The sequence below is a fragment of the Mesorhizobium sp. WSM2561 genome, assembly GCF_000513915.1.
Classification (GTDB): domain Bacteria; phylum Pseudomonadota; class Alphaproteobacteria; order Rhizobiales; family Rhizobiaceae; genus Mesorhizobium; species Mesorhizobium muleiense.
In genome coordinates this window covers 1-57,671 of sequence record NZ_AZUX01000040.1, presented here as the reverse complement: position 1 = coordinate 57,671, position 57,671 = coordinate 1, and the positions used below count along the sequence as shown (strand labels likewise).

Annotated in this window: 45 protein-coding genes and 1 pseudogene; 24 read left to right on the top strand and 22 right to left on the bottom strand. The window is 63.4% G+C overall.

The annotated features are described in order from the left end of the window. Positions 1–38 precede the first annotated feature (38 nt). From M727_RS0126385 to topA, 6 genes are all read right to left on the bottom strand, one after another. Positions 39–494: a hypothetical protein gene (locus M727_RS0126385; RefSeq protein ID WP_027155149.1), complete on the bottom strand. Its 456-nt coding sequence runs from the start codon at positions 492–494 to the stop codon at positions 39–41. A gap of 105 nt (positions 495–599) precedes the next feature. Beyond that, on the bottom strand, positions 600–1,775 hold the full coding sequence (locus tag M727_RS0126380) for an MFS transporter (protein ID WP_023801086.1): 1,176 nt from the start codon (positions 1,773–1,775) through the stop codon (positions 600–602). 21 nt (positions 1,776–1,796) lie between these two features. Further along, positions 1,797–2,531 carry an NUDIX domain-containing protein gene (locus M727_RS0126375; protein WP_023801087.1) on the bottom strand — a complete coding sequence of 245 codons (735 nt, stop codon included), beginning with the start codon at positions 2,529–2,531 and terminating at the stop codon, positions 1,797–1,799. Between the two features lie 73 nt (positions 2,532–2,604). Continuing rightward, positions 2,605–3,057, bottom strand: a complete 453-nt coding sequence (locus M727_RS0126370; protein ID WP_027155148.1) for a DUF983 domain-containing protein — start codon at positions 3,055–3,057, stop codon at positions 2,605–2,607. Then, on the bottom strand, positions 3,057–5,363 hold the full coding sequence (gene rnr, locus M727_RS0126365; protein WP_027155147.1) for a ribonuclease R: 2,307 nt from the start codon (positions 5,361–5,363) through the stop codon (positions 3,057–3,059). Before rnr ends, M727_RS0126370 begins: the two co-directional genes overlap by 1 nt. A gap of 6 nt (positions 5,364–5,369) precedes the next feature. Then, positions 5,370–8,024, bottom strand: coding sequence for a type I DNA topoisomerase (topA, locus tag M727_RS0126360; protein WP_027155146.1), 2,655 nt, complete (start codon positions 8,022–8,024; stop codon positions 5,370–5,372). 427 nt (positions 8,025–8,451) lie between these two features. On the opposite strand from topA, the gene M727_RS0126355 reads away from it, so the two are divergent. From M727_RS0126355 to M727_RS0126340, 4 genes are all read left to right on the top strand, one after another. Beyond that, positions 8,452–9,198, top strand: a complete 747-nt coding sequence (locus M727_RS0126355; protein WP_027155145.1) for a cytochrome c biogenesis CcdA family protein — start codon at positions 8,452–8,454, stop codon at positions 9,196–9,198. A gap of 229 nt (positions 9,199–9,427) precedes the next feature. Continuing rightward, positions 9,428–10,789, top strand: a complete 1,362-nt coding sequence (glmU, locus tag M727_RS0126350; RefSeq protein WP_027155144.1) for a bifunctional UDP-N-acetylglucosamine diphosphorylase/glucosamine-1-phosphate N-acetyltransferase GlmU — start codon at positions 9,428–9,430, stop codon at positions 10,787–10,789. 158 nt (positions 10,790–10,947) lie between these two features. Continuing rightward, the gene (glmS, locus tag M727_RS0126345; protein WP_027155143.1) at positions 10,948–12,771 is read left to right on the top strand and encodes a glutamine--fructose-6-phosphate transaminase (isomerizing); all 1,824 of its coding nucleotides are present in this window, start codon (positions 10,948–10,950) and stop codon (positions 12,769–12,771) included. Positions 12,772–12,850: 79 nt separating this feature from the next. Next, a complete protein-coding gene (locus M727_RS0126340; RefSeq protein ID WP_027155142.1) occupies positions 12,851–13,609 on the top strand; it encodes a DUF502 domain-containing protein in 759 nt (252 codons plus the stop codon). Here M727_RS0126340 and recG read toward each other — a convergent pair. After that, positions 13,561–15,672 carry an ATP-dependent DNA helicase RecG gene (gene recG / locus M727_RS0126335; RefSeq protein ID WP_027155141.1) on the bottom strand — a complete coding sequence of 704 codons (2,112 nt, stop codon included), beginning with the start codon at positions 15,670–15,672 and terminating at the stop codon, positions 13,561–13,563. The two genes, M727_RS0126340 and recG, sit on opposite strands and share 49 nt — an antisense overlap. 310 nt (positions 15,673–15,982) lie before the next feature. Here recG and M727_RS0126330 point away from each other — a divergent pair, with 310 nt between their 5' ends. The 3 genes from M727_RS0126330 to M727_RS0126320 all read left to right on the top strand — a co-directional run bounded on the left by M727_RS0126330 (position 15,983) and on the right by M727_RS0126320 (position 21,462). Then, positions 15,983–16,270: a succinate dehydrogenase assembly factor 2 gene (locus tag M727_RS0126330; protein WP_027155140.1), complete on the top strand. Its 288-nt coding sequence runs from the start codon at positions 15,983–15,985 to the stop codon at positions 16,268–16,270. 13 nt (positions 16,271–16,283) lie between these two features. Further along, positions 16,284–19,781, top strand: a complete 3,498-nt coding sequence (mfd, locus tag M727_RS0126325; RefSeq protein WP_027155139.1) for a transcription-repair coupling factor — start codon at positions 16,284–16,286, stop codon at positions 19,779–19,781. A 307-nt stretch (positions 19,782–20,088) separates the two neighbouring features. Next, a complete protein-coding gene (locus tag M727_RS0126320) occupies positions 20,089–21,462 on the top strand; it encodes a 3-deoxy-7-phosphoheptulonate synthase class II (RefSeq protein WP_027155138.1) in 1,374 nt (457 codons plus the stop codon). Positions 21,463–21,709: 247 nt separating this feature from the next. On the opposite strand, the gene M727_RS0126315 is transcribed toward M727_RS0126320, so the two are convergent. Beyond that, entirely contained in the window at positions 21,710–22,516 is an 807-nt protein-coding gene (locus M727_RS0126315; protein WP_027155137.1) for an RES family NAD+ phosphorylase, read from the bottom strand. Then, entirely contained in the window at positions 22,476–22,850 is a 375-nt protein-coding gene (locus M727_RS0126310) for an MbcA/ParS/Xre antitoxin family protein (protein WP_027155136.1), read from the bottom strand. The genes M727_RS0126315 and M727_RS0126310 overlap by 41 nt, the downstream gene beginning before the upstream one ends. Before the next feature lie 235 nt (positions 22,851–23,085). Between M727_RS0126310 and M727_RS0126305 the strand changes: the two genes are divergently transcribed. The 3 genes from M727_RS0126305 (at position 23,086) to M727_RS0126295 (ending at position 24,639) form a co-directional block, all read left to right on the top strand. Continuing rightward, entirely contained in the window at positions 23,086–23,505 is a 420-nt protein-coding gene (locus M727_RS0126305; RefSeq protein WP_027155135.1) for a GFA family protein, read from the top strand. A gap of 94 nt (positions 23,506–23,599) precedes the next feature. After that, entirely contained in the window at positions 23,600–23,959 is a 360-nt protein-coding gene (locus M727_RS0126300) for a diacylglycerol kinase (RefSeq protein ID WP_027155134.1), read from the top strand. 98 nt (positions 23,960–24,057) lie between these two features. Beyond that, positions 24,058–24,639 (top strand): hemerythrin domain-containing protein, encoded by a 582-nt coding sequence (locus M727_RS0126295; protein WP_027155133.1) that lies wholly within the window; start codon positions 24,058–24,060, stop codon positions 24,637–24,639. A gap of 3 nt (positions 24,640–24,642) precedes the next feature. On the opposite strand, the gene M727_RS0126290 is transcribed toward M727_RS0126295, so the two are convergent. Together M727_RS0126290 and M727_RS0126285 are read right to left on the bottom strand one after the other, a co-directional pair. Then, on the bottom strand, positions 24,643–25,230 hold the full coding sequence (locus M727_RS0126290; protein WP_027155132.1) for a DedA family protein: 588 nt from the start codon (positions 25,228–25,230) through the stop codon (positions 24,643–24,645). Next, on the bottom strand, positions 25,227–25,790 hold the full coding sequence (locus tag M727_RS0126285) for a DUF1003 domain-containing protein (RefSeq protein ID WP_027155131.1): 564 nt from the start codon (positions 25,788–25,790) through the stop codon (positions 25,227–25,229). Before M727_RS0126285 ends, M727_RS0126290 begins: the two co-directional genes overlap by 4 nt. An 89-nt stretch (positions 25,791–25,879) precedes the next feature. Between M727_RS0126285 and M727_RS0126280 the strand changes: the two genes are divergently transcribed. The 4 genes from M727_RS0126280 to gltX all read left to right on the top strand — a co-directional run bounded on the left by M727_RS0126280 (position 25,880) and on the right by gltX (position 32,399). Further along, positions 25,880–26,593, top strand: a complete 714-nt coding sequence (locus M727_RS0126280; RefSeq protein WP_027155130.1) for a DNA-3-methyladenine glycosylase I — start codon at positions 25,880–25,882, stop codon at positions 26,591–26,593. Positions 26,594–26,738: 145 nt separating this feature from the next. Further along, on the top strand, positions 26,739–28,451 hold the full coding sequence (locus M727_RS0126275) for an NAD+ synthase (protein ID WP_027155129.1): 1,713 nt from the start codon (positions 26,739–26,741) through the stop codon (positions 28,449–28,451). A 571-nt stretch (positions 28,452–29,022) separates the two neighbouring features. After that, positions 29,023–30,828 (top strand): ABC transporter ATP-binding protein, encoded by a 1,806-nt coding sequence (locus M727_RS0126265; RefSeq protein ID WP_027155128.1) that lies wholly within the window; start codon positions 29,023–29,025, stop codon positions 30,826–30,828. Positions 30,829–31,025: 197 nt separating this feature from the next. Beyond that, positions 31,026–32,399 (top strand): glutamate--tRNA ligase, encoded by a 1,374-nt coding sequence (gltX, locus tag M727_RS0126260; protein WP_027155127.1) that lies wholly within the window; start codon positions 31,026–31,028, stop codon positions 32,397–32,399. Here gltX and M727_RS0126255 read toward each other — a convergent pair. Continuing rightward, on the bottom strand, positions 32,317–33,630 hold the full coding sequence (locus tag M727_RS0126255; protein WP_245269011.1) for a DUF2865 domain-containing protein: 1,314 nt from the start codon (positions 33,628–33,630) through the stop codon (positions 32,317–32,319). The two genes, gltX and M727_RS0126255, sit on opposite strands and share 83 nt — an antisense overlap. Before the next feature lie 189 nt (positions 33,631–33,819). Here M727_RS0126255 and M727_RS37555 point away from each other — a divergent pair, with 189 nt between their 5' ends. Then, positions 33,820–34,440: a DUF1287 domain-containing protein gene (locus M727_RS37555; RefSeq protein WP_051505754.1), complete on the top strand. Its 621-nt coding sequence runs from the start codon at positions 33,820–33,822 to the stop codon at positions 34,438–34,440. 11 nt (positions 34,441–34,451) lie between these two features. Here M727_RS37555 and M727_RS0126245 read toward each other — a convergent pair whose 3' ends face one another. The 4 genes from M727_RS0126245 to M727_RS37550 form a co-directional block, all read right to left on the bottom strand. Then, positions 34,452–36,776, bottom strand: a complete 2,325-nt coding sequence (locus tag M727_RS0126245) for an NADP-dependent malic enzyme (RefSeq protein ID WP_027155125.1) — start codon at positions 36,774–36,776, stop codon at positions 34,452–34,454. A gap of 365 nt (positions 36,777–37,141) precedes the next feature. Further along, positions 37,142–37,516: a type II toxin-antitoxin system VapC family toxin gene (locus M727_RS0126240; protein WP_023801114.1), complete on the bottom strand. Its 375-nt coding sequence runs from the start codon at positions 37,514–37,516 to the stop codon at positions 37,142–37,144. Continuing rightward, on the bottom strand, positions 37,516–37,734 hold the full coding sequence (locus M727_RS0126235; protein WP_268929459.1) for an AbrB/MazE/SpoVT family DNA-binding domain-containing protein: 219 nt from the start codon (positions 37,732–37,734) through the stop codon (positions 37,516–37,518). The genes M727_RS0126240 and M727_RS0126235 overlap by 1 nt, the downstream gene beginning before the upstream one ends. A gap of 448 nt (positions 37,735–38,182) precedes the next feature. Beyond that, positions 38,183–39,085 (bottom strand): LysR family transcriptional regulator, encoded by a 903-nt coding sequence (locus M727_RS37550; protein WP_084646894.1) that lies wholly within the window; start codon positions 39,083–39,085, stop codon positions 38,183–38,185. A gap of 61 nt (positions 39,086–39,146) precedes the next feature. Between M727_RS37550 and M727_RS0126220 the strand changes: the two genes are divergently transcribed. After that, on the top strand, positions 39,147–40,220 hold the full coding sequence (locus M727_RS0126220; RefSeq protein WP_027155124.1) for an alpha/beta fold hydrolase: 1,074 nt from the start codon (positions 39,147–39,149) through the stop codon (positions 40,218–40,220). Between the two features lie 193 nt (positions 40,221–40,413). Here M727_RS0126220 and M727_RS0126215 read toward each other — a convergent pair whose 3' ends face one another. Then, the gene (locus M727_RS0126215) at positions 40,414–41,361 is read right to left on the bottom strand and encodes a LysR family transcriptional regulator (protein ID WP_027155123.1); all 948 of its coding nucleotides are present in this window, start codon (positions 41,359–41,361) and stop codon (positions 40,414–40,416) included. 140 nt (positions 41,362–41,501) lie between these two features. Here M727_RS0126215 and M727_RS0126210 point away from each other — a divergent pair, with 140 nt between their 5' ends. Beyond that, positions 41,502–42,470, top strand: coding sequence for an MBL fold metallo-hydrolase (locus M727_RS0126210; RefSeq protein WP_027155122.1), 969 nt, complete (start codon positions 41,502–41,504; stop codon positions 42,468–42,470). Positions 42,471–42,823: 353 nt separating this feature from the next. Here the strand turns inward: M727_RS0126210 and M727_RS0126205 are convergent, their stop codons facing one another. Both M727_RS0126205 and M727_RS0126195 read right to left on the bottom strand, forming a co-directional pair. Next, positions 42,824–43,729 (bottom strand): alpha/beta hydrolase, encoded by a 906-nt coding sequence (locus M727_RS0126205; protein WP_027155121.1) that lies wholly within the window; start codon positions 43,727–43,729, stop codon positions 42,824–42,826. Positions 43,730–44,055: 326 nt separating this feature from the next. Next, on the bottom strand, positions 44,056–44,466 hold the full coding sequence (locus tag M727_RS0126195; RefSeq protein WP_027155120.1) for a DUF1761 domain-containing protein: 411 nt from the start codon (positions 44,464–44,466) through the stop codon (positions 44,056–44,058). Between the two features lie 71 nt (positions 44,467–44,537). Between M727_RS0126195 and M727_RS0126190 the strand changes: the two genes are divergently transcribed. Next, entirely contained in the window at positions 44,538–45,173 is a 636-nt protein-coding gene (locus M727_RS0126190) for a TetR/AcrR family transcriptional regulator (protein ID WP_036263548.1), read from the top strand. A gap of 126 nt (positions 45,174–45,299) precedes the next feature. On the opposite strand, the gene M727_RS0126185 is transcribed toward M727_RS0126190, so the two are convergent. Beyond that, a complete protein-coding gene (locus M727_RS0126185; RefSeq protein WP_027155118.1) occupies positions 45,300–46,079 on the bottom strand; it encodes an SDR family oxidoreductase in 780 nt (259 codons plus the stop codon). Between the two features lie 152 nt (positions 46,080–46,231). Between M727_RS0126185 and M727_RS0126180 the strand changes: the two genes are divergently transcribed. After that, complete coding sequence (locus tag M727_RS0126180) at positions 46,232–47,029, top strand: UDP-2,3-diacylglucosamine diphosphatase (RefSeq protein WP_036263544.1); 798 nt, start codon at positions 46,232–46,234, stop codon at positions 47,027–47,029. A 238-nt stretch (positions 47,030–47,267) separates the two neighbouring features. Next, positions 47,268–48,485 (top strand): MFS transporter, encoded by a 1,218-nt coding sequence (locus M727_RS0126175; RefSeq protein WP_027155116.1) that lies wholly within the window; start codon positions 47,268–47,270, stop codon positions 48,483–48,485. Here the strand turns inward: M727_RS0126175 and dgcA are convergent. Then, a complete protein-coding gene (dgcA, locus tag M727_RS0126170) occupies positions 48,456–49,439 on the bottom strand; it encodes an N-acetyl-D-Glu racemase DgcA (protein WP_027155115.1) in 984 nt (327 codons plus the stop codon). The genes M727_RS0126175 and dgcA overlap by 30 nt on opposite strands. Before the next feature lie 100 nt (positions 49,440–49,539). Between dgcA and M727_RS0126165 the strand changes: the two genes are divergently transcribed. From M727_RS0126165 to M727_RS0126150, 4 genes are all read left to right on the top strand, one after another. Further along, positions 49,540–50,727 (top strand): ABC transporter permease, encoded by a 1,188-nt coding sequence (locus M727_RS0126165; protein WP_027155114.1) that lies wholly within the window; start codon positions 49,540–49,542, stop codon positions 50,725–50,727. Between the two features lies 1 nt (position 50,728). Further along, on the top strand, positions 50,729–51,547 hold the full coding sequence (locus M727_RS0126160) for an ABC transporter ATP-binding protein (protein WP_023801128.1): 819 nt from the start codon (positions 50,729–50,731) through the stop codon (positions 51,545–51,547). 14 nt (positions 51,548–51,561) lie between these two features. Then, positions 51,562–52,935, top strand: a complete 1,374-nt coding sequence (locus M727_RS0126155) for an MlaD family protein (protein WP_027155113.1) — start codon at positions 51,562–51,564, stop codon at positions 52,933–52,935. Between the two features lie 166 nt (positions 52,936–53,101). Beyond that, positions 53,102–53,665 carry an ABC-type transport auxiliary lipoprotein family protein gene (locus M727_RS0126150; protein WP_236392379.1) on the top strand — a complete coding sequence of 188 codons (564 nt, stop codon included), beginning with the start codon at positions 53,102–53,104 and terminating at the stop codon, positions 53,663–53,665. 127 nt (positions 53,666–53,792) lie between these two features. Here the strand turns inward: M727_RS0126150 and M727_RS0126145 are convergent. Then, positions 53,793–57,671: pseudogene (locus tag M727_RS0126145) on the bottom strand (kinesin); the annotation flags it as partial.

Below are 57,671 nucleotides of genomic sequence, written 5' to 3'. Positions count from 1 at the left end.
GCCAAGCTGGAGCACCCCTCATCCGGCCGCTTGCGATTCTATGCATCTTCTTTAACTGGGGCGGCCTTCTTCCAGTCTCCCGTGGTGTTCCACCAGCGGTTCGGGTTGGAGCGGTCGTCCAATCCCTTTGAGCGGCTGGCGAGGATCGGCTGGATGCGGATCACCGGCTCCTGATAGCTGTGGACCTGGAAGATCGCCTCGACGATGCGGGCGGCCAACGCCTGGTCGTCGGGCAGCTCGAACGACACTTCCACCGTGCCATGCCGTCTGAGCAATTCGGTCTCGGCGCCGGCGGCAGCACCTTCGAGCGCCCGGTAGCGCTCGATGCCGTGCGCCGACTGGTAGGCATTGCTGTCGTATTTGCCCGTGGTGAGCGGGGCGATCGCGACCACCGCTTCCATGATACGGTCGACATCGGAAGCCGGCGCCTGGAAGGTCACAAGCAGCAGCAATTCCATCCGCAGCGATTTCGTTTCAAACCCGGAGTCGATCATGGCGGCATCCTCAAATTCGTGGCGTGTTGCTGACAATCTACCCAGGTGCTGCTGACACGGTTATGTCAGCAGCCTTGCGCCACCTGAGGCATCGATCGGGTCTTTTTACAGGATTTTTCGGATGAGCCTGGCGCCGACCAGCGCGATATAGAAGGCGAAGAACAAGCCGAGCGCCCAGCCGAAACCGGAGGGGCCGAAAAGGTCCATGCCGATGCCGATCGCCTGCGGGCCGAGCACCATGCCGACACCGTAGCAGAGCACGAAGGCAGCGTTGGCCGAGGCCAGGTCGTGGCCGGAAAGCTGCGAGCCGAGATGGGCCAGGCCGATCGTGTACATGGCCGCGACGACGCCGCCCCAGACGAACAGAAGCGCCGCCATCAGATGCCAGTTCTGCGCGAAGTGCGGCATGAAGATGGTGCCGGCAAGCCCGATGGTTGCACAGGCCAGAAGCAGATAACGGCGGTCGCTGACCCGGTCGCTGATCATGCCGAGCGGGATCTGCAACAGCACGTTGCCGAGGCCGATCATGGTGAGCAGCAGGGCGGCATCGGCCTCGGAGTAGCCGATGCGGTTGCCATAGACGGGAAACAGCGCAAAGCCACCGGTCTCGACCGCGCCGAACACCAGCACCGCAGCGGTCGCCGTCGGCACCAACCAGATGTAGCGCAGGAAGTTGCTGGTTTCGCCGTTGGAGACGATCGTCGGGCTCTCGTTGCGGGCCGCCAGAACTGGAATGGCGGCCAGCGTCACCAGCGCCATGATGACGCCGAAGGGCAGGAAGCCAGCGCTGCCGAGTTGGGCGAACAGCCACGGCCCGGCGGCAAAGCCGAGCGACAGCACGGTGGCGTAGATGCCGAGGACGAGACCGCGCCGGTGCGGCGGCGCCGACGTGCTGATCCAGAATTCCGACAGGATGAAAAGCACCGTCAGCGCGATGTGCAGCAGGACGCGCAGCGGAAACCACATCCAGAAGTCCGGTGCGAAATGAAAGCCGACAAAGGCCAGCACTCCCGTGGCGATCATGGCGAGCATCGTCCTGGCGACGCCGAACCGCATCGCCAGCGGGGTGGCGAGCGGTGCGCCGGCGATCGAGGCCAGGCCGGCGACAGCGGTGTTGAAGCCGATCATCGACGCCGAATGGCCGCGCGTTTCGAGAATGACGCTGAGCAGCGGCATGCCGAGGCCGATGGCGATACCGACGACGCTGATCGACGAGATCGCCGCGATCATTGGCAGCCAATGGACGCGTTCTTCGACCTCTTGCTGGGTATCGACTGTCATGGGATGTGAATGCTCTATGTTCTACAGAATTTCGCGAACGAAGCGATTGCCGACAAGCCGGTAGAACGGCACGGAACCACCGGGGCGCAGCAGCGGATCGTCGACGAGCCGCTTTTCCAACTCCCCCAGGATAGCCCTGGTGATGTCGGGCACATCAGCTTCTCTGGCCTTGGCGAGCGGCAGCCAGACCAGTTCCTCCAGCTCGTTGGTCGGACCGCCGTCCGGCAGCTCCACGGCGACGTCTTCGCGCCAGGCGCTGAAGAAGCGCGTGTCGAAGCGCCGCACCCGGTTTGGCGGGGTGATGGCGCGCGCGATGAAGCGCAGCGCTTCCAGCGACGGTCTTACGCCGTGCTCGGCGAAACCCTGCCAATCGCGCCTGGTCGTGGCGAAGGCGCCCTTCTGGCCGATCAGCAGGCCGGCTTCTTCATAGGTCTCGCGAATCGCCGACAGGGCGATGGCGCGGGCACGGGCCGGGCTGGTGCGGCCGACGCCGGCAGTCAGCCTCGCCTGCTCCTCAGGGTGCAGCGCTGTGGCAACGGGAATTCGGCTGTCGGCCGGATCGGTACGGCCACCGGGAAAGACGAATTTCCCCGGCATGAAGGCGTGACGGGCGTGGCGCCTGCCCATCAGCACCAGGAACTCGGCGCCCTTGCGGTCGAGCAGGATCAGCGTCGCGGCGTCGCGCGGGCGTATAGGCCTGGCGTCGAGCGCGATCGGCTCAACCTTGTCGACTTCCGCCTTGGTCATAACGTCCATGCGCACGACCTAGCGGAATCTTCTTCGATGCGAAAGTGGCGTCCAGCCATGCCGATTTGCGCCAGCCTCGGTTTCAAGCCTCGGGATGCGACTCGATCAGATCTTCTTCCCCGCCGAAGCCGTGCATATAGAACGCCCATTGCAGGCCGATGACGGCGCCCTTGACCGGCTGCAACAAGACGATCGCCATGAGGATGGTCAGCGGCACCCAGATGGCGATGTGCTGCCATGTGGATAGAGTGGAGGCCGCTTCGACACCCATGAAGGCGCCGAGCACGATGTGGCCGACGATGGCCACCACCAGGTAGGCCGGCAGGTCGTCGGCGCGGTGGTGATGAAGCGCCTCGCCGCAATGATCACATTTGTCGACGGTCTTGACGAAGGCACGAAACAGCTTTCCCTCGCCGCAATGCGGGCAACGGCCAAGCGCGCCACGCTTCATCGCCGTCCACAGCGGGCGGGCGATCCGGCCCGAGCGCTGTTGGCCGCCGAAAACCTGTTCGTTCTTTTTCAGATCGCTTGGCATTACCGTCTCCTGCCGCGCGAGCCTGGACGCGATTGCGACGCACGGGCGCGGCCCTTGGCCTTGTGAAACGACCGTTTGGAGCCGGGCAGCGGCTTTGGGTCGGTCAGCATCTCGAAACGCATCGCGCCGGCCATAGGCGCCACCTCGATCAGGCGAACCTCGACGCGGTCGGCAAGCTGATAGCCCTTGCCGGTGCGTTCTCCGAAAAGCGATCGGGCAGTTTCGTCGTATATATAGTAATCGCCGCCCAGACTTGACACCGGAATGAAACCATCTGCGCCATACTGCGGCAATTGGACAAATAGTCCCGATTTGGTGACGCCCGAAATGCGTGCATCGAAGCGATCGTCGACACGCTCTGCCAGATAGGCGGCGATCAGCCGGTCGACCGTGTCGCGCTCGGCGGCCATGGCGCGGCGCTCGGTGGCTGAGATCAGCGCAGAAACTTCTTCCAGCCGCTCCGCTTCATCCTGCGTCAGTCCGCCTGCACCGAAGCCGAGCGCGGCAATCAGCCCGCGATGCACGATCAGGTCGGCATATCTGCGGATCGGCGAGGTGAAGTGCGCATAGCGTTTCAGATTGAGGCCGAAATGGCCGATATTGCTTGGCGAATATTCGGCCTGCATCTGCGTGCGCAGCACCACCTCGTTGACCAGCCCCTCATGGTCGGCGCCGCGGACGCGATCCAGAATACCGTTGAACTGGTTTGGCCGCATCTGGGCGCCGCGCGCCAGCGACAGGCCAAGCGTCTGCAGGAATTCACGCAGCGATTCCTGCTTGGCGAGCGAAGGTGCGTCATGGATGCGGTAGACCAGCGCCTGTCGTTTCGCCTCCAGCGTCTCGGCCGCCGCGACATTGGCCTGGATCATGAATTCTTCGATCAGCTTGTGGGCGTCGAGCCGCTCCGGCACGACGACGCGCTCGACGGTGCCGTCCTCCTTGAGCAGGATTTTCCGCTCCGGCAGTTCGAGCTCGAGCGGCTGGCGCGTCTCACGACCGCGCTTCACCACGGCATAGGCGTCCCACAGCGGCTTCATCACCGTGTCGAGGATCGGGCCGGTCTTGTCGTCCGGCGCGCCGTCGATCGCGGCCTGCGCCTGGCGATAGGCGAGTTTTGCCGCCGATTTCATCATGATGCGGTGGAACGAATGCCTGAGCTTGCGGCCATCGGCCGAGAAGGTCATGCGGACCGCCAGCGCCGGGCGGTCCTGGCCTTCGCGCAGCGAACAAAGGTCGTTGGAGATGCGCTCCGGCAGCATCGGCACGACGCGATCCGGGAAATAGACCGAGTTGCCGCGCTTCAGCGCCTCGCGGTCGAGCCCGGTGCCATAGCGCACATAAGCGGCGACATCGGCAATCGCCACGGTAACGACCACGCCGCCGGGGTTCTTCTCGTCCGGATCTGCTGTCGCGAACACGGCGTCGTCATGGTCCTTGGCGTCGGCCGGATCGATGGTGACCAGCGGCAGCTCGCGCCAGTCTTCACGGCCGGCCAACGTCGCCGGTTTGACCGCCTCCGCCTCGGCGATGACGTCTGCCGGGAAAATATGCGGAATGTCGTGCGCGTGGATGGCGATCATCGAGACCGCCTTTTCGCTGGTCAGCGAACCCAGCACCGCCAGCACCTTGGCCCTGGGCAGCCCGTAGCGGGAGGCCCGCGCCGGCTCGACCTCGACCAGATCGCCGTTCTTGGCGCCGTTCTGGAATTCCTTGTCGACGACCAGCTCCGGCTGGCGCCTTTCGACAGGCTCGATGCGGAAGGTACCGTCCTGCAGCACGCGAAAAACGCCGAGGACTGCATCGGTGCGCTTCTCGAAGATCTTAATCACCCGCCCGCTATAGGCAGGGCCGGTCGGGTCATCGGTTGGAAAGGTTTTGGCCAGCACGCGGTCGCCAATGCCCGGTGTCGGGCCGCTGCCGCCGCGCGACACGCGTATCGCTATGACGGGAGGCTCGCCGTTGCCCACGGCTTCGGTTGGGTGCGCCAAAAGCACGCCGTCGGCGTCGCGTCCAAAGATGTCGAGCACGGCGACATGGGCGAGGGCGCCGACGCGGGCGAGCCGCTTGCGCTCCTTGGTCAGCAGGCCTTCATCCTGCAAGTCGCGCAAAACGTCCTTCAGCCAGATACGGTCCTCGCCGCGCAGCGCAAACGCCTTGGCGATGTCGCGTTTGCCTGAGCGATCCGGATTTTCGGCGATATAGCGCAGGATTTCGTCGCGGGACGGCCGGTAATCATCCTTGACCTTGGCCCGGGTGTCGGCGGTGCGCAGATCGCCATGACTTCTTCCGGATTCCCTGCGCGCCACGATGCACTATCCCTTTTTGTTGGCCACTTTCTTGGCCGCCATTTTTTGGGCCGCCGGTTTTTTGGCCGCAGGCTTTTTGGCCGCCGGCTTTTTGGCAGGTGCGGCCGCTTTGCGGAAGGGCTTTCTGCCGCCATTGCCGCCCTTGGCTTCCTTCTCGGCAATCAGCGTCACCGCGTCTTCAATCGTCACCGACTGCGGGTCCTTGCCCTTCGGCAGCGTCGCATTGACCTTGCCGAAATTAACATAGGGCCCGTATTTGCCGTCGCGCACGACGATCTTGCCGCCGCCCGCCGGATGCTCGCCAAGTTCCTTCAAGGCGGCGGCCGTGCCGCCATTGCGACCGCCGGGGCCTTTCAACTGCTTCTCGGCGATCACCGACACGGCGCGGTTGAGACCGATCGAGAACACGTCCTCGATGTTGTCGAGATTGGCATAGGTGCCGTCGTGCAGCACGAACGGACCGTAGCGCCCCAGCCCGGCCGAGATCATCTTGCCGGATTCCGGATGCTTGCCGACGTCGCGCGGCAGCGACAGCAGGGCGAGGGCTTTTTCGTGGTCAATCGAATCGACGGTCCAGCCCTTGGGCAGGCTGGAGCGCTTGGCTTCCTTGCCGTCGCCGCGCTGGACATAGGGGCCGAAACGACCACTGCGCAGCGTGATTTCCTCTGCCGTGTAGGGGTCCTTGCCCAGCACCTTGGTGCCGTCCTCGCCATTGCCGTTTTCGGCATTGGGGTTTGCGGCGTCGCCGAGCTGGCGGGTGAAGGAGCATTCGGGATAGTTCGAGCAGCCGACAAAGGCGCCGAATTTGCCGAGCTTCAGCGACAGGTTGCCGGTGCCGCATTTCGGGCAGATCCGCGGATTTGAACCGTCTTCCCGTGCGGGAAACACCAGAGGCGCCAGTTCCTCGTTGAGGGCGTCGAGCACGTCGGTGACGCGCAATTCCTTGATGTCGGCGACGGCGCCTGAAAAATCCTTCCAGAAATCGCGCAGCACATCCTTCCAGGCGAGCTTGCCGTCGGAAATCTCGTCGAGTTTTTCCTCGAGCGAAGCGGTAAAATCATATTCGACATAGCGCTCGAAGAAGCTTTCGAGGAAGGCCGACAACAGCCGGCCCTTGGCCTGCGGCAACAGCTTGCGCTTGTCCATGCTGACGTAGTCGCGGTCCTCCAGCGTCTTCAGGATCGCCGTGTAGGTCGACGGCCGGCCGATGCCGAGCTCTTCCAGCTTCTTGATCAGCGAGGCTTCCGAATAGCGCGGCGGCGGTTCGGTGGTGTGCTGGGTGGCGTTGATCGCCTCGCGCTCGAGTTGTTCGCCGGCACGGATCTCGGGTAGACGGCGGTCTTCCTCGTCTTCCGCATCCTCGTCCTTCTGGTCGGTATAGGCGGCAATGAAGCCATCGAAGCGAACGACCGAACCGACGGCGCGAAGCTCCGCGCTGCGGGCGCCGTTGACCGCCTCGATCTCGACCGTGGTACGCTCGATCTCGGCCGGCTGCATCTGGCTGGCGATGGCGCGTTTCCAGACAATCTCGTAAAGCCGCGCCTGGTCGGCATCGAGATATTGCCTGACCGAAGCCGGCGTGCGCATGAAGTCGGTCGGGCGGATCGCTTCGTGCGCTTCCTGGGCGTTCTTGGCCTTGGTCGTGTAGTTGCGCGGCTTTTCGGGCAGGTATTTTGGGCCGAACTCTTTTGCGATCGCATCGCGCGCGGCTGATATCGCCTCGGGCGCCATCTGCACGCCGTCGGTTCGCATATAGGTGATCAGGCCGGTGGTCTCGCCGCCGATGTCCATGCCTTCATAGAGCCGCTGCGCCACCTGCATGGTGCGGCTTGCCGAAAAACCGAGGCGCGAGGAGGCGGCCTGCTGCAGCGTCGAGGTGGTGAAGGGCGGGCCTGGATTGCGCCTGGTCGGCTTGGCTTCGACCGACAGCGCCTTGAAGGTCGCGCCATCCAGCATCGCCTTGATGTCGTCGGCCTGCGCCTTGTTCGAAATGTCGAGCTTTTGCAGTTTCTTGCGATCGAAGGCGGTCAACCGCGCCTCGAAATTATCCTTGCGCGGCGTGCCGAGAATGGCGGCGATCTGCCAGTATTCCTCGCGGATGAAGCGCTCGATTTCCAATTCGCGGTCGCAGACGAGGCGCAGTGCCACCGACTGGACGCGGCCGGCGGAGCGGGCGCCCGGCAGCTTGCGCCACAGCACGGGCGACAGCGTGAAGCCGACGAGATAGTCGAGCGCGCGGCGGGCGAGATAGGCGTCGACCAGCGGCGCATCGATCTGGCGCGGATTGGCCATCGCTTCCAGCACCGACGATTTGGTGATGGCGTTGAAGACGACGCGGCTGACCGGCTTGTCCTTCAGCGCGCGCTTCTGCTTCAGCACTTCCAGAACATGCCAGGAAATGGCTTCGCCCTCGCGATCCGGGTCGGTGGCGAGGATCAGGCCGTCGGCGTCCTTGACCGCCTTGGCGATGTCGGCAAGACGTTTGCTCGAGGCGGTGTCGACAGCCCAGGACATGGCAAAATCCTCGTCCGGACGCACCGAGCCATCCTTGGCCGGCAGATCGCGGACGTGGCCGAACGAGGCCAGGACCTTGTAGTTCTTTCCGAGGTACTTGTTGATTGTCTTCGCTTTGGCCGGCGATTCGACGACGACGACGTCCATGAGGTCTCATATCAGCTGTGGTGCGGCAGAAGAATTCCGCTGCGCGCGACGAAATCTCGTATAATTGTCGCTCACATGGCCGTGCTTTTGCATCCGGTCAAGGGGAACGCCCAAAATGCAGTCCTGCTTTGAGCGCGCAACCTAGGGATGCGTCATGTGATATCCGCTATCCTGGATAGGGAGGGCGGTTGCCCTGATCGTTGGACAAACCGGCAATGAATCCGGGAGAACGGGACAAATACTTCCGCCGATATAAGAGAAACATCGATCACGCGCCAGCCCTGGTTTGAAGAGACGGCCGGCATGATGCGACGTTGACGGGCGAGACAGGCGTGGCAAGCGGCCGTGCGACTTGCCACGCGATGGTGATTGGCGGATCGGCGCGGTCGCGGCTATATGGCAGCGCAAACCGTCAGGAGTTTCGGGAATGGCATTGGATATCGGCTATGTCAGCGCGGTCGGGGCGGGGGCGATCTCGTTCCTGTCGCCTTGCGTGCTGCCGCTGGTGCCGCCCTATCTCTGCTATATGGCCGGCGTGTCGGTCGATGATTTCCGCGGCAATGCCGGCGTCACCGCCAGGGCCGACGCACGCGGCGCGCTGCTTTTTGCCTCGATCGCCTTCGTTCTCGGCTTCTCGACCGTCTTCGTGGCGCTGGGCGCCGGCGCCTCGACCATCGGCCGGCTGCTGCGCGTCTGGCAGGAGCCGCTGGCGATGGCGGCTGGCGTGCTCATCATCCTGATGGGGCTGAATTTTCTCGGCATATTGCGCATCCCGCTGCTGTCGCGTGAGGCGCGCTTCCAGTCGCAGGGCAAGCCGGCCAGTATCGTTGCCGCATACGTCATGGGGCTGGCCTTCGCCTTCGGCTGGACACCCTGCATCGGACCGGTGCTGGGGCCGATCCTGACGCTGGCCGGCGGCCGCGAGACGGTGGGCGAGGGCGCGGCTCTGCTTGCCGCCTATTCGCTCGGCCTCGGCATACCGTTCCTGATCGCGGCGCTGTTTTCCGGCGCCTTCATGCGCTTTCTCGCAAAATTCCGCGTCCATCTCGGCCGCGTCGAAAAGGCAATGGGCGCGCTGCTGGTCGTCGCCGGCGTGTTTTTTCTGACCGGCGGCGTGCAGGCTGCATCCTACTGGCTGCTGGAGAATTTCCCGGTGCTGGGGCAGTTGGGGTGAAATTGGATCAAGTCGTGCGGCTCACAGCTATCGCAACTGACATTGTCAGCGACGATCGCTCAGGTTTGCGCTGCCCCTCATCTGCCTGCCGGCAGCGCCGGCATTGGCTGACAGCAGCACAACCGTCTCACCGGAATTTAACCGCATTGGTGCAGCATGGCGCCAATGCTAGTGAGTTTCCGGGCTAGACATGCCTTGATTCCCAACCCTTTTCATATGGTCGCATTCCATGAGCCAGAGAACCTGCCTGTCCGTCATCCTCGCCGCCGGCGAAGGCACGCGCATGAAAAGCGCCGTGCCAAAAGTGCTGCACCCGATCGCCGGCCTGCCGATGGTCGCCCATGTCGTCAAGGCTGCGGAAGCCGCAGGCAGCGGCGATCTGGCGCTGGTGATCGGCCATGGCGCCGACGAGATGCGCAAGGCCACGCAAAAATTCGCTCCGAAGGCGGAGACCTTCGTCCAGGACAAGCGGCTCGGCACGGCGCATGCCGCGCTGGCGGCTCGCGATGCGATCTCAAAGGGTTACGACGACATCCTCGTGATGTTCGGCGATACGCCGCTGATCGATCCGGAGGTGCTGAGTGCTGCGCGCCTGAAGCTGGCTGATGGCGCTGCCGTCGTTGTGGTCGGCTTCCGCACCTCAAATCCGTCCGGCTATGGCCGGCTGATCGAAAAGGGCGGCAAGCTCATCGCCATCCGCGAGGAAAAGGACTGCACCGACGAGGAGAAGAAAATCACCTTCTGCAATGGCGGGCTGATGGCGGTTGCAGGCAAGCACGCGCTGCAGCTGCTCGACCAAGTCGGTAACGACAACGCCAAGGGCGAGTATTACCTCACCGACATCGTCGAGATCGCCGGCGGGCAAGGCCTTGACGTCATCGCCGCAGAAGCCGGCTTTGAGAATGTGCTCGGCATCAACAACCGCGCCGAACTGGCTGCGGCCGAAGGCATCTGGCAGGCGCGCCGGCGGCGCGAGGCCATGCTCTCCGGGGTTTCGCTGATCGCGCCCGAAACCGTCTTCTTTTCGCACGATACCGAGATCGGCGCCGACACGATCGTCGAGCCCAATGTCTGGTTCGGGCCGGGCGTGACAATCGCCACCGGTGCCAGGATCCATGCCTTCAGCCATATTGAAGGCGCCACGATCGCTTCGAATTGCGCTGTTGGTCCGTTTGCGCGGCTGCGGCCGGGTTCCGATCTCAAGCAAAAAGCCAAGGTCGGCAATTTCTGCGAGGTCAAGCAGGCGACGGTCGAGGAGGGCGCCAAGGTCAATCACCTGACCTATATCGGCGATGCCCGCGTCGGCGCCGGCGCCAATATTGGCGCTGGAACCATCACCTGCAATTATGACGGCTACTCGAAGTTCTTCACCGATATCGGCGAAGGCGCTTTCGTCGGCTCGAATTCGTCGCTGGTGGCGCCTGTCACAATCGGCAAGGGCGGCTACGTCGCTTCGGGCAGTGTGATCACCGAAAGCGTGCCCGACGATGCGCTCGCCTTCGGCCGCGCCCGCCAGAGGACGCTGCCTGGCAAAGGCAAGGAATTGCGCGAGCGTTTTGCTGCGGCTGCGGCGGCCCGGAAAAAAGGCTAGCCTGGCTGCTGTAACCGGATTGCAAGAGCGACTTGTCATGGTGCATCTGTGCAGAACCGTTCCGGCTGATACGGAACAAAACGCAATGTGATTTTCGCGGCAGCCCGGCCAACCCTAAATAGCGCCGGGTTTTCATGCCGGAATCGGGGGCAACGTCTATGTGCGGTATCGTCGGAATTGTCAGTCACTCGCCGGTCGCGCCACTGATCGTCGATGCGCTGAAAAGGCTCGAATATCGCGGTTATGATTCGGCCGGCGTCGCCACCGTCGAGCACGGCCAGCTGGCGCGTCGCCGCGCCGAGGGCAAGCTGATCAATCTCGAACGCCGGCTGAAGGACGAACCGCTCGACGGCATGATCGGCATCGGCCACACGCGCTGGGCGACGCACGGCGTGCCCAACGAGACCAATGCGCATCCGCATTTTTCCGACGGCGTCGCCATCGTCCACAACGGCATCATTGAGAATTTCGCCGAATTGCGCGACGAGCTGATGCGCGACGGCTACACATTTTCATCGCAGACCGACACCGAGGTCGTCGCACACCTGGTGGGGCGCGAACTGGCCAGGGGCCTGCAGCCGGTCGAGGCCGCGCACCAGGCGCTGAAGCGGCTGGAAGGCGCCTTTGCGCTGGCCATCATGTTCAGGGGAGACGAGGATCTCATCGTTGGCGCGCGCAACGGCCCACCGCTGGCCGTCGGCCATGGCGATGGCGAGATGTTTTTGGGCTCCGACGCTATCGCGCTTGCCCCTTTCACCAATTCGATCACCTATCTGGAGGATGGCGACTGGGCGGTGGTGCGCCGCAACGACGTCGCCATCTTCGACATGGACGGCAACAAGGTCGACCGCAAGCGCCAGCAGTCGCTCAGCACCAGCTTCATGGTCGACAAGGGAAACCGGCGCCATTTCATGGAGAAGGAAATCCATGAACAGCCCGAGGTGATCTCGCACACGCTGGCGCATTATGTGGATTTCGTTGGCGGCGTCTCGAAGCCGCTCGACCTGCCGTTCGATTTCGCCAAAATCGACCGGCTGGCGATTTCGGCCTGCGGCACTGCCTATCTGGCCGGCCTGATCAGCAAATACTGGTTCGAGCGCTATGCGCGGCTGCCGGTCGACATCGATGTCGCTTCGGAATTCCGTTACCGTGAAATGCCGCTGTCGAAGACAGACGCCGCCTTCTTCATCTCGCAATCGGGCGAGACCGCCGACACGCTGGCCTCGCTGCGCTATTGCCGCAAGGCGGGCATGAAGATCGGCGCGGTCGTCAATGTCCGCGAATCGACGATGGCGCGCGAATCCGACGTCATCCTGCCGACGCTGGCCGGACCGGAGATCGGCGTCGCCTCGACCAAGGCCTTCACCTGTCAATTGTCGGTGCTGGCCTCGCTTGCCGTGCGGGCCGGCGTGGCGCGCGGAACGATTTCGCAGGAACAGGAAACGACGCTGGTCCGCCAACTGTCGGAAGCGCCGCGCTATGCCAACCAGGTCCTGAAGCTCGACGGCCAGATCGAAAAGGTCGCGCGCGACCTCTCGCACTACAAGAACGTGCTCTATCTTGGCCGCGATACCAATTTCCCGCTGGCCATGGAAGGCGCGCTGAAGCTCAAGGAAATCTCCTATATCCATGCCGAGGGCTATGCTGCCGGCGAGCTGAAGCATGGGCCGATCGCGCTGATCGACGAGAACATGCCGGTGATCGTCATTGCCCCGCATGACCGGATTTTTGAAAAAACCGTGTCGAACATGCAGGAAGTGGCGGCGCGCGGCGGCAAGATCATCCTGATCACCGACAGCAAGGGTGCCGCGCACGCCACGGTGAAGACGATGGAGACGATCGTGCTGCCGGACGTGCCGGAAATCATCTCGCCGATCATCTACGCGCTGCCGATCCAGATGCTGGCCTATTTCACCGCGGTGTTCATGGGCACCGACGTCGACCAGCCGCGCAACCTGGCGAAATCGGTGACTGTGGAATAGGCGTGGTTTAAAAAATTCGCAGTTCCAAAGCCGGATGCGGTTCATTAATGTCGCGCCGCAATCAGCGCTGCGGTGACCCATGTCCGATGCTTCCAAGACCTCAGGCGTGACCCGGCTGCGGAATTACTTCCTGACAGGCTTTGTCGTGTGCGCGCCGCTGGCGATCACCGCCTACATCGCCTGGTCGTTCATCGGCTGGGTCGATTCCTGGGTGAAACCCTATATTCCGGCGCGTTACAACCCCGATAGCTATCTGCCGGCGCCGGTTCCGGGATTCGGGCTGATCGTCGCCTTGATCTTGATCACCCTGATCGGTTTCCTGACCGCCAATATCGTTGGCCGGGCTATCGTCCTGTTCGGCGAGCGGCTGCTCGGCCGCATGCCGCTGGTGCGCGGCATCTATGGGTCGCTGAAGCAGATCTTCGAGACCGTGCTATCGAACAAGGGCGACATGTTCCGCCAGGTCGGGCTGGTCGAATACCCGCGCAAGGGCGTCTGGTCGCTGGTGTTCGTCGCCGGCGAGAAGGAGACCGAGATCAACCAGAAGCTCGACCAGGAGGGTGATCCGCTGATCGCGGTGTTCATGCCGTGCACGCCCAACCCGACCACCGGCTTCCTGATGTATGTGCCGAAATCCGATATCGTGCTGCTCGACATGACGATCGAGGACGGCGCCAAGCTGATCGTTTCGGCCGGGCTGGTGGCGCCGGCGGTCAAGACGAAAATGGTAACGTTGAACGGCAAGCCGATCGGCGGCCAGATCGGCAATCCGCCTGTGGATGCCGAGCCTCAGCCGGCGCGCAAAAGCCGCACCGCCTCGTCGCGGCCGAACAAATAAAGCAACATGCGAAGGGCGGCGCCGCGTTCGGATTGCAGTTCCGGATCGCGCGACAGGATCAGCCGCGCGTCGTCGCGAGCCGCTTCGAGCAGGTCGGCATGCGCCTCGATGCGCGCCACCTGGAAGCCAGGTGTGCCGGACTGGCGGGTGCCGAGCAACTCGCCTTCGCCACGCAGCTTCAGATCCTCCTCAGCGATGCGAAACCCGTCCTCGGTCTCGCGCATCACTGACAGCCGGCGCGTTGCCGTCTCGCCGAGCGGGTCCTTGTAGAGCAGCACGCAGGACGACGGTTTATCGCCGCGCCCGACCCGGCCGCGCAACTGGTGCAGCTGGGCGAGGCCGAAGCGCTCGGCATGCTCGATGACCATGATCGTCGCATCCGGCACATCGACGCCGACCTCGATGACCGTGGTGGCGATCAGGATGCGTGTCTCGCCGGCCTTGAAGGCGCGCATCGCCTCGTCTTTTTCGACGCCCTTCATGCGCCCGTGTACTAGGCCGATCCGGCCGCCGAACAGGCGCTTCAAGGAGGCAAAACGGTCCTCCGCCGACATCAGCTTGATCTCTTCGGATTCCTCGACCAGCGGACAGATCCAATAGATCTTCTGGCCGTCGGCGACGGCGTCGCGCATGCGGCCGACCAGTTCGTCGAGCCGCTCGAGCGGCAGGGTGACGGTGCGGATCGGCTGGCGCCCGGCCGGCTTTTCCGTCAGCTTCGACACATCCATGTCGCCGAAGGCGGTCAGCACCAGCGTGCGCGGGATCGGCGTCGCCGTCATCACCAGCATGTCGGGCGCGTCGCCCTTGGCGGTGATGGCGAGCCGCTGGTGGACGCCAAACCGGTGCTGCTCGTCGATGACGGCAAGGACCAGGTCGTGGAACGTCACCGTTTGCTGGAACAGCGCGTGGGTGCCGACGACGATGTCGATCTCGCCATTGGCCAGACTGGCCAGCGTCTCGGTGCGCTCGCGGCCCTTTTCGCGCCCGGTGAGGATGGCGATGCGCAGGCCGGCTTGTTCCGCCAACGGCGCAATCGTCGCAAGATGCTGGCGCGCCAGGATTTCGGTCGGCGCCATCAATGCCGCCTGCCCGCCGGCCTCGACAGCGCGCGCCATGGCGAGCAGCGCGACAACCGTCTTGCCGGAGCCGACATCACCCTGCAGCAGGCGCAGCATGCGTTCGGGGTCACCGAGGTCGGCATTGATCTCGGCAAGCGCCATTTCCTGCGAATCGGTCAGCGAATAGGGAAGGGCGGCACGCAGCTTTTCGACGATGCAGCCGTCGCCAACCAGCGGCCGGCCGGACAAGCGGCGGACTTTTGCGCGCACCAGCGCCAGCGACACCTGGCCCGCCAGAAACTCGTCATAGGCGAGACGTCGCCAGGCCGCGCCGTCGACGGACACGTCGATCGGGTCGGCGGGATTGTGGATGCGGGCGAGCGCGTCGCCGAAGGCGGGAAAGCTGCGGCGGCGCAGAAACTCACCCTCCTGCCATTCCGGCAGCACCGGCAAGCGAGCGAGCGCCTGGCCGATTGCCCGGCGCAGCACTTTTCCCGAGAGGCCGGCGGTGAGCGGATAGACCGGCTCGACCAGCGGCAGGTTTTCCGCTTCGCTGGCCAGCGCGATGTGGTCGGGATGAACCATGGTCGGGCGGCCGTTGAACCATTCCATGCGGCCGGAGACCACGACATGCTCGCCCTCCGGCATCGCCTTTTCGAGATAGGCGGCATGCGCATGGAAGAAGGTCAGCGCGATCTCGCCGGTGTCGTCATGGGCGTAAACCCGGTACGGCACCGATCGGTTGCCGCGCGGCGGCGGCTGGTGGCGATCGATGCGCACTTCCAGGGTGACGATCGCGCCTTCAGCCGAACCGGCGATGCCCGGCCGGTTGCGGCGGTCGATCACCGAATGCGGCAGCACGAACAGAAGATCGCCGGCACGTGCGGGGCGGTGATCACCAAGATCGGCCGGCACGATTTTCTCGATCAGTGCGCCGACCTTCGGCCCGACGCCGGCAAGCGAGGTGATCGGGACAAACAGCGGATCGAGGAGGGAAGGTCTCATGGGTGAGAGACCACGCGATGTCGGCGCTCACCCCCCTCTGTCCTGCCGGACATCTCCCCCTCAAGGGGGGAGATCGGCAGCTCTGGCCTCATCGCCCATCCTGCAGCGGTGGAGATTGGCGAAATCAGTCGCGACGGCAAATCTCCCCCCTTGAGGGGGAGATGGCCGGCAGGCCAGAGGGGGGTGCCTGGGCCGATGTTGTCAGGAGTGTATGTCACACCGGGATGTTAGACACCCACCGGACCGTTGCAAGGCTGACACCGCGCTCTATCCACGCTATATGCGCCGCTTCAGGCAAGGATGCTGGACGATGACCGGAACGAGACGATCAAGCGAGGGGCTCGACGCCCGCCGCCGCAAGCTTCTGTTTCGATCCTGGCATCGCGGCATGCGCGAAATGGACCTTATTCTCGGCAGTTTCGCCGACGCCGAGATCGGCGCCTTGACCGGCGACGAACTCGACCAATATGAGAGGCTCCTCGAAATTGCCGATACCGAATTCCTGCCCTTGATCACCGGCCAGCGGCCGATTCCGGCTGACATCGACTGTGCCGTCCTGCAAAAAATCCTGGCGTCGCGCCAGGCGATGACATTCTGAAATACGTGATTTCATGAGCCTGATCCCCACAATCGGCCTGCCGAAAGGCCGCGCCGGCCAGTTCATCGTCGACGGCGTCGCCGACGGTTACGAAGCCTTCGCGCTGGTGCAGGCCGCGCACGAGATCGCGCCTGACAAGCCGGTGCTGTTCGTGGCACGCGACGGCCAGCGCCTGCCTTCGATCGTCGAGGCGCTTTCCTTCGCCGCGCCTGGCCTGCCGGTGCTCGAACTGCCGGCCTGGGATTGTCTGCCCTATGACCGCGTTTCGCCCGGCTCGGATGCAGCCGCGCGGCGACTGGACGCGCTCACCGCGATGGTCGCGTTGGCAAAAAACCCGCACCGCGCCGTCATCCTGACCACCGCCAACGCGCTGCTGCAGCGCATTCCGCCGGCAAGCCTTGTCGAGGCGCAGACATTTCACGCCAAACCCGGCAACCAGATCGACATGAACGCACTGGCGTCGCGGCTGGAGATATCAGGCTTCGAGCGGGTGCCGACCGTGCGCGGCGTCGGCGAGTTCGCAGTGCGCGGCGGCATTCTGGACCTGTTGGCGCCGGGCTGGACGGAAGCGCTCAGGCTCGATTTCTTCGGCGATACGCTGGAATCGATCCGCGTCTTCGACGCCGCCACGCAGCGCACCACCGGCCAGCGCAAGTCGATGGCGCTGCAGGCGATGAGCGAAGTGGCGCTGACGCCGGAGACCATCAGCCGCTTCCGCCGCTCCTACATCGACGCTTTTGGCGCGCCCTCGCGTGACGATGGGCTCTATGCGGCGGTCAGCGAGGGACGGCGTTTTGCCGGCATGGAGCACTGGCTGCCGTTCTTCTACGAGCGGCTGGAGACGGTGTTCGACTATCTGCCGGACACGCCTGTCGTGTTCGATCATCTGGCGCATGAGGCGCTGGCGGAGCGCCATGCGCTGATCCTCGACCATTACGAGGCGCGCAGGAAGCAGGCCGACGGCACGCTGAAGGACGCCGTCCCCTACAAGCCGGTGCCGCCCGACCTGCTTTATCTGTCGCCGGAAAACCTCATCGCCTCGCTTGGCCCGCGCGAGGCGATCGACTTCACGCCGTTCGACGCGCCCGACGCCGGCGCCAGGAAAATCTTCCATGCCGGGTCGCGGCATGGCCGCAGCTTCGTCGAGGAACGCGCCGACCCCAACGTCAACGTCTTCGACGTCGTCGTAAAACACATTGCCGACGAGCGCGCCGCCCGCCGCCGCGTCGTCGTCGCCGGCTGGACCGAAGGTTCGCTCGACCGGCTCGGCCAGATCCTGGCCGAGCATAATCTCGGCAATCTCAAGCCGGTGGCCACGCTGGACGAGGCGGAAAAGCTCCAACCGGGGCAGGCGGGACTTGCCGTGCTGCCGCTCGAATCCGGCTTCGAGACCGAGAAACTGGTCGTCGTCGCCGAGCAGGACATTCTGGGCGACCGGCTCATCCGTCGCTCGAAGCGCAAGAAGCGCCCTTCCGATTTCATCGCCGAAGCCTCGGCGTTGTCCTCCGGCGACATCGTCGTCCATAGCGACCACGGTATTGGCCGCTTCATCGGGCTGCGCACCATCGAGGCGGTCGGCGCACCGCATGATTGCCTCGAAATCCATTACGCCGGCGACGACCGGCTGTTCCTGCCGGTGGAGAACATCGAGCTTTTGTCGCGCTATGGCTCGGATTCGGCCGAAGCGACATTGGACAAGCTTGGCGGCGGCGCCTGGCAGTCCAGAAAAGCGCGGCTGAAGAAACGCCTGCTCGACATGGCCGGACAGTTGATCCGCATCGCCGCCGAGCGGCAGATGCGCGCTGCCCCTTCGCTGGTGCCGGCAGACAGTCTCTATGACGAATTCGCCGCGCGGTTTCCCTATGAGGAGACCGACGATCAGCAGACGGCGATCGATTCGGTCATGGGCGACCTGGGCGCCGGCAAGCCGATGGACCGGCTGATCTGCGGCGATGTCGGCTTCGGCAAGACGGAGGTCGCCCTTCGCGCCGCCTTCATTGCGGCGATGGAAGGCTTTCAGGTCGCGGTGGTGGTGCCGACAACGCTGCTGGCGCGCCAGCATTTCAAGACCTTCTCGCAGCGCTTCTCCGGCCTGCCGATCCGCGTCGCCCAGGCCTCGCGGCTGGTCGGTGCCAAGGAACTGGCAGAGGCCAAGAAAGGCATCGCCGACGGCACCGTCGACATCGTCATCGGCACTCACGCGCTGCTCGGCTCGTCGATCTCGTTCAAGAATCTCGGCCTGTTGATCATCGACGAGGAACAGCATTTTGGCGTCAAGCACAAGGAGCGGCTGAAGGACCTGAAGAGCGACGTGCATGTGCTGACGCTGTCGGCGACGCCGATCCCGCGCACGCTGCAACTGGCGTTGACCGGGGTGCGCGAACTGTCGCTGATCGCCACGCCGCCGGTCGACCGCCTGGCGGTGCGCACCTTCATCTCGCCCTTCGACCCGCTGGTCATCCGCGAGACCCTGCTGCGGGAACGCTACCGCGGCGGTCATTCCTTCTATGTCGTGCCGCGCATCAGCGATCTGGCGGAAATTCATGATTTCCTTCGTGAATCCGTACCTGAGCTAAAGGTGGCTGTCGCTCACGGCCAGATGCCGCCCGGCGAGCTCGACGACATCATGAACGCCTTCTACGACGGCCAGTACGATGTGCTGTTGTCGACCACCATCGTCGAATCCGGCCTCGATATCCCGACCGCCAACACGCTGATCGTGCATCGCGCCGACATGTTCGGCCTGTCGCAGCTCTACCAGCTGCGCGGCCGCGTCGGCCGCTCGAAGGTGCGCGCCTATGCGCTGTTCACGCTGCCGGCCAACCGCAAGCTGACCGATACCGCCGAGCGCCGGCTGAAAGTGCTGCAGTCGCTCGACACGCTCGGCGCCGGTTTCCAGCTCGCCAGCCACGATCTCGACATCCGAGGTGCTGGCAATCTTCTCGGAGAAGAGCAGTCCGGCCACATCAAGGAGGTCGGCTTCGAGCTCTACCAGCAGATGCTGGAGGAGGCCGTTGCCGAGGTCAAGGATTCCGGCGAGGTGCAGGATGGCGGCTGGTCGCCGCAGATCGCCGTCGGCACGGCGGTGATGATCCCCGAAAGCTATGTTCCGGACCTGCAGCTGCGGCTGGCGCTCTACCGCCGCCTCGGCGATCTCGAAAACACCGAGGAGATCGACGCTTTCGGCGCCGAGCTGATCGACCGCTTCGGACCGCTGCCGGAGGAAGTGAAGCATCTCTTGAAGATCGTCTTCATCAAGGCGCTGTGCCGCAAGGCCAATGTCGAAAAGCTCGATGCCGGACCAAAGGGCGTCGTCATCCATTTCCGCAAGCGCGAGTTCTCCAACCCCGTCGGGCTGGTCACCTTCATCGGCGAGCAGGGTTCGCTGGCCAAGATCCGGCCGGACCACAGCGTCGTTTTCGTCCGCGACTGGCCGACACCTGAAAAGCGGCTGGCCGGTTCAGCGGTCGTCATGACGCAGCTGGCAAGGCTGGTGGAGAAGGCGGCTTAGCGCGGCTCAGCCGGCTCCCCCTTCTCCCCTTGTGGGAGAAGGTGGCCGCGAAGCGGTCGGATGAGGGGTGTTCCAGCTTGGCAAAACCGCGCTCCGGCCAACACCCCTCATCCGTCTTGGCGCTGCGCGCCAATCCACCTTCTCCCACAAGGGGAGAAGGAAAGACAGGCGGCGAGCTTGTGCCATTCGCCACCACCGAAATTCCGGTCTAGAATAGGAAATCGGCTTCGTGTATGGAGCCGCGATCCCCATATTGGGGCGAAATGGCGGGCGACAGCACCCGCTGGAAAGAATTTTGGGTGCAACGATGACGAAATGGTCGCCGAATTCGTGGAGAGCAAAGCCGATCCAGCAGGTTCCTGCCTATCCGGATCTTGCCGCGCTGAAGAACACGGAAGCCCAGCTCGCCACCTTTCCGCCGCTGGTTTTTGCAGGTGAGGCACGCAAGCTGAAGAAGCAGCTTGCGACCGTCGCTGCCGGTGACGCATTCCTTCTGCAGGGCGGCGATTGCGCCGAGAGTTTTGCCGAACATGGCGCGGACAACATCCGCGACTTCTTCCGCGTCTTCCTGCAGATGTCCGTGGTGTTGACCTTCGCCGGCGCGCAGCCGGTGATGAAGGTCGGCCGTGTTGCCGGCCAGTTCGCCAAGCCGCGCTCGTCCGACGCCGAGACCAAGGGCGGCGTGACGCTGCCCAGCTATCGCGGCGACATCATCAACGGCATCGAATTCGACGCCAAGTCGCGCATTCCCGATCCCGCACGCCAGGAGATGGCCTACCGCCAGTCGGCGGCGACGCTCAACCTGTTGCGCGCGTTTGCGCAGGGCGGCTACGCCAGCCTGGAGAACGTGCATCAATGGATGCTCGGCTTCGTGTCCGACAGCCCGCAGGGCGAGAAATACGAGTCGCTCGCCAACCGCATCACCGAGACGATGGACTTCATGAAGGCTGTCGGCATCACCTCGGAGACCAATTACGCGCTGCGCGAGACCGACTTCTACACCAGCCACGAGGCGCTGCTGCTCGGCTACGAGGAGGCGCTGACCCGCGTCGATTCGACCTCCGGCGACTGGTATGCAACCTCCGGCCACATGATCTGGATCGGCGATCGCACCCGCCAGCCCGACCATGCCCATGTCGAATACTGCCGTGGCATCAAGAACCCGCTGGGCCTGAAATGCGGCCCGTCGCTGACGCCGGACGGGTTGCTGCAGCTCATCGACCTGCTCAACCCGGAAAACGAGCCCGGCCGGCTGACGCTGATCGCGCGCTTCGGCTCCGACAAGGTCGCCGAGCATCTGCCGAAGCTGGTGCGCGCGGTGCAGAAGGAAGGCCGCAGCGTGGTGTGGTCGTCGGACCCGATGCATGGCAACACGATCGAGGCCGCCGGCTACAAGACACGGCCATTCGACCGCATCCTGAAGGAAGTGCAGAGCTTCTTCGAGGTGCATCGCGCCGAAGGCACGCATCCGGGCGGCATCCATATCGAGATGACCGGCAAGAACGTCACCGAATGCACCGGTGGCGCCCGCGCCATCACCGCCGAGGAATTGCAGGACCGCTACCACACCCATTGCGACCCGCGCCTCAACGCCGACCAGGCGATCGAACTGGCGTTCCTGGTCTCGGACCTGCTCAAGAAAAGCCACCCGGTCCAGCACAAGCAGGCCGTCAACGGCTGATTTTCAGTCGCCATCGATTAAGAGGCGCCGGAGAAAGCCCCAGCCCCTGAGGAACCCGGACCACTGGACGGCTCATCACCGCCGGGTATCTTCGGGCTACCCGCCTTGGGCAATGCAATCAGTTGTGCATTTTCGTGCGAGGACATAAACGGAGGCGCTGGCGGCAAGCCGTACTTCTGACCTTGAAGCCGCTCGGTAAGGAAAGCCTTACCCAGGGCGTGACGCTGCTGCGCTACGCACTCGCCGGCTAGCGGCCGCGCTCCCAGCGCAGTCCGTTGAGCCGGGGATCGGCGGCAAACGCCGTCCTGGAAAACTCGATCCGGTTTTGCGGGAACTCGCAGATCGCCTGCACGCCGAAGGCGCCCAGCCTGATGCGCCAGGTGTGGGGTTCCAGCGGTTTCGGCTTGGCAAAGCCGCTGCATGCCAGCAGCGCCACGTTAGCGCCTTTCGGGTCGCGCACGGAGCGATAGCGGATCGCCTCCAGCCCGGCTTCGCGCGCGACATCGGCAATATTTTGGCAGGCCGCATAGTCGGTCGGGTGCGTCCACGCCGCCGCGTCGCGGTCGAGCGGCGGCCGCGTCAGGTCGATCACCTTTGTGCTGCGTATCGCTGCGGCGAAGGCGGTGTATTCGGCGGCGTCGCGTGGCCACGGCGTAGCCGGCGATTCGGCGAAGAACAGCAGGCGGTAAAAAGCCATCTCAGAGACGGCGGTCATAATGGTTTCCGCCGCATAGTAGACGCCCTTGGTCCTGCCGGCGCGGCGGAAGCGCGAACCGTGCGGATAGATCGAGCCGTAGCGGAAGGGCGTTGCCAGGAGATAATGCAGATGCCGGCATTCCAAGGGGATTTGCGGCTTGGTTTCCTCGATCAGGTCTTCGAGGACGGCCTGCTCGTCGAGCGTGTCAACGACTTTCAATGTCGAGACGCGGTGCTGCGCCTCGACCATGCGCCAGTATTTGCCGTCGAGCCCATCCTTGCCATCGAGCCCATGCTTGCCACCTCGTTTGGTGGCTTCAGACGAGAGCGCGTCGGGAGTCCAGATAGGCGATGACATCGACAAGCCCTGATATCGTCACGATTTTTTCGAGCGGGATGCCATCGAAGGCCGTGTTGGCATTCTTCAGCCATGCCCGGGCGACAGTCTCGTCGCCGCCGACAGTGGCGTCGAGCGAGCGGAACAGGCGGACGAACAGCACGGCAAGCTCGAACGGCTTGGTTCCACGCTCCAGCAGGAATTCCTGCCTGCGCATGCGCGAAACCGTGGCTTCCGAAACCCCGATGATGGAGGCCAGCATCCTGGCGGTAATGTCCAGCAGGTCGGCGGCGCGCAGCGTCGCCTTGGTCAGCACTGCATTTTCGGCCGTGTTGGCGGCGAGATTGGGTTGCATTGTCGGCAGCGTCTCCTTTCTGGTGAAAATATAGCCCATAAAAATTCATATGGAAAGATATTGCTTTAACAATTGGCGGACCGTCGAGAGGCTGTTGGCGCGGCCTGCCGCTTTGTCCAAACCGTGCTGTGCGGAACACGCCCGTCGAATGTCGCATTCGCTTGAGCACGGCCGCTGCAAAACTGGAATCCTGGCAAGGGACGCCGAGGATCACGGCTGCGTCGGGAGGCCCGAGATGGACAACACACATAGCGGCTCTTGCCTGTGCGGGGCTGTGCGGTTCAAGACGCGAGGGGCCTTGCGCGGCGTCATCTACTGCCACTGCTCGCAATGCCGGAAGCAGAGCGGGCATTTCTACGCTGCAACCAATGTTGCCAACGCAGACATCACGATTATGGGCGCGGAAAGCATCACCTGGTACGAAGCATCTTCGTTTGCCAGGCGCGGTTTCTGCAAGACATGCGGCTCGTTGCTGTTCTGGAAGCCGCAGGATGATGAATATGTTTCGGTTCTCGCCGGACTGTTCGACAAGCCCACCGGACTTCAGGGCCAATGCCACATATTCGTCGGCGACAAGGGCGACTACTACATGATCGACGATGGGCTGCCGCAGTTCGAAAAGTCGACGCCGTCGATCAAGGTCGCCGATGAGTGACAAGCTCGCCGGCAAATGATTTTTGCAGCCATCGCCTTATTCCCTTGATCCGGCCATTGCGCTATCCCCTGCCGGTGGTTCGGAAAGGTTTGGCATGCAGCGGCTGATCGATGCTTTCTTCAATTCCGTGCGGGCATTTCGCAAATTGGCTTCCAGCGAAAAAGCCTTCCAGCAGGAACTGATGCTGCTCGTGCTGGCGCTGCCGCTCGGCTGGTTTGTTTCGGTGTCGTGGCGCGGCTATGCGCTGCTGATCGGCGCGGTGCTGCTGCTGATCATGGTCGAAGTGCTGAACACCGGCATCGAGGCCGCATGCGATGCGTTCAGCCGGGAGTTCAACGTCGATATCCAGCTCGCCAAGGACTGCGGTTCGCTGGCGGTGCTGATTTCGGTGGTGATCGTTGCCGGCGTCTGGGGCATCGCCATCATCGAGCGAATCATGGGGCTACCGATCTAGCCATCAAACCCCTACATGCCGGTCACCACAACCTGATCCCATGATCTGTTCCGAAAACCGGTATCCACTTTCCGGGATCATGGTCTGAGGAGACCGACATGACCGCCGATTCCCTGCTGCTCGAACGCGCAGGCCTGCCGGACGATTTGCGCTGGCTTGCTGAAAAATACCCGCGCGAGGTCTGGCAGTGCCACGCAAATATCCATGGCATCGCCACTATGTGGCTGCAGCGGCACGACATGTTCCGCGAGCTCGGCGGCATGCTGATCAACGGCATTGGCGACTATCGCGAGGGCAGGCTGACGGCGCCGGAGTTCGCGGGCTGGTTCGCGCCGCGCCTCAACCATTTTCTCGGTCATCTCGATGGCCATCATAATGTCGAGGATATCCATTACTTTCCGGTCTTCGCCAAGGCCGAGACCCGGCTGAAGCGCGGCTTCGAGATTCTCGATGCCGATCATCATACGATCCATGAAGGGCTGGAGCGCAATGCCGAGGCCGCAAACGCTTTCATCCGCACGCTAAGCGAGAGCGAGGACAAGCAGCGCTTTGCCGCCGATGCCTATGCCGACGAGAACAGCCGGCTGATCGCCATGCTGACCCGGCATCTTGCCGACGAGGAAGACCTGATCATCCCGCTAATCCTTGATCGCGGCGACCGGGCGCTCGGCATCGACTGATCCTCACTTCTCCTTGCTGCGCTCCTTCTTGGCAATGGTGTGAGCGATGAACCAGGCGAGGATCGCTGCTGCCAGGCCAATCGCCAGGGCGATCAACAATCGCTCGTGACGGACCAACGCCTGGCCGACGATGCGCTCCGCGCCAAGCCCGAACACATAGCCGATGGTGGTGAACAATCCGGCCCAGACCATCGATGAAATGGCGTTGAGAATGACAAAGCGCGTCACGGCAATGCCGGATAATCCGGCCGCGATGCCGCCGACAAGGCGCAGGCCATAGATAAAGCGGTTCGTCAGCACGAAAATGTCGGGATGGGTGGAGACAAGACGATAGGCGTGGCTGAAACCTGGCCGGCCCTTCAGTTTGACCACGAACGGATGGTCGGCGAAGCTTCGTCCGAGGATAAAGAAACAGCTGTCGCCGGCAAAGGCGCCGATGGCGGCCGCCAGGAACGCCTGCCACAGGACGAAAACATGCTGATGCGCGAAAAAACCGCCGAGGAGGGCGGCACTTTCGCCCTCGGCGACACAGCCCAGGAAGACGGCAATCAGCCCATATTGCTCGATGAGGTTGTGGATGGCATCCGTCATGAAGGCGTCCGCTGCTTCGACAGTATCTCGTCGATCCGCTTCACCTGTTCGGCCAGCTGCGCGATCTCGTCGCGCATGCCAACGATCTGGCTGTGGCGCAGTTCGTCCAGCTTCTCATGCAGCGCCATGATCTCGATCTCGGCCTTGAGATTGACCTCGTAGTCGTGGGCGGCGTCGATGCGGTCGCGCTCGGCCTGGCGGTTCTGCGCCATCATGATCACCGGCGCCTGCAGTGCAGCGACCATCGACAGGATAAGGTTGAGGAAGATGAAGGGATAGGGATCGAAGGCGTCGCGCGACAGAAGCCAGGCATTGCCTGACGTCCACAGGATCAGAAAGGCGATGAAGCCGAGAATGAAGGACCACGAACCGCCGATCCGGGCGATGGTGTCGGCGAGGCGGTCGCCAAACGTCTGGTGAAAAGCGACGGCCCTGTTGGTGTCCTTCGCGATCGTGGTGCGTTCGAGCGTGCTTTGCAGCACCTGGCTCTCGACCTGGCTTAGGCCATCCGGCCTTCGCCTCAGCCAGCGGTTTGCCAGCTCTTCGATCGTCTTGTTCATTGTCGCCTCCGTCGTCAGCGTCCGCATAGACGTAGAGGCTGCCGGTTCGCGCGGGAAGTGGTAGATTGACGCGACAGGGTGAGGAAACAATGATGGATTTTCAGAAAATCCGCGCCCGCGCGGCCAAACGCAAGGGCGGGGAAGCGGTGCTGGCGTCGCTGCTGGGGCCGATGCCCGACAATGCCGCGGTGGCTGACATTAGCGACGACCGCATCCTGTCGACGATGGCCGAGCGTGTTTTTGCCGCGGGTTTCGTCTGGCGCGTCATCGAGCAGAAATGGCCGGGTTTCGAACAAGCGTTCCTCGGCTTCGAGCCGAAGCGGCTGTTGTTCCAGCCTGACGATTTCTGGCACGAGCTGACGGTCGACGAGCGCATCGTGCGCAATCCGCAGAAGATCAAGTCGGTTCGCGACAACGCGGCTTTCGTCGAGCGTGTGTCGAAGGAGCACGGCGGCTTTGGCAGGTTCCTCGCCGACTGGCCAGAAGACGACCAGGTTGGACTGATGGCCTTTCTCGCCAAGCACGGCAGCCGGCTCGGCGGCAATACCGGCCAGTATTTTTTGAGGTGGCTGGAGTGGGACGCCTTCATCGTCTCAGGCGACATGGCGGCCGCACTGCGCGACGCCGGCCTGGACATCGCCGAACACCCGACCTCGAAGCGGGATCTCGACAAGATCCAGAACCAGATCAATGCCTGGGCGGCGGATACCGGGCTGCCGCGCCGGCATATTTCGCGCATCCTGGCGATGTCGATCGGCGAAAACCATTCGCCGCAGGCACTGCGCGAATATATGGGCGAATAGGACGCGATCGGTATCCGGCGGTCCGATCGGTCTTACGAATGACATGTGTCATACGGTCTGACACGAATGACCTAGGTCATTCGGTCTGGGGTGGTCCAAGCAAACGCCATTGCCCGGCCAATTCTGTCGCGCTAAGTCAGCAGGCATGACCGACAAGACCGCTTCCGACATATTGCGCATCGCCGTCGCCCAGCTCAATCCAACGGTTGGCGATATCGCCGGCAATCTCGCCAAGGCGCGCGAGGCGAGGGCGGATGCCGCTCGCCAGGGCGCCGACATCGTGCTGTTCACCGAGCTTTTCCTTGCTGGGTATCCGCCCGAAGACCTGGTGCTGAAACCGGCGTTCCTGAAGGCCTGCGAGCGAGCGGCGCAGGATTTCGCTGGCGATACTGCCGATGGCGGGCCTGGCTTCATTATTGGCACCCCGCTGAAGCGCAAGAGCGGCACGCACAATTCGATCATCTTTGCCGATGGCGGCAAGATCCTTGCCGAGCGCTACAAGCTCGATCTGCCGAACTACGGCGAATTCGACGAGAAGCGCGTCTTCCAGGCCGGCCCAGAAATCCAGGGGCCGGTCAATTTCCGCGGCGTGCGCCTGGGAATTCCGATCTGCGAAGACATCTGGGGCGATGTCGGCGTCTGCGAGACGCTGGCCGAAAGCGGCGCGGAAATCCTGCTGGTGCCGAACGGCTCGCCCTATTATCGCGGCAAGGTCGATGTCCGCCACCAAATTGTCATCCGCCAGGTCATCGAATGCGGATTGCCGATCATCTACGCCAACCAGCTTGGCGGCCAGGACGAGCTGATCTTCGACGGCGCGTCGTTTGCCATAGGTTCTGACAAGACGCTGGCCTTCCAGATGAGCCAGTTCGAGGAAACGGTCAACGTCACCACCTGGAAGCGCCGCGCCGCGGCAGGCGCGCAACTTGGAAATGGTCCTGATGGCTGGGTCTGCTCCGAAGGACCGATGTCAAAAATCCCGGAAAAGGAGGAGGCCGATTACCGCGCCTGCATGCTGGGTCTGCGCGACTACGTCAACAAGAACGGTTTCAGGAATGTCGTGCTCGGGCTTTCCGGCGGCATCGATTCGGCGATCTGCGCCGCACTTGCCGTCGATGCGCTCGGCGAGGAACGGCTGCGCGCCGTGATGATGCCCTACCGCTACACTTCTAAGGACTCGCTCAAAGACGCCGAGGATTGCGCCCGCGCGCTCGGCTGCCGTTACGACATCGTGCCGATCTTCGAGCCGGTTGACGGATTCCTGCATACGCTGACGCAGCTTTTCGAGGGCACCAAGCAAGGCATCACCGAGGAAAACCTGCAGAGCCGCGCGCGCGGCACGATTTTGATGGCGATCTCCAACAAGTTCGGCTCGATGGTGGTCACCACCGGCAACAAGAGCGAGATGTCGGTCGGCTACGCCACGCTCTACGGCGACATGAATGGCGGCTTCAACCCGATAAAAGACCTCTACAAGATGCAGGTCTATGCGCTGGCGCGCTGGCGCAATACGCATGTGCCGCCGGGTGCGCTGGGCCCTTCCGGCGAGGTGATCCCGAACAACATCATCGACAAGGCGCCGTCGGCGGAACTGCGTGAGAACCAGACGGATCAGGACTCGCTGCCGCCCTATCCGGTGCTGGACGACATATTGGAGTGTCTGGTCGAGAACGAGATGGGTGTCGATGAGATCGTGGCCCGCGGCCACGACCGGGCAACGGTGACGCGCATCGAGCACCTGCTCTACATCGCCGAATACAAGCGCCGGCAGGCAGCGCCGGGCGTGAAGATCACCAAAAAGAATTTCGGCCGCGACCGCCGTTATCCCATCACCAACCGGTTCAGGGACGGCGGATAGATCGCCGTTTTTTGCTGCTGTGAAATGGTTGCGGCCGCACGATCAGTGGCACAGCCATGTCGACCGCATTCCGGCCGCCTGACCGTGGAAATCGCACAACCCGCGATTGTTGCAAAATCGCCTCACCAGTTGGACCAGATGCGCTTTTGGCCTTCCATTGACTTGGCGCGGCGTTGACGCGACTCTATAAACGCCTTTCCGCGATCCCTACGCATCGGCCTGAAAATCGGAATCGATTTTCAGAAAGCACGATGCGCAGATTCAAGAAGTTAGAGCGTACTTTGTGCGTCCGAATGGACGCACGTCGCTCTAATGGGAGGACCGAATGCCAGGATTTGACATCGTTATACGAGGCCGCGAAGCCTAGGTTTCAGAGGGCGCGCCGGAAGGTTTTCACCTTCATGGCCAGGCCCATCTGACAACAGGCATTCGTCGATGCCGGTCGCCGCCCGTATTCGGGCGAGCCGCCAATATGCCGAACCTTCCGCATTCCCGGGCACTCACGCGCCCAACGCGGTTTTCTCAATTTCGACCTTACCGGGACCGGGCTCGTTTGCGCCCGAATGACATCATGGCTCGTTTTAAGATCGATTTGCGCGCCGGCGCCTTTCGCAGCGTCCTTGGCTTCACGCTCAGTCATTGGCGGCGCCAGCCGTGGCGGCTTTCGCTCATCATGGGCACATTCCTGCTGTCGACCTTGGCCGACGTGCTGACGCCGCTCTATTCCGGCCGGCTGGTCGACGCCGTCGCCAGCAGTGCTGCGGCCGACGATGTCGCCTGGGACGCGGCGATGGCGGCCTTTTCGATGCTGGTGGCGCTGGCGCTCACCGGTGTCGTGCTGCGCAACCTCGCCTTCATGGCCATCGTCGAATTGACCCTGAAGATGATGGCGGATATCGCCGCCGACGCCTTCCACCGGGTCCAGCGTTTCTCCACCGACTGGCACGCCAACAGCTTCGCCGGATCGACCGTGCGCAAGATAACCCGTGGCATGTGGGCGCTCGACCTGCTCAACGACACGATCCTGATCGCGCTGCTGCCGTCCGTCGTCATGCTCGTCGGCTCGACGCTGCTGCTCGGCTGGTTCTGGCCGCTGATGGGTGCTGTCGTCGCCGCAGGCTCGGTGCTGTTCATCGCGGTGACGGCGCTGCTGTCGCTTGGCTATGTCGCGCCCGCGGCAAGGCTTGCCAATGCATGGGACACGCGCCTTGGCGGCTCTCTGGCCGATGCGGTGAGCTGCAACGCCGTGGTCAAGGGCTTTGGCGCCGAGGAACGCGAGGAAACACGCCTCGCCAAGGTCGTCGCCAGATGGCGCGCCCGCACGCGCCGCACCTGGGTGCGCGGCACCATCAACGGCACCACGCAAGGATCGATGCTGCTGCTTCTGCGAACAGCGGTGATCGGATTTTCGCTGCTTTTGTGGTCGTGGGGGCAGGCGAGCGCCGGCGATGTCACCTTCGTGCTGACCTCGTTCTTCGTGCTGCAAGGCTATCTGCGCGATATCGGCACGCACATCCGCAATTTGCAGCGCTCGATCAACGACATGGAGGAACTGGTCGACTTCCAGTTCGAGCCGCTCGGCATCGAGGATGTGCCCGGCGCCAGGCCGATCCGCATCACCGACGGCCGCATCAGCTTCGACAACGTCACCTTCCATTATGGCAGCCACCGACTGCCGCTCTATCGCGACTTTTCGGTGGACATCGCGCCGGGCGAGCGCGTCGGGCTGGTCGGCCATTCGGGTTCGGGCAAGACGACCTTCGTCAAGCTGATCCAGCGGCTTTACGACGTGAACGCGGGAACGATCCTGATCGACGGCCAGGATATTTCCGGGGTGGCGCAGGCGTCGCTGCGCGGGCAGATCGCTATCGTCCAGCAGGAGCCGATCCTGTTCCACCGGTCGCTGGCCGAAAACATCGCTTATGCCCGGCCGAGCGCGACGCAGGCCGAGATCGAGCATGCCGCACGGCTGGCAAGCGCGCACGACTTCATCGTCGATCTGCCGAAAGGCTATGGCACGCTGGTTGGCGAGCGCGGCGTGAAACTATCGGGCGGCGAGCGCCAGCGGGTGGCGATCGCGCGGGCTTTCCTCGCCGATGCGCGGGTCCTCATTCTGGACGAGGCAACATCGAGCCTCGATTCGGAATCGGAGGTGCTGATCCAGCAGGCGATGGAGCGGCTGATGGTCGGTCGCACGACGCTGGTCATCGCGCACCGGCTTTCGACAGTGCGAGCGCTTGACAGGCTTCTGGTGTTCGATCGCGGCCGCATCGTCGAGGAGGGCTCGCATGATCAGCTGATCCGGCTGCAAGGCGGCATCTACCGCCGGCTGTTCGAGCGCCAGGCGCTCGAATTGACCAAGGGGCTGGCGAGCTGACGACTTACGGCGCCGCGCGCGTCCAACAACTTTGAATCTGCGCATCGTGCTTTCCGAAAATCGGTTCCGATTTTCGGGCCGATGCGCTAAAACGCGCGGCGCTGCCGCCTTTTCATCGCCTTCGTCATGTCTTATGTCTGCGGCCAAGCGCGGGGGCGTGTCTTGTCAACAGCAAAACCATCCGGTACGCCCCATTCATGACAGTTACCGTCCGTTTCGCCCCATCACCCACCGGCCGCATTCATATCGGCAATGCGCGCACTGCGCTGTTCAACTGGCTGTTCGCCATGAACAACAAGGGCCGCTTCATCCAGCGCTTCGACGACACCGACGTCGCACGCTCGACGCAGGAATTCTCCGACGCCATCCTCTACGACCTGCATTGGCTTGGCATCTTTCCCGACGCCACGGAATACCAGTCACGGCGCTTCGAGATCTACGATGCGGCGGTGGAGAAATTGAAGGCGGCGCGCCTTCTCTATGCCTGCTACGAAACACCGGAAGAGCTTGATCTCAGGCGCAAGGTGCGCCGCACGCGCGGCCTGCCGCCGGTCTACGGCCGCGAGGCGCTGACGCTGACGGCCGAGCAGGTCGCCGAATACCAAGCCGATGGCCGCCGGCCGCATTGGCGCTTTCTCCTGCCCAATTTCACCAGCGATCCGCTGCAGCCGGAGCGCACCGAAATCCACTGGAACGATCTGGTGCGGGGCGAGGAAACCGTCGACCTAGCCTCGCTTTCCGACCCGGTTCTCATGCGCGAGGACGGCACCTATCTCTATACTCTGCCTTCGGTGGTCGACGACATCGAGATGGGGATCAGCCATGTCATCCGCGGCGACGACCACGTCACCAATACCGGCGTGCAGTTGGCCTTGTTCCAGGCGCTGGGTGCCGAGCCGCCGGTGTTCGGCCACCACAATCTGTTGACCACCGCATCGGGCGAGGGCCTGTCGAAGCGGAGCGGCGGGCTGTCCATCGAAAGCCTGCGCGAGACCGGCATCGAGCCGATGGCCGTCGCCTCGCTGGCGGTGCTCGTCGGCACCTCGGAAAACGTCGTCGCGGTGCAGACGATGGCTGAGCTTGCCGAGCGCTTCGATCCGGCGGCGACATCGAAATCCCCGGCCAAATTCGATCCGGACGAGCTCTTCGTGCTCAATCGCACGCTGCTGCACCATATGCCGTTTTCCGAGGCGCGCGACCGGCTGATCGTGCTCGGCATTTCCGGCGAACAGGCGGAGCCCTTCTGGCTGGCGGTGCGCGGCAATCTCGACAGGCTGGCCGATGCAGCAATCTGGTGGCGCACACTTCGCGACGGCCCGCAGGAGCAGCCGGACTTTTCCGACCCCGACCGCGAGTTCCTTCGCCAGGCGTTCGACCTTTTGCCGGAAGACCCCTGGAATGGGTCGGTCTGGAAGGAGTGGACCGGCAGGATCAGGGAAGCAACCGGCCGCAAGGGCAAAGCGCTGTTCACGCCGCTCAGGCTGGCGCTTACCGGCCAGCCCTCGGGGCCGGAGCTTGCAGATCTGTTGCCGCTGCTGGGTCGGGAAGAAACGTTGGCCCGACGACCCTGACCTTGCGCTGTTCCGGCGGCGGCAAGGTCGTCGGCGAGGGTTTTGCGGCATGGGGCTCGATGGCTTCGCGATCGAGCCGGCCTTCGGCGGGGTCAGCCTGTTCCGGGCCTGGCGGGTTGCCGGCAATGATCTCGAAATTTCGCGCGGCGTTGCAGCCGCAGGCCGGCGGACGCGCGGGCTGTCTGTAGAGATAGGCGGTCGGCAGCTCGCTGTAGGGCCTGCCGGTTACCGAAGACGTCATGCCGCCCGAGTCGTCGCCAAAGCCGCGCGCATAAAACACCTGCATCTCGGTGCCGGGGCAACTCGAATCGCAGTTCTTCTGGTCGCGCTCGAAATCGCCCAGCGAGGCGGCGTTCGACATCGGGAAGAAATAGCCGTCGCAGGTGCGAACGCACATGGTGCGGAATTCGCCGTGCGGCTGGCCCATGTCGTCGGCATTATCGAGCATAGTGCGGATGTCGCGCGGACCCACGGCTTGATCGGGCTCTTCAGGCCGGTCGGACGCGCCGGGGCCAATTGCGTCGCTGCCCAAAAGCTGGTCGAGCAAGTTTTTCTCGCCGGTTCCACGGCTGGCGTCGCGGCCCGTTGCCGGCTTTGGCGGCGGCGCATCGTCGCGGCAGCCATTGGCGTCGAGCGAAGCCAATATGCGTGCGCGATTGCGGTGCGAGCCGTCGCCGGCGAGTTCAGCGCGTGTGGCTTGCAAGCCGTCGAGATTGGCTGCCATGCGATCGATGGTGGCGTCGAGTGTGGCGCATGCGTTGGCGTTGCGGCGCGACGGCGAAAAGCCGCAGCCGGCGCGGCTGGATTGGCTGACGGCCTTTGAAATCTGCTGGCGCTGCCGCACGATTGCATCGTCATATTTCCTGAGCAGGGCCGGCTTGGTGCCGCCACCGCGCGAAGCGGCCGCGAGTTCGGCTTCCAGCTGCCGGCAAACACCGGAGGCGGCCTGGGGCTGGGTGACGGCAAAGCCTGACAATGCCAGCGCACCGAGCAGTGCTGCGGCGCGCGTCAGTTTTAGCGGTTTCTCGCCCCGGGCGTTGGCGCTGCCCCTCACCTGCCTGCCGGCATCCTCTCCCCGTATAGGGACGGGGAGAGGGGCGCTCTTGTCACCGGTTTCGCCAATCACCAGCGTCGCAGGCAGGGCGCCGAGGCTGCGGCCAGCGCGATGAGGGGCGGCGCCGCCTTTGACAGTTGATACGGCGGCATGCGTCAGCTTCCACCTCGCGCCCATCCGGAACTCCGCTTGCCTCGCCCGTCGCGAAAGCTACCGCGTTGCGGTTAACTATCTGTTCAGCTTACAGCGAGCGGCCGCTGCAGCCCAATCATTCGGACGGGGACCGCGACTGCCTGGCGTTGCGCGAAAAAAGACGTATTCGCCCCGAAGAATGCCTGGATCCAGCAATGCACGAGAGAGCCTGGCATGATCGCGATTATCCGTCGAGCCGCACTGCAATTTGGTCTTTTGTGCCTTGCGATGCCGGTTGCCATGGCGCAGGAAAAGCCTTTCACGCCGGATTGGCGCACCAAATTGGTCAAAGCCGCCCGTGAGCAGATCGGCGTCACCACCTTCTACGATCCGGCCTATACGCGCCTGGCCTATCCGGGCGGGGATGTCGAGCCAGAGCGGGGTGTGTGCACGGACGTTGTGATCCGCGCTTATCGCCGCGCCTTCGATCTCGATCTGCAAGCATTGGTCCACGAGGATATGCGGGCCAATTTCTCCGCCTATCCGAAGAATTGGGGCTTGAAAGCGCCCGACCGCAACATCGACCACCGCCGTGTGCCCAACCTCGCGGTGTATTTCGAGCGACGCGACGCTGCCTTGCCGGTCAGCCAGGATCCCGCCGACTATCGTCCAGGAGATCTTGTCACCCAAATGCTGCCCGGCAATCTGCCGCATATCGCCATCGTGTCTTCCAATCGCTCCACCCTAGTGCCGGCAAGAATGCTGGTCATTCACAACATCGGCGTCGGCGCCAAAGAGGAGGACAATTTGTTTGCCTTCAGGCAGACAGGGCATTTCCGGTTCAAGCCGGCCTGATCAGCCCGCAGCTAACCCAGAGTTACGACCGCCTGCGCCTTGTGGGCCGCTTCGACCACGGCGAGCGCCGTCATGTTGACGACGCCGCGCGATGTCACCGACGGCGTCAATATATGCGCCGGCCTGTCGGTGCCGAGCAGGATTGGCCCGACATGCAGCGCGTCCATCATCGCGCGCAGCGCAGTGAGCGTGATGTTGGCCGAATCGAGATTGGGGAAGACCAGCAGATTGGCTTCGCCCTTCAGCCGCGAATGCGGATAGACCCGCTGGCGCAGCGGCTCCGACAGAGCCGAGTCGGCATGCATCTCGCCGTCGCATTGCAGGTCCGGCGCGATGCGCGCCAGGATCGCCGCTGCCTGCCGCATCTTGAGCGCGCTTGGCGAGTCGCGTGAGCCGAAATCCGAATGCGACAGCAGGGCGGCCTTGGGCTCGATGCCGAAGCGCTGGATTTCCTCGGCCGCCAGCACCGTCATCTCGGCGATCTCCTCGGCGGTCGGATCGACGGTGACATGGGTGTCGGTGAGGAAAATGATGCCGCGCTGCGAGATCAGCATCGAAAGCGTCGACAGGTCGTGATCCTTGATGCCGGCGCGCGGGCCGATGATCAGGGTGACATTGCGCAAATGCCGCTCGAAACGTCCTTCCAGGCCGCAGACCATGGCGTCGGCGTCGCCACGCTTGAGGGCAAGTGCGGCGATCACCGTGTTGTCGGTGCGCACCATGGTGCGCGCGGCCTCCGTCGTCACGCCACGCCGGCCGGCGAGTTCGATCAAAAGGTCGACATAGTGGCGATAACGCGGATCGTCCTCGGGATTGATCAGGCCGAAATCGACGCCCGGCTTGATGCGCAGCCCGTAGCGTTTCAGCCTGACTTCGATGACATGCGGGCGGCCGATCAGGATCGGCTCGGCGATGCCTTCCTCCAGCACCACCTGGGCGGCGCGCAGCACGCGCTCGTCCTCGCCGTCGGCATAGATGACGCGCTTGGCGCTCGACGTCTTGGCCATCGTGAACACCGGCTTCATGACCAGGCCGGAGCGGAAGACGAAGCGGTTGAGCGTGTCGATATAAGCGGCAAAGTCGGTGATCGGCCGTGTCGCGACGCCGGTGTCGCAGGCGGCCTTGGCCACCGCCGGCGCGATGCGCAGGATCAGCCTGGGATCGAACGGCGAGGGGATCAGGAAATCGGGCCCGAAGATCGGCGTTTCGCCGGAATAGGCGCGGGCGGCGACGTCAGACGGTTCCTCGCGGGCCAGGGCTGCGATCGCCCGCACCGCAGCCATCTTCATCTCTTCGTTGATGGCGCTGGCGCCGCAGTCCAGGGCGCCACGGAAAATGTAAGGAAAGCAGAGTACGTTGTTGACCTGGTTGGGAAAATCGGAACGGCCGGTGCAGATCATCGCGTCGGGTCGCGCCGCCCGCGCCGCTTCCGGCATGATCTCGGGGTTGGGGTTGGCCAAGGCCAGGATCAGCGGTTTTGGCGCCATGTGCTGGAGCAATTCCGGTTTCAGCACGCCGGCGGCCGAAAGGCCCAGGAACACGTCGGCGCCCGGCAGCACATCGGCCAGCGTGCGTGCCTCGGTGTCCTTCACATAGGGGTCCTTCCAGCGATCCATCTCGTCGACGCGGCCCTTGTAGGCGACGCCGAAACGGTCGGTGACCCAGATGTTTTCGATGCGCGCGCCGAGCAAAACCAGCAAGTTGAGGCAGGCGAGGGCCGCTGCCCCGGCGCCGGAGGTGACGATCTTGATGTCGGAGATCGTCTTGCCGGCAAATTCCAGCCCGTTGAGCACGGCGGCGGCAACGATGATCGCGGTGCCGTGCTGGTCGTCGTGGAAGACCGGTATGGCCATGCGCGCCTTCAGCCGTTCCTCGACCTCAAAGCATTCGGGCGCCTTGATATCCTCGAGGTTGATGCCGCCGAAGGTCGGCTCCAGCGCTGAGATCGTCTCGACCATGCGCTCGATGTCAGGCGCGTCGATCTCGATGTCGAAGACGTCGATGCCGGCGAATTTCTTGAACAGCACCGCCTTGCCTTCCATCACCGGCTTGGAGGCCAGCGGGCCGATATTGCCAAGGCCGAGCACCGCTGTACCATTGGAGACGACGCCAACCAGATTGGCCCGCGCCGTGTAGTCGGCGGCGGCCGCCGGATTGTCGCGGATTTCCAGGCAGGGCGCCGCGACGCCCGGCGAATAGGCAAGCGCCAGGTCGCGCTGGTTGCCGAGCGGCTTTGTCGCCTGGATTTCAAGCTTTCCAGGGCGTGGGTGCTTGTGGAAATAGAGGGCGGCTTCGTCGAGGTCCGACCGGGCTGCTTTTTTGTTTTCGCCTTGCATGCCGGCCGCTCCTCAGTTCAGTCCGTTTGCTGTTTTGAGTCTCTTAGCATGCAGCCGAGGCTTTTCGAGAGGTGATATGTCGCAAAGTGCGGCCTTTGGTTCGCATAGCGTCCCGCTGCGTGGTCCCATCGAAATGCTGGACGCGGGGCGGCGCGCTGCGGCGGGCTACGCCGACATCCCAGTTTGAATGTCTGCAACGGGTGGAAAACGACCTTCACGCGCGAGCCGCATCGAATACGAGCGCGCTTCTGTTCGCTTGGGCGGAGGAGAAAATTCTACGTCTTGACCGACGTGCCGAGTTTTCACACGCCCTCGGTCGTGAACTGCCGGAGCCGACATCACCCCGCGGCCCAACAATGTCAGCGCTAGATCTTTTCGATGAGGGTGACGACTGGCAGGCTCTCGAAATGCTTGTCGCAAGTCAGGAGCGTCGCGTCATGCGCCCGAGCGGTCGCGAAAATGATCGCATCTGCGGTCGCCAATTTGTGCTTCCGGCAGGCTTCGGCGGCCGCTAGGGCGATTTCCGTGTCAAGCGGGACCACCGTACAGACCTGCGTAAAGGCGATGGTCTGATCGGCTTTGTCTTCGCCTACTTCGCGGGTGAGCCATTTTGCGAGTTCCAACTGCACAATGGTCGGAACGAGCCAGTCGGCTCGCTCGGGCAGATGCTCTGCCACCTGCTCTCCAGTCGGAGAGCCTATCAGCCATTCGATCCAAGCCGAGGTATCGACGAGCACCATCAGAAACGGTCCGACCGGTCGCGATACTCCGTCGCCGAAGCGCCCTTCGCCAGCCCCTTCAGCGCTTCCCGCTTCGGCACAGGGACGAGTAGCACGCCCGTTCCCTTCGGGATGAAGGCCAAGGTCAAACCCGCTTCCCAATGCTGGGCGGTCCGGATCGCCTTGGGGATCGATATCTGGAACTTCGAGGACAGGGTTGCAGTCTCCGGCATTATCATACCCTCACTTGATCGATGCGCCAAACGTAAGACGCGGTGAGGGCCAATGCAAGGAGCTTACGGCAGCCGTCTAGTCTCGGATTTCGAGACAGCGCACCGCCACGCCGGGCGAATAGGCGAGCGCCAGGTCGCGCTGGTTGCCGAGCGGCTTTGTCGCCTGGATTTCAAGCTTCCCCGGCCTTGGGTGCATATGGAAGTAGAGGGCGGCTTCGTCGAGGTCCGACCGGGCTGCTTTTTTGTTTCGCCTTGCATACGGGCCTCCCTACGAATTTAGCACGCAGCGCTGGTTTTTCACGATGCCAAATGACGCAATCACTAATTAGGGAGAAGGATCGTGGAAAACCACATCATGTCAGATTGTTGCGCTGAAATCCTCACCTGCCTTGTCGCGGCCGGTGTGAATGTCATCGAGCGCGTCGCGCGGCCGGCCGTGTCCGGTCGCGGGCGGTCAACTCACATCTGGGCGAGCCTCAAGCAGTTTCCAGACGCTATCGACAATCGCCGGCCGTGGCCGCCGTTTCGCGATCACCGCAAGTGGCCAGGCCGGCAGCGATACGTCGGCGATCGCTGCATAGCGGACGCCCTGAAACACAAGGCGCTGGGTCGATCGTGGCAGCAGCGCCGCGCCAAAGCCGGCGGCTACGAGCGAGAGCATGGTCAGTGCCCGCGTTGCCTCCTGGACGATCCGCACCTCGAGACCAGCCTTGGTGAACGTGTCCATGATGCGGGCGTGGAGCGCCGGGCCTTGTGCAGCCGGAAACATGATGAGCCCGTGGCGGGCGATGTCCGTCAGCGTCACCCCGTGCGTGTGCCGGTCATCAGGCAGAACCGCGATAAGATCTTCAGCAGGATAGCCATGGACGTCGAGGCGTTCGTCAGTACCGAGCGGTGGATGCACGAAACCGATGTCGATCTCACTCCTCGACAGCGCCGCAATCTGCTCATTGGTGGACACCTCGATGAGCTTTGGATGGATGTCCGGATATGTCTCGCGAAGCCGGGATAGGAGATGCGGCAGATGTTCGTACAGAGCCGCCGACACGAAGCCGATCCTGATCTCGCCAGCTTCGCCGTCATGCGCTGCGCGGGCGAGGTGAAGCGCCGCATCGGCGTGCAGCACCGATGCCCGCGCCTCGTCCACGAAGGCCGCGCCGGCGCGCGTCAAGGTCAGGCGGCGGTTGGCCCGCTCGAACAGCTTGACGCCGAGTTCTTTCTCCAGGCGACCGATCGATTGACTAAGCGGAGGCTGCGCCATGGCCAGCCGCAGTGCGGCACGCCCCATATGCAATTCCTCCGCAACGGCGAGGAAGTTCCATATCTTGACGATATCAAACGCGCTCAAATACGTCATCGATAAGATATCGAATAGCTGGCAGTCTCTGCGAAACGCGATTGCGATCGGAGATATCATCATGTCCCATTTCACCGCCTTTCCCCTTGTGCTCGCCGCAGCCATGATGGCTGCGGCTCCAGTACCGGCAGGAGAGCCGGATCTCGTCAGGGCCGAAAGGTTCGTCGAACTACCGACGGGCGAGCGCCTCTTCGTCCGGGAGGTGCGCCGTCCTGGCGCAGCGTCCGAACCCAAGTCCGCCGTCCTCCTCATCCATGGCGCACGCGTGCCCGGCGTCGCGTCCTTCGATCTGCCTGTTGCGGGCGGATCGCTTGCCGCCGACCTCGCGGCGGACGGGCACGTTGTCTATGTCCTGGATCTTCGCGGCTACGGCACATCGAGCCGTCCTGCGGCCATGGACAGGCCGCCGGACGAGTCCGCTCCCCTGATGCGCACCAAAGACGTCATGGTGGATATTTCCGCAGCGGTCGACGGCATCGCGAAATGGAGCGATGTTTCGAGGATCAGCCTCGTCGGCTGGGCCACCGGCGGGCATTGGGCCGGCGCCTATGCAAGCCGGTTTCCGCAGACGGTTGATCGGCTCATCCTCTACAACACCCTGTATGGAGGCTCAGACCAGCATCCCACTCTTGGCACCGGCTCGCCGCTCGAAAATCCGGATCGGCCCGGGACGTTCAATGTCCATGCGTTCGGCGGTTATCGGCTGAATACACGTCCGAGCCTGTTCACCGCCTGGGACGACAGCATCCCGGTCGCGGACAAGGCTCAGTGGCGCGATCCCGCGGTGGCCGCGGCCTATGGTGATGCGGCACTCGCCTCCGACGAGACGGCGTCGACGCGCCAGCCGCCGAGTTTCCGGTCACCGAGCGGCGCCATTGCCGACAGCTTCGAACTCGCGTTCGATCGCCGGCAATGGTCGGCGGCGGCGCTCACCATGCCGGTGCTCGTCATCCGTTCCGGACGGGATTTCTGGAGCCGACCGGAGGATGCGAAGGCAATCGTGGACGAAGCACCAAAAGCGGAACGCCTGAACATCCCGGACGCTACCCACTTCGTGCATCTCGACCGCGACGCCGCAGGACGCGGTGTGTTCCTCGACGCCGTGAAGCGGTTTCTCGATCGTCCGGAGGAATGACCATGAAGGGCAGTTCATGCGTCGTGCGGGAGCAGCAGCCGCAACGGTGTCAGGTCGACCGCCTCCAGGCTTTGCGGCTACCGTCCACCCGACAGCTACTCACCGCGCGATTGCGGGGCTACGCCTATCTCCGCCGCGCCACATCTCGACTCTCCCGTCTCCGCCATTTCCCTGAGCGTACAAACGTCAGACTTTACTGGGCCGGCGCCGCTTCCTTGGATGTACATGCTTTTTTGTCATCGATGAACGCACCCATCGCGGCGAGGTGGTCGGCGAAGCCGGCAACGAACCGCCTAACCTTCAACGGAATGAAGCGGTTCGATGGATAGACCGCATGCACATGGTGCGGCGCATAGTGCCAGTCCGGCAGCACATGTTCGAGCAAGCCTTCGGCGATGAGCGGATCGAGTATCACCCTGTGCCCGAGGCCGATGCCGACGCCGGACAGCAACGCTTGATGATTGAGCAGCGAATTGTCGGAGCGCATAGCCGGCCGGATTCGCACCTCGGCCTTTTCGCCGCCCGGGCCGGTGAGCGGCACGACATCGCGCTTCCTGATGTGGGCGTAAAGCAGATAATCATGGTCGGCGAGATCTTCCGGGCGTCGCGGCCGGCCCCTGCGGTCGAGATATTCTGGCGTTGCCGCAAGGCAGCGCCCGATCACGCCGAGCTTGCGCACGATCAGCCGGTCGTCATCGATGGTCCCCATACGGATCGCCACGTCGAGCCCCTCTGCGATCACATCGACGAAACTGTCGGTCAGCGCCACGTCGAGCAACAGTTCCGGATAGGCGCGCTTGAACTCGATCAGATAGCTGCCAAGCACGCCGGCGCCGAAGCTGGCCGGCGCGCCGACGGCGAGACGTCCGCACATCTTCGATTCGAGGCAGCCGACGCTGCGGTCCGCCTCCTCGATGCGCTCAATGATGTCGCGGGCGCGCTCCAGATAACGCCGGCCGGCTTCCGTCGGCGAAACATGGCGGGTCGTACGGTCAAAGAGCCGGACGCCTAGACGCTTTTCCAGTGCGCGGATCTGCTGGCTGACGGCCGGCTGGCTCAAGCCCAACTCGCGCGCTGCCGCCGAGAAGCTGGCGGTATCGCAGGCGCGTACGAAGCTGGTCAGCTCGGTCAAGCGGTCCATGATGGCAACTCTTCGTCGTGATTAATAAACGAGAGTAATAAGACATATAACGTATCGGCGAGTTCAAAAAGCTGAGATTATGACATAGACCCGCCTTGCTCCGCCTGGGAGCTCTAAATCCCCAAACCGGAGACGATGCAATGCCGCTTTCCCGCCGTCATTTTCTCGCCGGTGCCGGCCTAACCGGCGGCACTCTCCTAGCCAATGTCTCCGTTCCGGCGGTGGCCCGCGCGCCGCTGGTCGACGCCGCAACGCTTGGCGCGCTGCGCCGCAACGTGGGATCGGTCCAGGTTACGGCGCTACTAGATGGCTATATCGACATTGGTTCCGAGCTGGTCATCGGGCTCGCTGAGGCCGATGCGGAGCGGCTAGCTGAGGCCAGCTTCCAGAAGCCCGGACCGCGCCGCGCACCGGTCAATGCCTATCTTATCAATCTGGGCGACCGTCTGGTGCTCGTCGACGCCGGCACGTCGAACAGCATGGGCCCGTCACTCGGCCGACTTCCGGCCGCTATCGAGGCGGTCGGCGTCTCTCCGGACCAGATCGATACATTGCTGATTACCCACATGCATCCCGACCATATCAACGGCGTTCTGACTCCCGCCGGCCAGGCGCTGTTTCCCAATGCCGAACTCGTCGTCACCGCCGCCGATTACGCCTTCTGGCATGACGACGCGAACATGAACCAGGCGCCGGATGGGGCAAGGCCGTTCTTCATCGGCGCCCGCCAGGCCGCCGCCGCCTATGCGAACCGCGTGCGGCAGGTGGGTGGCGAGGGCGAGGCCGTCGGCGCGATCCGCACCGTGCCGCTGCCCGGCCACACTCCGGGCCATGCCGGCTTCATCGTGGAATCGGACGGCGAGGCGCTGTTCATCTGGGGCGATGTCGTGCACATGGCGACCTACCAGTTCGCGCGCCCGGACTGGAGCATCGCCTTCGATGTCGATTCCAAGCTGGCTGCCGAAACGCGCAAACGGACGCTCGACCGGGTCGCTGCTGACCGGATGCTGATCGCCGGCATGCATTTGCCGTTCCCCGGCATCGGCCATGTGGCGCGCGATGGCGACGCCTATCGCTTCGTGCCGGACGAATGGCCCTATGCACTGTAGCGGCGGCCAGCGCAGGATGGGGCCATCATAGCCCCGCTGCTCAACACCACACCCGGCCCCTCGCCAGCGCAGCCGATGTCTTTGAGACTTCGGACGATAAATCGGCTCCTTATGGTCTGGAACGGCACCTGCAAGGCCTGCGTTCAGAGGCCGTCACTTCCTGACAAGAACGGCCGAGATGGATCGCCTCCCGCCGTTCCCAGCGGGACCAAGCGTTAGACACTAAAACGCGCTGACGTAGAGGCCACCGTCGCCCAGTTTGTTGTCTGCAACGGGTGCAGCCTGCGGAATGCTGTCATTCGTCTCGTCGATTGGGAACGAGAAAGTGGCGCCAGCAGATGCCTCACCCAGGGTTATAAATATTCGCGGACAAAAACGCCCGCGCTGTGAAGAGTGCGGCGACCGGCACTCAATCCTGCATTCCAAACCGGCCAAGCGTGAATCATATACGGCCAAATTTCGAGACGTACTTTGACGTCAGCCGCGCCAGCGGCTTCCGCGAGCCGAGTTGCGTCCGACAACAGCGCCTCGGCCGAACCGACTTGTATCAGCATTGGGGGAAATCCGCTCAGATCGGCGAACAACGGCGAGATCAGGGGATCGCGCCGACCAACGCCATGGGGAACATAGGCGGTGGCCAGTTCCTCCAAATACGCCCGGTGGATGATAGGGTCGATTGCGTCCTTAGTTGATAGTGTCGCGCCGGCCATCGAAAGGTCCGTCCAGGGCGAGACCAGCCAAAGACATCGCGGCAACCGCTCCCCTGCCGCGCACAATATATTGACCAAGCACAGGGTGAGGTTGCCGCCCGCACTGTCTCCCCCAACCACGATGCGGTCCGGCGCGATCCCTTGCCGGCTCAGAAAGCGCCATGCGGTGAGTGCGTCTTCATGTTGCGCAGGGAAAGGATGTTCCGGTGCGCGTCGATAGTCGATCGCGAGGGTGCGCATTCCCATTGCTCGACCTGCCTCGGTCACCATTCGACGATGACTTTGGAGAGAGCCGGAGCAGTAGCCACCACCGTGGAAGAAGAGCAGAACCTTATCCCTGTCACTCTCAGGCGCTAGCGACCACTCTCCCCCAAGGCCGTCGAGAACCGCATCCTCGCATCGGATGTCGTCCGCAATCGGCCACACCGAACCAACCTCGTCGAGCCGCGCCCGGCGTTCGCCCCAGTCCACCGGTCGTGGCTTTGACGTCAACAACCTGCGGACGGCGTTGATCTCCGTCAGATCGAGGTGTTCGTCCACATCGCTCATTTTGCTTACCTAGCCTCTCATCAAGCCTAGAAAACCGGCGGACAGCAACAGCCACACGTCATCCATAAAGTGCCAATGCCAGCGCTTGGAATTTTTCGTTAGAATCGCGACACGGCCGTAAACCCGCTCGTCACCTTTTAGCACTGCCCCGCACATGGTCGAATGTTCCATCTGATATTTGGCCGCTTCGGGTCATGAGCGCGGGTTGCGTTCAAAAGTCCGGTTTGGGGAAGGAAAATCGGTTCCGGAAGGCCGCCTTTGGGTCAACTTGCGCCGCAGTGCGAGCAAATCCGGATGCCTGGAACAGGTCGACAACAGCGCCTTTGTTACCGTAACACGGTCAGGATCACACCCATTGCCACCATGCTGACCAAGCGATAGCCGGCATTGATCGCATAATAGTGCAGAGGCCGGTGCTCATAGGTCACCGAATGCAGCAGCGTGACAGCGACGAAGCCGAGCCAGAGCAGGAAAGTGCAGAGGACGGTCGAGACGACCGTCAGCGCGCCCCAGGCGTGAAGTACCTGATCGAGGATAAACGCCATGACCGCAAACGAGGCAAGGTCGACCGCAATCGCCCGCCCCAGGCCGGCGGCGAATTTCGCGCCGTCGACGCCCGACATCTCGGCCCACGGTCGGATAAAGAGCAGCGGCGAATACCAAAGCCCAGCGACAACCCAGGCTGCGAGTACCGCAGTTCCGATCCCCCAGAGGTTTATCGGCACAAACTCGATCATGCTGCTCCTCCTTCCAGCCTACTGATTCAATGATCTGGCGGTTATATTGGGTATAGCTTACTATATCCAATATGAATGGCAATTCAAAGACCCGCAGGCGCTACGACGCACGGCTGCGGTCGGAGCGCGCTTCCGGCACGCGTCAACGCATTCTCGATGTGGCGAAAGAGCTTTTTACTGCGCGCGGAGTGGAAAAGGTCACGATTAATGACATCTCATCAGCCGCCGGTGTTTCGGCACCGACCGTCTATGCCCTGTTCCAGTCGAAGATCGGCATTCTAAGAGCCGTGGTCGACCGTTCCTTCTTCGGGCCGCGCTATGCGGAGATAGCTAAGCAGGCCGAGAACGCGAGAGACCCCGAGGAAATTCTACGTATTACTGCCTCGATCTCTCGGGTCATCCTTGATGCTGAACGCGAGGAGATCGGCTTTATGCGAGGCGTCTCGGCCCTGTCTCCCGAGCTGAAGGCGATCGAGACGGAGTTGGAGACCGTTCGCTTCAAGCTCCAGGAAGCGCGTGCCAACCTTCTCGTCGCATCCGTCACTGTCGCGCGCCAACTCGGCTTAGCCCGCGTGCGCGACATCCTATGGATGTATACCGGCCGCGACGTATATCGCATGCTCGTGTTGGAGCGGGGTTGGTCTTCGGACGAATATGAAAGCTGGCTCGCCGAGACGCTGATCAAAACGCTGGTGGGGCGAGACTAGTTGCACTCTCATAAGTGCGTGGAGGCGGTCAGGGGCGGCCGCAGCAAGCCTCGGGATCCGCCGTGAAAGACGGTCAGAAAAACATCCTTTTTCTCGCCGTTCCCAGCGGGTACCAAGCGTTAGGTACTAAAACGCGCTGACGTAGAGGCCGCCGTCGACCGGTATGTTCTGCCCGGTCAGGTAGCCGGCATGAACCGAGCACAGGAAGGCGCAGATCTGGCCGAATTCCTCCGCCGTGCCGAGCCGCTTGGCCGGAACGTTGGCTGCTGCCTGGGCCTTGCGTGCAGCGGCAGCAACCGGATCTTCCGGGGTGCCGGCTTCATGTGGGGGACGCAGCCGGTCGGTGTCGAGCTTGCCCGGCAGCATGTTGTTGATCGTCACATTGCGGTCGATCACCGTCCGCGCGACGCCGGCCAGGAACGAAGTCAGGCCGGCGCGCGCTCCGGACGACAGATCGAGGCCGGGAATGGGAACATAGACCGACAGCGAGGTGATGTTGACGATGCGGCCGAAGCCGCGCTCGGCCATGCCGTCGATCACAGCCTGAACCAGCTCGACCGGGGTCACCATGTTCTGGGTGACGCCTTCGAGGATCTTTTCGCGGTCGAGCTCGCGGAAATCGCGAAGCGGCGGTCCGCCATTGTTGTTGACGAGGATATCGGGATCGGGACAGGCGGCAAGCAGCGCCTTCTGCACCTCGGGCTTCGACACGTCGCCGACGATCTCGGTCACCTCGACGCCGAATCTTTCGCGCAGTTCGGCGGCGGTCTTGGCCAGTTGGTCGGCGTTGCGCCCGTTGACGACGAGGTCGCAGCCGGCTTCGGCCAGCGCCATGGCGCAGCCGCGCCCAAGGCCCTTGCTCGAAGCGCAGACGATGGCCCTTTTTCCGCGAATACCGAGATCCATGGCGATTTCTCCTCTGATTTGGGTCGCAACCTACTCTTGGGGCTGGACCAATCGCAACCGTCATACGGTTGTTGCATGAATCGAGGCATAGCCTGTCCGGAAGCAACGGTGAGAATCCAATGCCTGGCGCAGCGCCCCGCACTTTCCGCAGCATGTTCATCTCCGACGTCCATCTCGGATCGAAGGCGGCGAAGGCCGAGTTCCTGATCGATTTCCTGCGCCATCACGACGCCGATATCATCTATCTCGTCGGCGACATCGTCGACGGCTGGCGGCTGAGACGGAACTGGCACTGGCCGCAGAGCCACAATGACGTCGTCCAGAAATTGCTGCGCAAGGCGCGCAAGGGCGCCAGCATCACCTACATCGCCGGCAATCACGACGAATTCGCGCGCCAGTTCCAGGGCGTGCATTTCGGCGGCATCGTCGTCGCCGACCGCGTCGTCCACGAGACCGCCAACGGCAAACGCTTTCTCGTCATCCATGGCGACCAGTTCGACACCGTCGTCCACAATGCGCGCTGGCTGGCCTATCTCGGCGACTACGCCTATGACGCGGCAATGCTGGTCAACCGCGTGGTGACGCGGCTTCGCCAACTGCTTGGCCTGCCATACTGGTCGTTTTCGTCCTGGGCCAAGGTCAACGTCAAGAAGGCGGTGAATTTCATCGGCTCGTTCCAGACCATGCTGACCGAGGAAGCGCGCCGCTCGCATGTCGACGGCGTGATCTGCGGCCACATCCACCATGCCGCGATCGAAAATTATGAGGACGTGCAGTACATCAACACCGGCGACTGGGTGGAGAGCTGCACCGCGGTGGTCGAGCATTTCGACGGCCAGATGGAGATCCTGCACTGGGCGCATGTCCTGCCGGAGGCTCCAGTCGGCGGCGAAGTGCTGGTGCCGATCGACATCGTCGCCATCAAGGGCAGGGCAGTCCAGGCTGCCTGACGCGATGATGCGTTCATGCATGTCGCGCAAAAGCATGCCCTCGGGCCTGACCCGAGGGTGTGCAGCGGTTTCGCGATAACGACATGCATAAAACAAGAACCTAAAGCGCGTCGCATGAGGCCGGTCAAACGCGACGCGCTTTAGCGCAGCGGTTTCATCGCTTTTTTCGCCATGTTATGGGATCGGCGTGCGTTGGCTGGCCGGCCGGTCGAATGCTGCGCCGACGGATTGCCTGCTGATGTCCTCCCTGCCGCCGCTTTTACCCGAACAACTCGTCAAGCCGCGTCAGTTCGAGCTGCGCATGGGCCTGATCTTCTTCACGCTTTTCGTGCCGCTCGGGATACATTTGCCGTACTTTCCGCTGTGGCTGCAGGCAAACGGTTTTGATGCCGAGCAGATAGCGATCATTCTCGCGGCACCGATGTTCCTGCGCGTGGTGACGACGCCATGGCTTACGGCACTGGCCGACAGGGCGAGCGACCGCGCCCATGTCTATGTCGCGCTGACGGCCGCATCGCTGGCGCTGTCTGCCGGTTATTTCCTGACGCCGACCTATGCCATGGTGCTGGCCGTTTCGCTGGCGCTCACCGTTGCCTGGACGCCGCATTCGCCGATCGCCGATTCGCTGGCGCTGTCGGGGGTGCGTCGCTTCGGCTCGAATTATGCCAACATGCGCAAATGGGGATCGATCTCCTATCTGTGCGCAAATCTTGCCGGCGGTTTTATCCTGTCGGCGACCGGCGCCCAGGCTGTTCCGGTGATCATCTTCGTGGCGTTTGGCGCCGCACTTGTCGTCGCACTGATCGCGCCGCGGCTCGGCCGTCCCCGCCGTGCCTCGCCGCTTTCGGCTGCCGACATCCAGCAATCGGCGCCAAAACTCCTCAATGGCTATTTCCTGTATTTCTCCGTCGGCGTCGGCGTTATCACCGCCAGCCACGCGTTTTTCTACGGCTTCGTCTCGATCTACTGGAAATCGATCGGCATCGGCGATTCTGTGGTCGGGCTGCTTTGGGGTTGGGGTGTCCTGGCCGAGATCGGCATGTTCATGATCTTTACCCGGGTTTTCGGCTCCTTCTCGGTCGTGTCGATCATGGTGATGGCGGGAACAGGCGCGATCGTGCGCTGGATCGCCTTTCCCTTGATCTGGCCGCTCGGCCTTGGCGTAGGCGGGTTTTTCGCAGTCCAGACGCTGCACGCGGTTTCGGTGGCGCTGGTGCTGATCGGCCTCCAGAAAATGATCGGCGAGACGGTCGCGGAGGAGCGCACCGGGGCCGCGCAAGGCATCGCCTATTTTTCCAACGGCTTTTTCACCGCAGTGGTGACGCTCCTGTGCGGCCCGCTTTACGACCGCTTCGGCGTCGACGGCTTTTTTGCCATGATCCCGATCGCCCTGGTCGGCCTTGTGCTGATCGGGCTTGCGGCGCGTTCAGCCCCACAGCGCCGGATCGGGCGGTGACACCAGCGAACCTTGGTAGACAAGGCCAGGCGCACGGTCGCGGGCCAGCAGCAGCGGACCGTCGAGATCGACGAAATCGGCATCCTGGGCCAACAGCACCGCCGGCGCCATGGCCAATGACGTGCCGACCATGCAGCCGACCATGACGCCAAAACCCAGTTCGCGGGCGCGATCGCGAAGGACGAGGGCAGCGGTCAAGCCGCCTGACTTGTCGAGCTTGATGTTGACGGCATCGTAAAGGCCGACAAGCGAGGCAAGGTCTTTAGCCTCATGCAGGCTTTCATCGGCGCAGATCGGCACCGGATGGGCGATGTTGCGAAGGATGCCATCACGGCCCGCCGGCAGCGGCTGTTCGATCAGCGCGATGCCGTGCTCGGCGGCAAAGGCCAGGTTTGCAACGATGTTGTCGTCGCTCCAGCCCTCATTGGCGTCCAGGATGATGCGGCTCGCCGGTGCCGCCTCCCTGACCGCGCGGATGCGGGCCATGTCGTTGTCGCCGCCGATCTTGACCTTGAGAAGCGGGCGCAGGGCATTGGCGCGGGCCTGGGCTGCCATGGCTTCGGGCTCGCCGAGCGACAGCGTGTAAGCCGTTTCGAGCGCCCTCGGCGGCGCCGTGCAGATGCTGGAAGCCGCCGGCTTGCCTGTGATCTTCGCCTCCAGGTCCCATAGCGCGCAGTCGACGGCGTTGCGCGCCGCGCCCGCCGGCATGGCGTCGAGCAGCGCGGCCCGGCTGACGCCGCCCGCAATCTGCGCCCGCATAGCCTCGATCGCATCGCGCACACCCTCGATGGTTTCGCCATAGCGTTTGTAGGGGACGCATTCGCCGCGCCCGCTCTGGCCGTCCTCGCGGATCGTCACTGTGACGACCTCGGCTTCGGTTTTCGAACCGCGCGAGATGGTGAAGGTCCCGGCGATAGGAAAGCGCTCGGACTCGACCGAAATGACACGCGCCATATTTTTCTGCTCCGGCTGTGCGACAACAATCTTGTAGGCAAATCGACAGGTGGGTTCTGTCAGGGTAAACAGATCGGCCCGTCAGGCTAAACAGGACGCCATGTTGACGATCCGCAAACGCGACGCAAGCGGCACGACCGCCAAGGAGGCCGACCACCAGCCGCGCGTTGTGGTCGGCGAGGACGGCGGCGTCCTCGGCTGCGCTTTCTCCGGCACCTGGACGACACGCACCGTGGCGCTCGTCGATGCCGAGATGCGCAAGATCGAGCAACGCAGCGGCTTTCAGACGCTGGCGCTCGACCTCTCGCATATCGAGAAGATGGATACCGCCGGGGCCTGGGTGATCGACCGTCTGGTCAGCGCCTTCGAAAAGCAGGGTGTGAAAATCACGATGCAGGGGCAAAGCGAGGTTGCCTCGATCCTGCTCGGCGCCGTCGGTGACGCCGTTCGACGCGAACCCGATTCCGGCATCGTTGGGCCGCCGAACATCGTCATTCGCGCGCTTGAGGCGGTTGGCCGGCGCGTCTATGAGATGCGTGACGATTTCCTGGCCGCGATGAACATACTGGGCGCCACGATACGCGGCGCGCAGATGAAGCTTGGCCGCGGCCATGCGGTCAATCCGGCGGCGATCTTCAACCAGATGGACCGCATGGGCGTCGGCGCCATCCCGGTGGTCGTGCTGATGTCGGCCATCGTCGGGGCGATCGTCGCCCAGCAAGGCGCCTATCAGCTCAGCTATTTCGGCGCCGATATCTTCGTCGTCGACCTTGTCGGCGTGCTGATCCTGCGCGAGCTCGGCGTGCTGATGACTGCGATCATGATCGCCGGCCGTTCGGGCAGCGCCATCACGGCTGAAATCGGCTCGATGAAAATGCGCGAGGAGGTCGACGCGCTGAAGGTCATCGGGCTCAATCCGATCGGCGTTCTGGTGTTTCCGCGGCTGGTCGCGCTGGTGATCGCACTGCCTTGCCTGACGATCATCGCCAATTTCGCCGCACTCGGCGGCGGCATACTGGCGGCATGGCTCTACTCCGACATCGCACCGGCCGCCTTCATCGACCGGCTGCGCGTTGCCATCGATCTCAGCACCATCTTTGCCGGGCTGATCAAGGCGCCGTTCATGGCCATGATCATCGGCACGATCGCCTCGGTCGAAGGCATGAAGGTCGGCGGCAGCGCCGAATCGCTCGGGCAGCACGTGACTGCTTCGGTGGTGAAGTCGATCTTCGTGGTGATCATCCTCGACGGGCTTTTCGCCATGTTCTACGCAGCGATCGAGTTCTGACATGGCGCTGCTTGGCACAAAGCCGACCACGACTACGCAAAGGGCCGACGAGGACGAGATCGTGCTTTCTGCGCACGACGTCACCGTCTCTTTCGGCGACAAGGTCATTCTCGACAAATTGTCGCTCCATATCCGGCGTGGCGAAATTCTCGGCTTCGTCGGCGCCTCCGGCGCCGGCAAGTCGGTTCTCCTGCGCACCATTCTCGGCCTGGTGCACAAGCAGTCGGGAACGATCAAGCTGTTCGGCGTCGATGTCGAAAAGGCGAGCGAGAGGGAGCGCCTTCGCATCGACATGCGCCTTGGCGTCCTCTTTCAGCACGGCGCGCTGTTTTCGGCGCTCACGGTGCTCGAAAACGTGCAGGTGCCGATGCGCGAATATCTCGATCTGCCGAAAAAGCTGATGGACGAGCTGGCCATGCTCAAGGTCGAACTGGTCGGGTTGCCGCCGGATGCGGCGCAGAAATTCCCGTCCGAGCTTTCCGGCGGCATGATCAAGCGTGCGGCGCTGGCGCGCGCGCTGGCGCTCGACCCCGACATCGTGTTCCTGGACGAGCCGACATCCGGCCTCGATCCCATCAGCGCGGCTGAGTTCGACGAACTGGTCGTCAAGCTGCGCGATACCATGGATCTGACCGTGTACATGGTCACGCACGATCTCGACACGCTGTTCACCGCTTGTGACCGGGTGGCCGTGCTCGGCAACAAGAAAGTGCTGGTCGAAGGCACGATCGACGACATGCTCAAGAGCGAGGAACCCTGGGTGAAATCCTATTTTCGCGGAAAACGTGCGCGGCAACTTGATCTTGCGGCCCGCGCGTAGCCATAAGTGGATAAATGGAAACCAGAGCCAACTACGTCATTGTCGGCATTTTCACGCTAGCCGCGATCCTGGCGGCATTCGCGTTCGTCTATTGGACGGCCGCGATCGGCGACAGGGGTGAGACGGCGATGCTGCGGGTGCGCATTCCGGGATCGGCTTCCGGCCTCGGCCGCGGCAGTTTCGTGCTGTTCAACGGCGTCAGGGTCGGGGATGTCAGGCGCGTCTATATCGACCCCGCCAATCCGAACGACGCCATAGCCGAAGCCGAAGTAGGCCGCACGACGCCGATCACCAAATCGACGCAGGCCGATATCGGGAGCGTCAGCCTCGCCGGCCAAGCGAGTATCGAGCTCAGGGGCGCTGACCCCAAGGAGGTCAACCTTCTCGACCAGGCGGAGCAGGAGGGCCGCGTCGCCGAGATCGTCGCCAACCCGTCGGCGGTCACCAACCTGTTGCAGACGGCGCAGAACATCTTCACCCGCGCCGATACGGTTCTTTCCCAGCTCGAAGGCTTCACCAGGGACGTTCGCGGGCCGCTGACGCAGACCGTCAACAATGTGCAGACCTTCTCCGATGCGCTGGCCAAGAACTCCGACGGCATCGACAAATTCCTCGCCAGCGTCAGTACGCTGTCGGAGGAACTGAGGGGCGTCTCGGGCAAGCTTGACGGCACGCTGAAGGCGGCGGAAGGGCTGCTCAACGCCGTCGACAAGGATCAGATCAAGAGCATCGTCGCCAATGTCGATACGGTGACCACTAACCTGAAGGAAACCAGCAAGCAGTTCGACAGGGTCGTCAGGAATGTCGACACCGCGGTGGCATCGATCAACGATTTCGCCCAAAGGACGCAAGGCACGCTGGCCAAGGTCGACGGCGTTCTCGACGGCATCGATCCGGCACAGGTCCGCACCGCGCTGGCCAACATCCAGAAGGCCAGCGAAAACGCCAACGAGGCTGCCGCCGACATCGCCAAGGTGACCAACAAATTCGCCAACCGGGCCGACGATATCGACCAGACGATCAAGGACGCGCAGCAGCTCGCGGAGCGCCTCAACGACGCTTCGGTGCGTGTCGACGGCATCCTCGTCAAGGTCGATACATTGCTCGGCTCAGGCCAGGCCGACGGCATGATAGCCGATGCCAGGAATACCCTGAAATCGTTCAAGCAGGTCGCCGACACGCTGAACGCCCGCCTCGGCACCATCACCGACAATCTGGCGCGATTCTCCGGCCAGGGCCTGCAGGACGTCGAAGCGCTGGTCCAAGACAGCCGTCGCTCGATCAACCGCATCGAAGAGGCGGTAACGGATCTCAGCCGCAATCCGCAGCGAATCCTGTCAGGCGGCGAAGGTGAGGTTCGGCAATTCGATGGCAGGGTGCGGCGTTGACTTCGGCTTTCGCCGGCCCCAAGAACGGCAGGCAAGTACGCTGCGGGTGCGATTTGCTCATTCGATTCGGGGACAACGGGGATCGCGTGTGAAGTCGGTCGTGCTTAAATTGGGCGTGCTTAGATTGGGCGGGGTCAAAGCGGGCGGGCCCACTGCGGGTGTGGCATTGCTTGCGCTTTCGCTGGCCGGCTGCGCGTTTTTGCCGGGCGGCGGGCCGGCGCCCCTGGACACATTCGAACTGTCGGCGCCGTCGCTCGATGCGCGCGGCCGCGGCCGCCAACAAATCCTCATCGCCCAGCCTTCCGCGCTCAAGGCGCTGGACAGCCAGAACATCGTCATCAAGCCGTCGGTGCGCTCGATCCAGTACCTCAAGGGAGCGCAATGGGCCGACCGGCTGCCGCTGATCGTGCAGGCGCGGCTGGCCGAGACATTCCAGCGCTCGGGCAGTTTCGCCGGCGTCGGCAAGCCGGGCGAGGGCCTGGCGATCGACTATCAGGTGATCGTCGAGGTCCGTTCCTTCGAAGTCCGCGTCGACGGCGGCCAACACGCCGAGGTCGAGCTGTTCGTGCGGATATTGAACGACCGCAATGGCGAGGTGCGCGCCTCCAAGAGCTTCAACGCGACCGCGCCCGTCTCCGGCAGCGGCAACCAGGCCTATGTCGACGCGCTCGACAGGGCGTTCGGCGATGCCGCCAAGGACATCGTCCGCTGGACCGATTCGGTGATCTGACCACAGCCGGAACGGCCGGGCACTCAATTGTCGCTGCCGGCGCCGGTAACGATGTGAAATTCAAACCCGAAGCGATTGCTCTAAAAGGCGGGAATTTCCCGCCTTTTTCCGTTCGCTTATCGTCTGATCAATGCAGGCGGCCACTGGCGTGGGCTAGCATCGTATAGACCTTGCCGGTGTCCGACGTCAGGTAGGTCTGCGCCATCATGTTGTCGCGGTCGTTGCGCGAGACGTCCTTGAGCAGCTTTTCGAAGTCGTCGCAGTAACGGTCGACGGCGGCGCGGAATTCCGCCTCCATCTGATATTTGCGGCGGATCTCGTCGAACGTCTGCTGCCCCTTCAGCGTGTAGAGACGCCGGGTGAACACGTCACGCTCGCCGCTCCGGTAGCGGTTCCACAGTTCGATCGAGGCGTCGTGATCGATAGCGCGGGCGATGTCGACGGAAAGCGAGTTGAGCGACTCCACGACATGAAGCGGCGAGCGCTGGGCTGGGGCTGCCGAGCGTGGCGCTTCCGAAGGTGCCACGGGCTTGGCGGCCTCTTCGCGCGACGCCCCGGTCAAGAGATCGCGCACCCAGCCGCCCTGCGGCGCACGGCCATTAGGGTCGCGCTGGCGCGGCGCCGTCTCCGGCGGGCGTTCCAGATCGCCGCGCAGTGCGGTGTCACCCGACGGCGCCTGCGGGGCAAGGGGTTCCGGGGCCGGAGGACGGCGCAGCGGCTCAGTGGCGCGCGGGGCAGGCGCCTGTTGTGCCGGGCGCAGGTTGCGTGGCTCCGAGGAGTCGGTGCTGCGGCCAGATTTCGCAACGATTTCAGAGAGTTCCTTCAACGCGTTGATCTGCTCGGAAACGGCACGGCGGATGGCCGTGGTCGATTCCTTTGCCTCTTCCGGCATCTCAATGACACCCTTCTTGAGCTCGGCGCGGGTAAGGTCGAGCTCGCTCTTGATCGAGCTGGCGGTGCGTCGCATCTCCTCGGTCGCGTCGGCAAAGCGCTTGGTTGCCGAATCGACGACGTCGGCAATGGAGGTACGGATCTTGTCCGCCGACTCCAGCGTCTTGCCTTCGGCGTTCTGCAACGTCTGGCCGACCAGATCCTCGAACGAGCGCATGACTTTTTCAAGATCCTCCGACTTCTTGACCAGGCCGACGGCGAGGTCCTCCAGCGACGACTGCCTTTCCAGCGTGTGTTCGAGGTTGCTCTGGGCCGAGCTCAACAGGTCCGAAGCACTCGACAGCAATCGGCTGTGCTCGTCGAACTTGGTGGCGATCGAGGCAACCTCGCGCAAGGTCGAGGACGACAGCTCGGTAAGCCGTGTCGTGTTCGAATCGACCAGACGCGCCGAGCTGGCGAAGGTCTGCGCGGCTTTTTCCGTGGTCGCCGCAAAGCTTTGCGTGCTGCCGGTCAGGCGTTCGTCGACCTGGCCGAGATTGGCCGCCGCCTGTTCGATCAGCTGGCCGAGCTGTCCGCTCGAGGTGCTCATGCGGCCGATGAGGTCGGCGACGCTATCGGCGAGCGTCGAGCGCGCCCCTTCGACGGCCGACAATGTTTCGGCCGTGCGGCTGGCGAGCGCGTCGACCAAGGCGGCGTTTTCGCTGCGCAGCTTCTCGGTGGCGCGTTCGGTCACCTCTTCCATGCTCTTTTGCAGTTCCGAGCCGCCGTGGGCGAAGCGCTCGACCAGGGGCCGAGCCGTTTCATCGAGGATTTTCGAGATCTCGGCCGAACGTGCCGCAAGCATGGTGTTGAGCTCGCGGGTGTTGGTGCCGATGGTCTTCGCCGCGTCGTTGGTGCTCTGGCCGATATGCTGGCCGACCGCAGTGAAGGTTTCGGCGATCGAGTTGGCGCGCGAAATGAGCTGCGCCTCGGCGGTCGAAACCTGCTCGTTGAGCTTCTGGCCTATCGTTTCGGTGGTGTTGACCAGACGGTTTTCGACGCCGGCAACCTGTTCCTCGACGCGAGCCGCCGCGGCCGCCGCGCTGGAGGCCAGGCGCTCGTCGGCGCCGGCGAGCGCCTGCTCGATCTCACGGGCGTGGACGGCCAGGTCCTGCCCGGTCTGCTTTGCACGTTCGGCAACCCGCTGCTCGGTGCTGGCGAAGGCCCCGACGATGTTGTCGGCATGTTCTCCGATCGTCGACGTGCTGTCGGCGATACGCGACACCAGGCGGTGATCCGCCTCATCGAAGATGCGGCCGATCTCGGACGCGCGGGCCGACAGCGCTTCCGAACCTTCGGCGATGCGCGAGATCAGCTGTTGGTCGGCAGCATCGAAGATGCGGCCGAGGTCCGATGCGCGCGCTGCGAGCGCTTCGGCCGATTCGCCGATGCGCACGCTGAGCCGTTCGTCGGCGCCTTCGAAATTGCGCAGGATGTCGCCGGCGCGTTCCGCCAGCGACTGCGCCGTTTCGACCGCGCGGGCAACCAGCTTCTGGTCCGCCGCATCGAATGTACCGGCGATCTCGCTGGCACGGGCAGCCAGCTGGTCGGCCGTCTCCTGGGCGCGCGCCAGCAACGAGTTCGAGGTGTCGTCGACGCGGGCCATGATTGCGCTCGATGCACCCTCCGCCCGGGCAACGAGCGCGCTCGACGTGTCTTCGGCACGTGCGGCGAGGCGGCGATCCGCTTCCTCGAAGGTGCGTGCGATATCCTCCGCCCTGGCGAGCAGGGCAGCAGAGGTCTGTTCCGCCCGTTCGGCGATCTTGCGATCGGCGTCACTGAAAGCCGCGCCTGCCTGCTCATGCAGCGCGCTGGTGACTTCCATGACCTTTTCGCGCAGCGCTCCGGCAACGAAGACGGCGCTCTTTTCGAGCACGTTGCGGACGTTGTCGACGCCGGTCGACAGCGCGCGCTCCATGGTCCCGGCGCGCTCCTCGATGATGCCGGTCTGGCGGCTGAACGCCTGCTCGATCTTTTCGACGTCGGCGGCAATGGCGTCCGAGATGTCGGTGCTCCTGGCGGCGATCTGGTCGATATGGCCGGACAGGGAACGGTCGACTTCCATGCGCGTGTCGGCGAGCCTGGAGAGGTCGTCCTCCAGCGCACGGGTCAGCGCGTCGCGGCCTTCGGCCAGCTTGCCGACGTGCCCGGCGATGATGTCGTCTATGTCGCTGCGGCTCGTCGCAATTTTCTGCAGGTCTGCTTCCAGCGCACGTCTGAGGATGTCGCGGCCCTCGGCCAGTTTCTCGACCTGGCCGGAAACCAGCCCGTCGATGCTCGACCGGCTTTCCGCCAGCTTGGCGAGATCGTCTTCGAGCGCCTTGGACAGGATCGAGCGGTCCTGGATGAGCTTCTCGGCGTGGCTGCTTACAAGACCGTTGACGCTGCCGAGGTCGGCCTCCAGAGCCCGCGCAAACTCTGCGCGATTGTCGGTCAGCTGCTGAGACTGGTCGGCGACGACACCCTTGATGGTGTTGAGGTCTGCTTCCAGCGCACGTCTGAGGATGTCGCGGCCTTCGGCCAGCTTCTCAACCTGGCCGGAAACCAGCCCGTCGATGCTCGACCGGCTTTCCGCCAACTTTGCGAGATCGTCTTCGAGCGCCTTGGACAGGATTGAGCGGTCCTGGATGAGCTTCTCGGCGTGGCTGTTTACAAGACCATTGACACCGCCGAGATCGGCCTCCAGCGCCCGCGCAAACTCTGCGCGATTGTCGGTCAGCTGCTGAGACTGGTCGGCGACGACACCCTTGATGGTATTGAGGTCTGCTTCCAACGCGCGTCTGAGCAGGTCGCGGCCTTCGGCCAGCTTCTCGACCTGGCCGGCAACCAGCCCGTCGATGCTCGACCGGCTTTCCGCCAATTTGGCGAGATCGTCTTCGAGCGCCTGGGAAAGGGTCGAGCGGTCTGCGGCGAGCCTGTTCATGTGATCGGAGATCAGCCCGTTCACATTCTGCAGGTCGGTCTCCAAGGCTTGCGACAGTTGACCACGATCTTCCGCCAGCTTTTCGGACTGGCCTGATATGACCTCCTTGATCGTGTTGAGATCGGATTCGAGCGCGCGCTTGAGGATGTCGCG

Coding starts and splice junctions, on each gene's coding strand:
- M727_RS0126385 (WP_027155149.1), bottom strand. CDS start 494: ATGATCGACTCCGGGTTTGAAACGAAATCGCTGCGGATGGAATTGCTG.
- M727_RS0126380 (WP_023801086.1), bottom strand. CDS start 1,775: ATGACAGTCGATACCCAGCAAGAGGTCGAAGAACGCGTCCATTGGCTG.
- M727_RS0126375 (WP_023801087.1), bottom strand. CDS start 2,531: ATGGACGTTATGACCAAGGCGGAAGTCGACAAGGTTGAGCCGATCGCG.
- M727_RS0126370 (WP_027155148.1), bottom strand. CDS start 3,057: ATGCCAAGCGATCTGAAAAAGAACGAACAGGTTTTCGGCGGCCAACAG.
- topA (WP_027155146.1), bottom strand. CDS start 8,024: ATGGACGTCGTCGTCGTCGAATCGCCGGCCAAAGCGAAGACAATCAAC.
- M727_RS0126355 (WP_027155145.1), top strand. CDS start 8,452: ATGGCATTGGATATCGGCTATGTCAGCGCGGTCGGGGCGGGGGCGATC.
- glmU (WP_027155144.1), top strand. CDS start 9,428: ATGAGCCAGAGAACCTGCCTGTCCGTCATCCTCGCCGCCGGCGAAGGC.
- glmS (WP_027155143.1), top strand. CDS start 10,948: ATGTGCGGTATCGTCGGAATTGTCAGTCACTCGCCGGTCGCGCCACTG.
- M727_RS0126340 (WP_027155142.1), top strand. CDS start 12,851: ATGTCCGATGCTTCCAAGACCTCAGGCGTGACCCGGCTGCGGAATTAC.
- recG (WP_027155141.1), bottom strand. CDS start 15,672: ATGAGACCTTCCCTCCTCGATCCGCTGTTTGTCCCGATCACCTCGCTT.
- M727_RS0126330 (WP_027155140.1), top strand. CDS start 15,983: ATGACCGGAACGAGACGATCAAGCGAGGGGCTCGACGCCCGCCGCCGC.
- mfd (WP_027155139.1), top strand. CDS start 16,284: ATGAGCCTGATCCCCACAATCGGCCTGCCGAAAGGCCGCGCCGGCCAG.
- M727_RS0126320 (WP_027155138.1), top strand. CDS start 20,089: ATGACGAAATGGTCGCCGAATTCGTGGAGAGCAAAGCCGATCCAGCAG.
- M727_RS0126315 (WP_027155137.1), bottom strand. CDS start 22,516: ATGTCATCGCCTATCTGGACTCCCGACGCGCTCTCGTCTGAAGCCACC.
- M727_RS0126310 (WP_027155136.1), bottom strand. CDS start 22,850: ATGCAACCCAATCTCGCCGCCAACACGGCCGAAAATGCAGTGCTGACC.
- M727_RS0126305 (WP_027155135.1), top strand. CDS start 23,086: ATGGACAACACACATAGCGGCTCTTGCCTGTGCGGGGCTGTGCGGTTC.
- M727_RS0126300 (WP_027155134.1), top strand. CDS start 23,600: ATGCAGCGGCTGATCGATGCTTTCTTCAATTCCGTGCGGGCATTTCGC.
- M727_RS0126295 (WP_027155133.1), top strand. CDS start 24,058: ATGACCGCCGATTCCCTGCTGCTCGAACGCGCAGGCCTGCCGGACGAT.
- M727_RS0126290 (WP_027155132.1), bottom strand. CDS start 25,230: ATGACGGATGCCATCCACAACCTCATCGAGCAATATGGGCTGATTGCC.
- M727_RS0126285 (WP_027155131.1), bottom strand. CDS start 25,790: ATGAACAAGACGATCGAAGAGCTGGCAAACCGCTGGCTGAGGCGAAGG.
- M727_RS0126280 (WP_027155130.1), top strand. CDS start 25,880: ATGATGGATTTTCAGAAAATCCGCGCCCGCGCGGCCAAACGCAAGGGC.
- M727_RS0126275 (WP_027155129.1), top strand. CDS start 26,739: ATGACCGACAAGACCGCTTCCGACATATTGCGCATCGCCGTCGCCCAG.
- M727_RS0126265 (WP_027155128.1), top strand. CDS start 29,023: ATGGCTCGTTTTAAGATCGATTTGCGCGCCGGCGCCTTTCGCAGCGTC.
- gltX (WP_027155127.1), top strand. CDS start 31,026: ATGACAGTTACCGTCCGTTTCGCCCCATCACCCACCGGCCGCATTCAT.
- M727_RS0126255 (WP_245269011.1), bottom strand. CDS start 33,630: ATGGGCGCGAGGTGGAAGCTGACGCATGCCGCCGTATCAACTGTCAAA.
- M727_RS37555 (WP_051505754.1), top strand. CDS start 33,820: ATGATCGCGATTATCCGTCGAGCCGCACTGCAATTTGGTCTTTTGTGC.
- M727_RS0126245 (WP_027155125.1), bottom strand. CDS start 36,776: ATGCAAGGCGAAAACAAAAAAGCAGCCCGGTCGGACCTCGACGAAGCC.
- M727_RS0126240 (WP_023801114.1), bottom strand. CDS start 37,516: ATGGTGCTCGTCGATACCTCGGCTTGGATCGAATGGCTGATAGGCTCT.
- M727_RS0126235 (WP_268929459.1), bottom strand. CDS start 37,734: ATGATAATGCCGGAGACTGCAACCCTGTCCTCGAAGTTCCAGATATCG.
- M727_RS37550 (WP_084646894.1), bottom strand. CDS start 39,085: ATGACGTATTTGAGCGCGTTTGATATCGTCAAGATATGGAACTTCCTC.
- M727_RS0126220 (WP_027155124.1), top strand. CDS start 39,147: ATGTCCCATTTCACCGCCTTTCCCCTTGTGCTCGCCGCAGCCATGATG.
- M727_RS0126215 (WP_027155123.1), bottom strand. CDS start 41,361: ATGGACCGCTTGACCGAGCTGACCAGCTTCGTACGCGCCTGCGATACC.
- M727_RS0126210 (WP_027155122.1), top strand. CDS start 41,502: ATGCCGCTTTCCCGCCGTCATTTTCTCGCCGGTGCCGGCCTAACCGGC.
- M727_RS0126205 (WP_027155121.1), bottom strand. CDS start 43,729: ATGAGCGATGTGGACGAACACCTCGATCTGACGGAGATCAACGCCGTC.
- M727_RS0126195 (WP_027155120.1), bottom strand. CDS start 44,466: ATGATCGAGTTTGTGCCGATAAACCTCTGGGGGATCGGAACTGCGGTA.
- M727_RS0126190 (WP_036263548.1), top strand. CDS start 44,538: ATGAATGGCAATTCAAAGACCCGCAGGCGCTACGACGCACGGCTGCGG.
- M727_RS0126185 (WP_027155118.1), bottom strand. CDS start 46,079: ATGGATCTCGGTATTCGCGGAAAAAGGGCCATCGTCTGCGCTTCGAGC.
- M727_RS0126180 (WP_036263544.1), top strand. CDS start 46,232: ATGTTCATCTCCGACGTCCATCTCGGATCGAAGGCGGCGAAGGCCGAG.
- M727_RS0126175 (WP_027155116.1), top strand. CDS start 47,268: ATGTCCTCCCTGCCGCCGCTTTTACCCGAACAACTCGTCAAGCCGCGT.
- dgcA (WP_027155115.1), bottom strand. CDS start 49,439: ATGGCGCGTGTCATTTCGGTCGAGTCCGAGCGCTTTCCTATCGCCGGG.
- M727_RS0126165 (WP_027155114.1), top strand. CDS start 49,540: ATGTTGACGATCCGCAAACGCGACGCAAGCGGCACGACCGCCAAGGAG.
- M727_RS0126160 (WP_023801128.1), top strand. CDS start 50,729: ATGGCGCTGCTTGGCACAAAGCCGACCACGACTACGCAAAGGGCCGAC.
- M727_RS0126155 (WP_027155113.1), top strand. CDS start 51,562: ATGGAAACCAGAGCCAACTACGTCATTGTCGGCATTTTCACGCTAGCC.